Source organism: Streptomyces sp. NPDC048419, from assembly GCF_043200415.1.
Taxonomy (GTDB): domain Bacteria; phylum Actinomycetota; class Actinomycetes; order Streptomycetales; family Streptomycetaceae; genus Streptomyces.
The window spans coordinates 175,117-229,002 of sequence record NZ_JBICXT010000015.1; the positions used below are offsets into that span (position 1 = coordinate 175,117).

The following is a 53,886-nucleotide window of genomic DNA, read 5'->3' on the forward strand; positions in this document are numbered from 1 at the left end:
CGCCGCTTCGGCTACACGCGCGGCGAGATCACGGCCTACGAGGACGAGCACCTCTTGGACCCGGGTGAGGCGGCCCGCACCAGCAAGCTGCTCCAGCAGGAGATCGAGCGCCCACGCGTCGGCCCCATGCGCGACATCGTGGCGACGATCCAGCCCGAGCAGGACGAGATCGTCCGCAGCGGGCTGGGCGGCACGGTGTGCGTGCAGGGCGGCCCCGGCACCGGGAAGACGGCGGTCGGCCTGCACCGGGTCGCCTACCTCCTCTACGCCCACCGGGAGCGGCTCGCCCGCACCGGCACCCTGGTCATCGGCCCGAACCGCTCCTTCCTGCACTACATCGAGCAAGTGCTGCCCGCACTGGGCGAGTTGACCGTGCAGCAGGCCACCGTCGACGACCTGGTGGCGGGCACCGTCCAGGTGCGGGGCACGGACGACGCGCCCGCCGCGATCGTCAAGGGCGACGCGCGGATGGCGGAGGTGCTGCGCAGGGCCGTCCTCTCGCACGTCACCATGCCCACCGAGCCGGTCATGGTGGTGCGCGGCTCACGCCGCTGGCGCGTGCCCGCCTACGAACTGGAGGACATCGTCCGCGAGTTGCTCGACCGCGGCATCCGCTACGGCGCCGCCCGCGAGGCCCTTCCGCAGCGCATCGCGCACGCCGTGCTGGTGCAGATGGAGCGGTCGGGCGAGGCGCCCGACGACCGGGTGCAGGACGCGGTCGCCCGCAACGCCGCGGTGAAGGCGGCCGTCAAGCAGCTCTGGCCGCCGGTCGACCCGGCCAAGCTCGTACTGCGCCTGCTCGGGGACGCGGACTTCCTCGCCGCGCACGCGGACGGCGTGCTCACGGGGGACGAGCAGAAGACGATCCTGTGGGCGAAGCCGGCGCGGTCGGTGAAGACGGCCAGATTCTCGTCCGCGGACGCGGTGCTGATCGACGAGGCGACGGACCTGGTGCAGCGCACCCACTCCCTCGGCCATGTGGTGCTGGACGAGGCGCAGGACCTCTCGCCCATGCAGTACCGCGCGGTCGGCCGCCGCTGCACCACCGGCTCGGCGACCGTCCTGGGCGACCTGGCGCAGGGCACCACGCCCTGGGCGACGCGGAGTTGGGACGAGGCGCTGGCCCACCTCGGCAAGTCGGAGGGCGTGGTCGAGGAGCTGACGGCCGGCTTCCGCGTCCCGACGGACGTCATCGCCTACGCCTCCCGGCTGCTCCCGCACATCGCCCCCGGCCTGACCCCGGTCGCCTCGGTCCGGGAGAACCCGGGCTTCTTCGACCTCCGCGCGACCACCGGGACCGCCGAAGTGGTCACCGCCTGCGAGGAGTTGCTCCGCAACGAGGGCTCGACGGGCCTGATCGCGGCCGACGCCCGCGTGGCCTCCGTGGCCGAGGCGCTGACGGCGGCCGGCATCCCCTACCTGGCCCCGGGTGAGGAGACGACGGCCGAGACCCGTCTCACCCTGGTCCCGGCGTCGCTGGCCAAGGGCCTGGAGTACGACTACGTGGTCCTCGACGAACCGCAGGCCGTGGTCGACGGCGAGCCCGACGAACGCACGGGCCTGCGGCGCCTGTACGTGGCACTGACCCGGGCGGTGTCGGGGTTGATCGTGACGCATTCAGCACCGTTGCCTGCACAACTGGAGGACTGAGGCCGGTCGCGCAGTTCCCCGCGCCGCTGAAGGGGATCACTCACCGTGCGTCCAGCACGTGCCGCCACTCCAGCACGGCCTCTCGCGACACCGGCCCCTCCCAACCGTCCGGCCGCGCCGCCCCGCCGATGTGGAACGCCTCGACGCCCGCAGCCTTCAGCCGGGGCACGTGCTCCAGACGGAGGCCGCCGCCGACCATGATCTGCGGCTCGTAGCCCGGCTCCCCGCGCCGCGCCGCCTCGGCGAGCAGCACGGGGAGCCCGTCGTCCACGCCCGCGGCCGAACCGGCGGTGAGATACGCGTCCAGGCCCGGCAGCCCGTCGAGCTGCTTGCGCAGCGCGTCCCGGTCCGCGGCGCGGTCGATGGCCCGGTGGAAGGTCCACGGGCAGCCGTCCAGCTCTCCCACGAGGCGCTCCACGGTGGAGAGGTCGACGGCGCCGCCCGCGTCGAGGAATCCGAGCACGAACTCCTGGGCGCCGGCGGCCCGCATCCGCCCGGCGGTCTCCAGCAGCCGCTCGGCGTCCCCCACCGCGAACCCGTCCGCCAACCGCAGCATCACCCGCAGCGAGATGTCGACGGCGGCGCGGATCCGGGCGAAGGTCTCGACCGACGGGGTCAGCCCGTCGGCCGCCATGTCGGTGACCAGCTCGAGGCGGTCCGCGCCTCCGGCCTGGGCGGCGACCGCGTCCTCGACTCCGAGGGCGATCACCTCCAGGACTGCACGCTTGCTCATGGGGCCCCATTCGTCGACTCGGCGGGCGATACAGGTCTAGTCCAATTCACAGCCTAGCCCGTGCCCCCGCCGGTCCACGACGCCCCGGCGTCACCCGAAGATGTTCAGCTCCCCCGCCTCGACGCCCACCAGCTCGAAACCGGCCCCCTTCACCGGCCGCCCCGAGTACAGCCGCACGAGGTCGGCGGCGCGGCCGATGAAACGGGCCGGGGGCCGCGAGGCGGCCAGGTCCCCGAGGCGCTGCGGCTCGTCCACGTCGTCGAGGTCGGCGTGCAGCGGCAGATGCTCCTTCTCCCGCGTGATCCGCACGAGCAGGGTGAGCGCGTCCGGCAGCCCGGGGCCCTCGTACGCCCCCGGCTCCCCGAAGGTGTCGCGTACGTCACCGGCGTGCACCCACTCCCCCAGCGCGACCATGTCCAGCACACCGCCCGCCTTGGCGATCACCGGCCCGGCCTCGGTCATCCCGCGCTCCAGCTCGTCGACGACCTGAGCGTTCGTCCAGCCGGCGCGCTCGGCGATGTCGCGGTCGTTGCACTCGGGCGAGAACACCCCCTCCTCGTACCGGCTCTCCACCACCCGCATCAGCGCGGACGAACAGTGCGCGAGCACATCCCGCACCGACCACCCCGGACACGCGGCGGTCGGCAGCGCGAAGTCGTCGTCCGGCCGCGCCCGCAGCAGCGGCACCAGCGCGTCCCGCTCGGTGATCAGCAGCCGCCCGGGCAGTTCGGGGTCACGTACCTCGGCAGTAGTCATGACCTCCACGCTAGGGGCTCCGCCGGACGAGCGGCACAGGGCCGACGCGCACCGACCCGGCCGATCCCGCGCCGGGCCCCGCAGGGATCGGCGGGAGAATGGGCGCATGGCCGATCTCGAAGCCCTGCGTTTTCGCTGGACCCGTGCGCTGGAAGGAGCCCGTGCCGCCGGTGCCGGTCCCGATCCGGCTCCGTACGCCGACAATCTCCTGGCCCGCTGGCAGGAGCCGCAGCGGCACTACCACACGCTCACGCATCTGACGGCGGTGCTGGAACGCGTGGACGTACTGCAGGAGTACGCGGCCGACCCGGACGTCGTGCGCCTCGCGGCCTGGTTCCACGACGCGGTCTACCTGCCCGACCGCTCCGAGAACGAGGAGCGCTCCGCCCGTCTCGCCGAGCGCGCCCTGCCCGAGGCCGGGGTGCCGGAGCACAAGACCGCCGAAGTGGCCCGTCTGGTCCGTCTCACCGTCACCCACGACCCGTCCGAGGACGACCGGGACGGCCAGGTACTGTGCGACGCCGACCTCGCGATCCTCGCCGCGCCCCCGTCGGTGTACGCCGCCTACACGGCCGCCGTCCGCGAGGAGTACCACTTCGTGCCGAACGACGCCTTCCGGACCGGCCGCGCCGCGGTCCTGCGCCAACTCCTCGATCTTCCGCGGCTGTTCAGGACGCCCCACGGACAGGCCGAGTGGGAGGCGACGGCGCGCTACAACATCGGCGCGGAGCTGGAAATCCTGTCGCTTCCCGAGGACCCGGCGCCCTAGTCTGCGGCCTATGCGTGCATGGGGCGGGAACAGGTTGCAGGAGGCAGTAGAGGGCTGCGTCGCGGTGCTGCGGACCGCCGTGGACCGGGACTGGCGGGCGGTGCGGGCCGGCCGGCTGGAGTGGAACTGCCACGAGACGGCGTTCCACATCGCCGAGGACCTCATCGCCTACGCCGCCAACCTGGCCGGACGGGCCCAGGACGCCTACGTCCCCTTCGACATCACGCTCGACGAGGGCACCGACAACACGGGCCTGCTCCACGTGATCGAGACGACGGGCGCCCTGTTCGCCGCCACCATCCGCACGACGCCGCGCGAGGTCCGCGCCTTCCACCCGTACCCGTTCCGCAGCGCGAACCGCGAGGGCTTCGCCGCGATGGGCATCGCCGAGGTCCTCGCCCACACGCACGACATCGCCGAGGGCCTTGGCCTGACCTACGAACCACCCGCCGTCCTGCCCGAGTTCGTCCTCACCCACATCTTCCCGCACGTCCAGCCGGGCCCCGACCACTGGCGCACCTTCCTGTGGGCCACCGGCCGCGGCGACCTGCCCGGCCGCGCCCCGGTCACCGAGTGGCGCTGGCGCAACAACCTGGTCATCCCCGCCGGGCGCCTCACCCTCCAGGGCATCACGCCCGCGTCCGCGCGCGACCTCGTGATGGGCGGCGACGGCGGGTTCGACTGGATCGAGGGCGGCCCGTTCGACGGCACCCGGGAGGCCTCCGGCTTCATGCTGAAGGCGTACGAAGGGGGCCTGCACCAACCGGAGTTCGGCGTCTTCGCACTCGTTCGCCGCGAGGACGGCCGCGCGGTCGGCGGCATGGGCTTCCACGGCCACCCGGACGAGGAGGGCCGGACCGAGATCGGCTACGACCTCGCCGAGCCCGCCCGCGGCAACGGCTACGCGACCGAGGCCCTGCGCGCCCTGTCCGACTGGGCCTTCGCCCGCGACGACGTCCGCACCCTCTTCGCGACGATCGACCGCGCCAACCGCCCTTCCCAGGCGGTCGTCACCCGCGCGGGCTTCCGGCAGGTGAGCGAGGACGAGGAAGGGCTCGCCTACGAACTCCAACCCTAGGGCCGCCCCTTGGGCCGCCGCAGCCCCGCCCCGGTCAGCAACCGCACCACCTCGCGGCTGCTGACCTCCACCGCGCCGGCGCGCACCGCGTCCGCGTACCGGTGGGAGGGGATGTCGTAGTGGTCGCGCTCGAATGCCCGTCTGGGGACGCCCAGCTTCTCGGCGAAGACGTGCAGTTCGTCGTAGGAGAGATCGCTGACCAGGTGGGACCACATCCGGCCGTGGCCCGGCCAGGTGGGCGGGTCGATGTAGACCGTCACGAGGACGCCGCTTCGCCGGTGGCCCCTGCCAGCGAGCCCAGCGCCGCGACCTTCACGCCCGCCTTGTGGCAGACCCAGTGCGGATCGGGACCCAGCTCCGGTTCGACCTCCAAGGCGTGCGGGTCGGCCCCGCCGCAGGCCGGGCACAGCGGCCAGCGGCCGTACGCCTCCAGCAGGGCGTCCTGGACGTCCTGCGCGACGAGGCCCGCCACGTAGTCCGCGCCCTCCGGCCACTGCTCGACCCACCAGCGCCGCTGCGCGACGGACTCCTCGACCATCGACACCACGTCCGAGGCCGTGACGTCACCGGCGGCCAGATCGGCGAGGACGAGGGCGCGTGCGGCATGCAGCGTCTGTTCCAGGGGACTGATGGGGTGCATGTCCCCATTGTGCGCACTCTTGACCGCAGGACCGAGCCGAAAATATCTTTCATACGTGACCCAGAACGTGAAGGAAATTTTCGCATCCGAGGGAGCGGGCACGCCGGGCGCGGCGCGTCCCGCGCCTCCCGCACCGGCCGCGCTCGCCGCGAAGGTGCGCACCCTCGGGCCCTCCATGACCCGCTCCATGCAGCGGGTCGCCGAGGCCGTCGCCGGCGACCCGGCCGGCTGCGCGGCGCTCACGGTCACCGGCCTCGCCGAGCTCACCGGCACCAGCGAGGCGACGGTCGTGCGCACGGCCAGACTGCTCGGCTACCCCGGATACCGCGATCTGCGGCTCGCCCTCGCCGGGCTGGCCGCCCAGCAGCAGTCCGGGCGGGCGCCCGCCATCACCACCGACATAGCGGTCGACGACCCCATAGCCGACGTCGTGGCCAAACTCGCCTACGACGAGCAGCAGACCCTCGCGGACACGGCGGCCGGACTCGACACCGTGCAGCTCGCGGCCGCGGTGAGCGCGGCGGCAGCCGCGCGGCGGATCGACGTCTACGGCGTCGGGGCGTCCGGTCTCGTCGCCCAGGACCTGGTGCAGAAGCTGCTGCGGATCGGGCTGCTGGCCCACGCGCACAGCGACCCGCACCTCGCCGTGACCAACGCGGTGCAGCTGCGCGGCGGCGACGTCGCCATCGCGATCACGCACTCGGGGTCGACCGGGGACGTCATCGAGCCGCTGCGGGTCGCCTTCGAGCACGGCGCGACCACCGTCGCGATCACGGGGCGGCCGGACGGGGCGGTCACTCAGTACGCCGATCACGTGCTGACGACGTCCACCGCCCGTGAGAGCGAGTTGCGCCCAGCGGCGATGTCGTCCCGGACCAGCCAGCTCCTTGTCGTGGACTGCCTGTTCGTGGGAGTGGCGCAGCGGACGTACGACACGGCGGGGCCCGCGCTGGCCGCGTCCTACGAAGCACTGGCACATCGGCACAGGCGCTAGACCGTAGAACCGGAGGCTGTGGATCGTCTGCGGGCCGATGTGGCTGGTCGCGCCGACGCGGCGGCAGCCGCACATCCAAGCAAGCCCCGCGCCCCTCAAAGACCCTCACCGGACCGCACTTCGAAAGAGCCGCGCCCCTATGACCTCCACATCCAGCCCCCGTGAACTCCGAGCCGAGTTGGAAGCCCTGACCACCGAGGCGTTCCGGCCCGAACTCGCCGACATCGATCGGCTGCCCACCCTCGACATCGCCCGCCTCATGAACGGGGAGGACGCCACCGTGCCCACGGCGGTGGCGCGGCGGCTGCCCGAGATCGCCGCCGCCATCGACGCCGTCGCGGAGCGGATGGCGCGCGGGGGGCGGCTGGTCTACGCCGGGGCCGGCACCGCCGGGCGGCTCGGCGTGCTGGACGCCTCCGAGTGCCCGCCGACCTTCAACACCGACCCGGACCAGGTCGTGGGCCTGATCGCGGGCGGGCCCGAGGCGATGGTGACCTCCGTCGAGGGCGCCGAGGACTCCGCGCAGCTCGCCCGGGACGACCTCGACGCACTCGGTCTCCTGGCCGCCGACACCGTGGTCGGCGTCTCCGCCTCCGGCCGCACCCCGTACGCCATCGCCGCCGTCGAACACGCCCGCGCGCTGGGCGCGTTGACCATCGGGCTGTCCTGCAACGCCGGCAGTGCGCTCGCCGCCGCCGCCGAGCACGGTCTGGAGATCGTCGTCGGGCCCGAGCTGCTCACCGGCTCCACCCGCCTGAAGGCGGGCACGGCGCAGAAGCTCGTGCTCAACATGCTCTCGACGATCACGATGATCCGGCTGGGCAAGACGTACGGGAACCTGATGGTCGACGTACGCGCCTCGAACGAGAAGCTGCGCGCCCGCTCCCGCCGTATCGTCGCCCTCGCCACGGGGGCGACGGACGACGAGATCGAGCGGGCCCTCGCCGCCACCGACGGCGAGGTGAAGAACGCGATCCTGGCCCTCCTGGCCGACGTGGACGGCCCGACGGCGGCCCGCCTGCTGGCGGACTCCGACGGCCACCTGCGGGCGGCGCTGGCGGCGGCGTCCGGCTGAAGCGTACGGCTACGGCAGGCGCGCCCTCAGCACGGCAGCCGGCCCTGGCTGTTGGCCTTCCGGACACGCGCCCGCATCACCTCCTCCGGCGACGCCGTTTCGGCCGACTCCGGCGGGCAGTCCCACTCGCGCCCACCGGCGACGGGCCGCAGCTGCACCCGGCCGCCGACATGTCCCATCACCTCCCCGACCCGCCCGTCCCGTACGTCCACGGCATGCGCGCCGACCGGCGGCCGCTCGCCGCGCAGCACGGACGCCAGCCGCTCCGCGGTACGGGTGTTGCAGCGGCCCAGGTCCACGAGGGCGAACGGCTCGTCGCTCGCGCCGGTGACGGGGTCGACGGTGAGGGAGGGCAGGACGACGCCGACACCCACGAGGGCGGCTCGCAGGGTTTCGACGACTTCTTCGGTCGGTCGCACGGTGCTCGTACCTCCACACTGAGTTCACTGTTCGCCACCCAGCGTGTCCGTCACGGCTCTAGCCTGGCCATACGTGCCGTCCAACAACCATGTCTGTCGGACAGGGAGTTGCCCATGCCGGGACCGAAGGACCTCGACCCGTCGTCGTCACCACGAGCCCTGCTGGGCGCGGAGTTGCGCCACGCGCGGGAGAAGTCGGGGCTGAGCCAGGAGGAGCTCGGGGTACGGCTGTTCGTGAGCGGCTCGTTCGTGGGGCAGCTGGAGGCGGGCACGCGGCGGATGCAGCCGGAGTATGCGCGGCTGCTCGATGACGCGCTGAGCACGGAGGATTTCTTTCAGCGGAACTGTGGGGCGGCGGCGAAGTCCCGCTATCCGGAGCATTTCGCCGAGGCGGCGGAGGCGGAGGCCGCTGCCGCACAGGTTCGGGAGTACACGCCGCAGCTGATCCCGGGGTTGCTGCAGACACCTGCGTACGCACGTGCTGTATTCCGGGCCTATCAGCCAACGGCACCGGAGGAGGTGATCGAGGAGCTGGTGGCGGCACGGATGGGACGGGCCCGGCTCCTCGCTGATCCAACAGAGCCGTTGTTGTGGGCCGTGGTTGACGAAGCCGCTGTACGCCGGGTGACGGGTGGGCGGGCGGTGATGGCGGAGGCGCTGCGCCACATCGCGGGGCTGGTGCACCGAAGCCGGGTGATCGCCCAAGTGCTGGCGTTCGAGGCGGGAGCGCATCCGGGCATGGAGGGCGCCATCAAACTGATGGACTTCGAGGACGCACCGCCGTTGGTCTACTTCGAGGGACCCGGCATCGGACGCCTGGAGGACGATCCGGCCACCGTCCGCCGCCATCGGCTGACCTACGACCTCCTCACCGCCAGTGCGCTGTCTCCCGAGAACTCCCTGGCCTTGATTGAGGCCGTGGCGCAGGATTACGCCCATGAGGAGCATCCCTGAAGACACCTGGTACAGGTCCAGCTACAGCGGCGGCAGCGGCGGCAACTGCCTGGAAGTGAGCCACGGCCAACCCACCCTGGTGCCCGTACGGGACTCCAAGACCCCCCACGGCCCGAAACTGACCTTCCGCCCGGAGACCTGGACCGCGTTCGTCGAAGACCTCAAGCACCGCGCACACTGATACCCATGAACCACGCCCAGCTGACCGCCCTGGGCCGTGCCCTCCGTCTCCTCGGGGAGCACGGCGAATCCCTCACCGCCGACACGCCGGACGGCAAGCTGCACGAGGTCAAGGCGGACCTCCGCCGCGCACTGGAGCTGCTGGACGACAGCGTCACCGGCGCCGCGCCCGCGACCCGCTGCCCGGAGCATCCCAACGGGCCGGTGGACGAGAACGCGCACGACCTCTGCCTGCTCTGCGAGACCCGGCGAAGGGCGGCCCGCAGGGCCGAGTACAACGGCGGCCCCCTCCCCTCCAACCCGGGCCGGTCGGCGCCGTCGCGCTACGGCGTCAGCGCCGACCGTCCGCAGCCCCAGCAGCGCTGGCTGCCGGAGCTGTGGAACGGGCAGACGTGGCAGCTGTGCGGCACGCCGAGGCGGGACCGGCGCGAGGCGGAGCTGTACATCACCGCCCAGCGCCGCGGCCCGCGCCCGGCGATGGCGTACCGGCTGGTGCACGAGTTCACCGACTACGAGGTGCTGCGGGTGTGGGGCACACCGGTGAAAGTCGACATCGAGCCGCTGGGCAACCTGTAGCGCCGGTACGTCACTTCAGCAGCGGCAGTTCCGTGAACTCGTGGCCCTCCCACAGCCGCCGCGAGGTCTCCTCCGGGTACGGGACGACCTCCGGTGCCGCGTCGAGCACCTGGACCAGGCGCTTCCGGTCGTCGTAGGCGGGCCAGCCCGGGTCGCCCGTACGGGCGAACGCGCTCCACGAACTCCGGAAACGCGCCGAGAGTTCCCGCGCCTCCGCCGGAACCTCGCTCCCCGCGAACAGCAGCATCCCCAGGTCCGCCTCGAACGTGCCGAAGAGCAGCGGGATGTCGAGGCCGTGGCAGGCGCCGAGACCGCCCGGGGCCGGCCAGGTCAGCTCGTAGACGTGGGCGGGGCCGCCGCCCGCGAGCTGTGCCTCGGCCAGGCGCAGGGACGGGACGTTGAACAGCCAGTCGGTCTGCACCCGTTCGAACAGCTCGCCCGGCGTCGCCTCGGGGAAGGCGGCGCGGTACGCCCGCTCCCCGTCCGGCCCCGGCCCGAACGTCCGCAGCGCCCAGGAGGCCTGCTCCTCCCCGATGGTGCCCAGGAGGCCGCCGATGGCGAGGAACAGCCGGAACTCGTCCCGGTTGTGCCCGACGAGCAGGTCCACGTCCCGTCCCGCGCCCGCGGCCAGCGCCTGCCAGGGGGTGCACGGCAGCACCTCGCCGTCGACCACCGGCGAGAACGGCGTGGAGGTCGGGGCCACCCGGCCCCATCGGTCCCCGTACGACGTCATCCGGGCGCTCAACGCCTCGCTCGCCGCGGTCAGTCGGCGGGGATCGACGGTGGCCAGGTCGGCCGCCGTCGGGCGCAGTCCCGCCTCCTCGGCGATGGCGGAGGCGATGTCGCGGGCCAGCTCGTCGGAGAAGAAGGTGCCGGGCACGCTCTGCGCGACGGCCCGCCGGAAGAGCCCGCGTGCGGCGGGCATGGCCAGCAGCGAGGCCACCGACCCGGCACCGGCCGACTCGCCGAACACGGTGACCTGTCCGGGATCGCCGCCGAACGCCGTGATGTTGTCCCGCACCCATTCCAGCGCGGCCACCTGGTCGAGCAGACCGCGGTTGGCGGGCGCACCGTCGAGCAGTGCGAACCCCTCGATCCCGACGCGGTAGTTGAGCGACACGACGACCAGGTCGCCCTCACGCGCGATGCGTTGGGCGTCGTAACCGGGGCTGCCGGCATGGCCGATCTTGTACGCCCCGCCGTAGATCCACACCATCACCGGGCGGTGCGCGGCCGGATCCGCCTCCGGCGTCCAGACGTTCACGGTCAGCCAGTCGTCGCCGTCGAGCATATCCTGGACCGCCTTGCGGCCCTGGATGCCGGACTCCTGCGGGGGCGGGGGACCGAAGGCGTACGCCTCCCGGGTCCCCTCCCACGCCCGCACGGGCCGCGGTGCGGCGAACCGGGCCTCTGCGACGGGAGGTTGGGCGAACGGTATCCCGCGGAACACCGTCAGCCCGTCCTCGCGCCGCCCACGCACCGCACCGGCGGCGGTGCGCACGACTGTCGTCATCTTCGGCTCCTTGTCGCGTCGGTCTCCTGAGTCGACCTCCGCGACAAGAATGTCAGCCGTGACAAGACGGCCTGGTGTCAGGCGTCAGCTCAGCGACTTGAGCGCCGCCGCGTCGTAGGGCTTCAGCTCCGAGACGCGGCCGTCGAGGACCTTCGCCGCCCACTCGGGGTCCTGGAGCAGGGCGCGCCCGACGGCGACGAAGTCGTACTCCTCGCGCTCCAGCCGGTCCAGCAGGTCGTCGATGCCGCGGACCCCGGAGCCCTCACCGGCGAACGCCCGGATGAAGTCGCCGTCGAGACCGACCGAGCCGACCGTGATGGCGGGCTTGCCCGTCAGCTTCTTGGTCCAGCCGGCCAGGTTGAGGTCCGAGTCGTCGAACTCGGGCAGCCAGTAGCGGCGCGTGGAGGCGTGGAAGGCGTCGACGCCGGCGGCGGCGAGCGGCGCGAGGATGGCCTCCAGCTCCTCCGGGGTCTCGGCGAGCCGGGCGTCGTAGGCCTCCTGCTTCCACTGCGAGTAGCGGAAGAGGACCGGGAACTCGGGCGAGACAGCCTCCCGCACCGCCGCGACGATCTCCTCCGCGAACTTCGTACGGGCCACGCGGTCGCCGCCGTAGCCGTCCGTGCGGCGGTTGGTGCCCGCCCACAGGAACTGGTCGAGGAGGTAGCCGTGGGCGCCGTGCAGCTCCACGCCGTCGAAGCCGATGCGCTCGGCGGCGGCCGCCGCCTCGGCGAACGCGCCGATCACCGCGTCGAGGTCGGCCCGGTCCATCGCCTTGCCGGTGGCCTCGTCGGCGCCGATGCGCAGACCCGAGGGGCCGACGGCGGGCGCGTCCGCGAAGGGCGGCTGGCCCTGCTCGCGGACCATGCCGATGTGCCACAGCTGCGGGACGATCGTGCCGCCCGCCGCGTGCACCGCGTCGGCCACCTTGGCCCATCCCGCCAGCTGCTCCTCGCCGTGGAAGCGCGGGACGCGGTCGCTCTGCCCGGCCGAGTCGTGCCCGACGTAGGTGCCCTCGGTGACGATCAGGCCGACACCCGCGGCGGCACGGCGCGCGTAGTACGACAGCACGTCCTCGCCGGGGACGCCGCCCGGGGAGAACATGCGCGTCATCGGCGCCATCACGATGCGGTTCGGGACGGTCAGGCCGTTGATCGCGGTCGGCCGGGACAGTATCTGGGCCGCACGAGAGGCGTGGGACTCGGTGACGGTCACGTGGGGGCTCCTAGCGAGTGGATCTGTCGGTCAGCGGCTGCGCTGAACCAGCTGGTATGTGCATGCGCATTGTTGCACTGCCTTAAGCAACCGCCTATGCGCCACCGCACATTCCGCACCCCGCCACCTGCGGCTGTGACCCCGGACACAGCGAAGGGCGGCACCCCCTGTCGAAACAGGGGATACCGCCCTCGGCAGGTACCTCGATCAACCGGAACCGGTCGATCAGAAGTCCATGTCACCGCCCGGCATGCCGCCACCGGCGGGCGCGGCGGCCTTCTCCGGCTTGTCGGCGATGACGGCCTCGGTGGTCAGGAAGAGCGCGGCGATGGAGGCGGCGTTCTGCAGAGCAGAGCGGGTCACCTTCGCCGGGTCGATGATGCCTTCCTTGACCAGGTCGACGTACTCGCCGGTCGCGGCGTTCAGGCCGTGCCCCGGGGTCAGGTTGCGCACCTTCTCCACCACGACACCGCCCTCGAGGCCGGCGTTGACGGCGATCTGCTTCAGCGGGGCCTCGAGCGCGATGCGCACGGCGTTGGCGCCGGTCGCCTCGTCACCCTCGAGGTCCAGCTTCTCGAAGACGGTGGACGCCTGGATGAGCGCGACGCCACCACCGGCGACGATGCCCTCCTCGACGGCGGCCTTCGCGTTGCGGACGGCGTCCTCGATGCGGTGCTTGCGCTCCTTGAGCTCCACCTCGGTGGCGGCGCCGGCCTTGATGACCGCGACACCGCCGGCGAGCTTCGCCAGGCGCTCCTGCAGCTTCTCGCGGTCGTAGTCCGAGTCGCTGTTCTCGATCTCGGCGCGGATCTGGTTGACCCGGCCCTGCACCTGGTCCGTGGAACCGGCGCCGTCGACGATGGTGGTCTCGTCCTTGGTGATGACCACCTTGCGGGCGCGGCCCAGCAGGTCGAGGGAGGTGTTCTCGAGCTTGAGACCGACCTCCTCGGAGATGACCTCGCCGCCGGTGAGGATGGCGATGTCGTTCAGCATCGCCTTGCGGCGGTCACCGAAGCCCGGGGCCTTGACGGCGACGGACTTGAAGGTGCCGCGGATCTTGTTGACGACCAGGGTCGACAGGGCCTCGCCCTCGACGTCCTCGGCGATGATCAGCAGCGGCTTGCCCGACTGCATGACCTTCTCCAGGAGCGGGAGCAGGTCCTTGACGGAGCCGATCTTGGAGTTGGCGATGAGGATGTACGGGTCGTCGAGCGACGCCTCCATCCGCTCCATGTCGGTGGCGAAGTACGCCGAGATGTAGCCCTTGTCGAAGCGCATACCCTCGGTGAGCTCGAGCTCCAGACCGAAGGTCTGGGACTCCTCGACGGTGATGACGCCTTCCTTGCCGACCTTGTCCATGGCCTCGGCGATGAGCTCGCCGATCTGGGTGTCGGCGGCGGAGATGGAGGCCGTCGAAGCGATCTGCTCCTTGGTCTCCACGTCCTTGGCCTGCTCGAGCAGGGCACCGGAGACGGCCTCGACGGCCTTCTCGATACCGCGCTTGAGGGCCATCGGGTTGGCGCCGGCGGCTACGTTGCGCAGGCCCTCCTTGACCAGGGCCTGGGCGAGAACGGTCGCGGTGGTCGTACCGTCACCGGCGACGTCGTCCGTCTTCTTGGCGACTTCCTTGACCAGCTCGGCGCCGATCTTCTCGTACGGGTCCTCGAGCTCGATCTCCTTGGCGATGGAGACACCATCGTTGGTGATCGTGGGGGCGCCCCACTTCTTCTCGAGGACGACGTTGCGGCCCTTGGGGCCGAGCGTCACCTTGACGGCGTCCGCGAGCTGGTTCATGCCGCGCTCGAGGCCGCGCCGCGCCTCCTCGTCGAACGCGATGATCTTGGCCATGTGAAGTGGTCCCTCCAGGACTGGGGGTGATTCCTTCGGACCGCGCCCGCGCCCGCGACGGACGGCTCGCCGACCCGTGGGTTCCTTGCCCCACCCGGCCTGCGGGCCTCACCGACCCGGTCCTTCTTTGTCACTCTCACCTTCAGAGTGCTAACGCCAATGATTAGCACTCGACCCATGCGAGTGCAAGCGCCTCCCGGGGACTGGGCCGGCGTCCCAAGGGCCGGGCGGGGCTTCCGGGTGGGCGGACCGCGAGCCTCCGCCGGCCCGGGCCCGGGCATGCCGAAGGGTCCGCACCCAGGGCGCGGACCCTTCGATCAAGAAAAGAAGAACGTCGCTGCGATGTGACCCGGCGCGTGCTTCAGCTGGTCGCCAGTCGGACCATGTCCGCCTGCGGCCCCTTCTGGCCCTGCGAGATCTCGAAATCGACCCGCTGACCCTCTTCCAGGGTGCGGTAACCGTCCATCTGAATCGCGCTGTAGTGGACGAAAACATCCGCACCACCGTCGACCGCGATGAAGCCGTACCCCTTCTCCGCGTTGAACCACTTGACGGTGCCCTGAGCCATGCCTAACTCCCCTATTACTGGCCCTTGCACGGACCCGCACTTCGCGGATCCGGGTCAGACCTCACCCCCCACGGTTGGGGGCGTGCGCCGGAACGCGTCGACCGCGGCTGAATGTATCTGTCCAACTGCCGTCTGCAACAGGTCAATCGGACGAGAATTCCGGGCACGACCGGTCGGGAATTTACTGAGAATTCGCCAGAATTCAGGGCAAGTCGGGCCCCATAAAAGGAGCATAAGACGCAAAAAACCTACACACTTTGGCGACTTCTCGCTGCCCGAGAAGTCAGAAGCCATATGCATCCGGCATGCAGATCCGAGCCGGTTCCCCAACTGTACCGTGCTCAACCATGCAGAATTGCCCCCTCCGCTTCTCTCACGGAGGGGGCAATTCGATGAACTCTTCGTAACCGACCTTACCGACGGTAATAATCGGGGCGCGCGACCTGTTGGTCAGCCTCCGGCGACGGCCGGGATGATCGAGACGCCGGCGCCGTCCGGAGTGGCCGTCTCGAGGCCCTGCTCGAAACGCACGTCGTCGTCGTTCACATAGACATTGACGAAGCGGCGCAGCTTGCCCTGGTCGTCGAGCACACGGGCGGCAATACCCGTGTGGTTCTTCTCCAGATCGGCGATGACCTCGGCGAGAGTGCCGCCTTCGGCGGTCACCTCGGCCTGGCCGCCGGTGTAGGTGCGCAGGATGGTCGGGATACGAACGTTGACGCTCACGTGGAACCTCCGGTCAGGTGTGGCTTTCAAGGGGCGCGGGGCTGCGTTGGATGTGCGGCTACCGCCGCGTGGGCGCGACCAGCCCCCACCGGCCCGCAGACGAGGGACGAGCCGCTTTACGCGAGCCCGGCCTCACGGAACGACTCGAGGCTCGGACGAATGGTCGCGGTCAGCCCCGTACCGGCCACCGCATCCAGCGTCTTCAGCCCGTCCCCGGTGTTGAGAACGACCGTGGTCAGCGCCGGATCCAGCGCCCCGCTCTCGATCAGCTTCTTCGTCACGCCGACGGTCACGCCCCCGGCGGTCTCCGCGAAGATCCCCTCGGTCCGGGCGAGCAGCCGAATCGCGTCGACGACCTGCTCGTCGTTCACGTCCTCCACCGCGCCACCGGTACGCCGCGCGATGTCGAGCACGTACGGACCGTCGGCGGGGTTGCCGATCGCCAGCGACTTGGCGATGGTGTTCGGCTTCTGCGGGCGGACCACGTCGTGCCCCGCCTTGTACGCCGTCGAGACCGGCGAGCAGCCCTCGGCCTGGGCGCCGAAGATCTTGTACGGCTTGTCCTCGACGAGCCCGAGCTTGATCAGCTCCTGCAGACCCTTGTCGATCTTCGTGAGCTGCGAGCCGGAGGCGATCGGGATCACCAGCTGGTCCGGCAGCCGCCAGCCGAGCTGCTCGCAGATCTCGTACGCCAGGGTCTTGGAGCCCTCGGCGTAGTACGGCCGCAGGTTGACGTTGACGAAGCCCCAGCCCTCGCCGACCGGGTCGCCGATCAGCTCGGAGCAGAAGCGGTTCACGTCGTCGTAGTTGCCCTCGATGCCGACGAGCTCGCCGCCGTAGACCGCGGCCATGACGACCTTGCCCTGCTCCAAGTCGTGCGGGATGAAGACGCAGGAGCGGAATCCGGCGCGGGCCGCCGCGGCGCCCACGGCGCCGGCCAGGTTGCCGGTGGAGGAGCAGGACAGGGTGGTGAAGCCGAAGACGCGCGCCGCCTCCAGGGCCTGCGCGACGACGCGGTCCTTGAAGGAGTGCGTCGGGTTGCCTGAGTCGTCCTTGACGTACAGGCCGCCGGTCACGCCCAGCTCGCGGGCGAGGTTGTCGGCCTTGACGAGCTTGGTCCAGCCGGGGTTGATGTTCGGCTTGTCCGCCACGTCCGCCGGGACGGGCAGCAGGGGCGCGTAGCGCCAGATGTTCGCGGGGCCCGCCTCGATGCGCTTGCGGAGCTCCTCGGCGTCGTAGGCCGAGAAGTCGTACGCGATCTCTAGCGGGCCGAAACACTCCTCGCACGCGAAGACCGGTCCGAGGGGCACCCGGTGCCCGCACTCGCGGCAGCTGAGGGCAGCGGCGGGGCCGAGGTCGACGGTCTTGGGGTCGGTGGTGCTTGCAGCAGTCTGCGCAGCCATGGAGGCGAGGCCCTTTCTCCTCATCTTCCTCACGACGCATCTCGCCGTGAGACGGATTTGGCACCTTCCCTAGCCGGGGAGCCTCGCGGAACGATCAGCACTGATCTACGAGTACCGGCTGGAGGGTTGCCGGGGCTTCAACGGGCCGTTTCCCTCTGCCCCTCTGGATGAGCGGTATGCGGTTGTGAACGGCGGTGACCCCGGACATGCGATGGTCATCGGCGTTGTTCAAGACTGTAACCGACGGCCAGGACAGTTGAGAGAGCCGTCCGCAACGCGAGACAACAGTGAGGAGCCGCCGACCGTGCTGGAAGAAGTCGAGCGCTGGCTGCGCACCCGCTCCTGGTCCGTGGCCGACCGCCCGCTCCACGCGATACTGGCCGCCAAGCAGCGCACGGGCCGGTCGGTCTCGGTCGTCCTGCCCGCGCTCAACGAGGAGGAGACGGTCGGCGACATCGTCGCGCTCATCCGTCTCGACCTCATGCGGCAGGTCCCGCTGGTCGACGAGATCGTCGTCGTCGACTCGGGGTCCACCGACCGCACCTCCGAGGTGGCCGCGGCGGCCGGCGCGCGGGTGGTGCACCGGGACGAGATCCTGCCGCGCATCCCGGCCGTACCCGGCAAGGGCGAGGTCCTGTGGCGCTCCCTGCTCGTCACGGCGGGGGACATCGTCTGCTTCGTCGACGCGGACCTGAAGGAGTTCTCCTCCGACTTCGTCTCCGGGATCGTGGGCCCGCTGCTCACCGACCCGGAGGTCGATCTGGTCAAGGGCATGTACGACCGCCCGCTCGCCGGGGCGACGGGCCAGGGCGGCCGGGTCACCGAGCTGATGGCGCGCCCGCTGCTGAACATGCACTGGCCGCAGCTGGCGGGCTTCGTGCAGCCGCTCGGCGGCGAGTACGCGGCCCGCCGCAGCCTGCTGGAGCAGCTGCCCTTCCCGGTCGGCTACGGCGTGGAGCTGGGCATTCTGGTCGACGCCCTGCACCTGGTGGGCCTCGACGCGCTCGCCCAGGTCGACGTCGGGGTGCGCAAGCACCGGCACCAGGACGGGCAGGCACTGGGCCGGATGGCCGCCGCGATCTACCGCACGGCGCAGCTGAGGCTGGCCCGCGGGCATCTGGTGCGGCCGTCGCTGACCCAGTTCGAGCGCGGCGAGGACGGCTTCGAGCCACGGACCTACTCCGTCGACACCGAGGAACGCCCGCCGATGGTGGAGATCGCCGAGTACGCCGAGCGCCGGGTCGCCTGACGCAGCCGGTCACGCGCCGTATACGGTCCACCCACGAGGGGCAAGCAAACGTTTGAGCGTTTACGGGCCTGGCTAGGTTGAGGCTTATGGCTTCCACGCACGGCGCTGCTCATCAGGTGCTGGTCGCGTCCAACCGCGGACCGGTCTCGTACGAGGTTCAGGACGACGGCTCGCTGTCCGCGAAGCGGGGCGGCGGCGGGCTGGTCTCCGGCCTGTCGGCGATCGGTCCCGACGTGGACGCGCTCTGGGTGTGCTCCGCACTGTCCGACGGCGACCGGGAGGCGGTACGGCGCGGGGTCGGCGAGGACGGCGTACGGATGCTGGACATCCCGGCCGGCGTCCACGCGGACGCCTACAACGGCATCGCGAACTCGGTGCTCTGGTTCGTCCACCACCTGCTGTACCAGACCCCGCTGGAGCCGGTCTTCGACGCGGAGTTCCGGCGGCAGTGGGCGTCGTACGAGATCTACAACCGGGCCTTCGCCGAGGCGCTCGCCGAGGAGGCCGCCGAGGGCGCGGCCGTGCTGGTGCAGGACTACCACCTGTGCCTGGTGCCGGGGATGCTGCGAGAGCTGCGCCCGGACCTCAGGATCGGGCACTTCTCGCACACGCCGTGGGCACCGGCGGAGTACTTCCGGCTGCTGCCGGACGACATCGCCGGGCAGGTGCTGCGCGGCATGCTGGGCGCCGACCGCCTCGGCTTCCTCACCCGGCGCTGGGCGGAGGCGTTCACCGCCTGCTGCACGGAGCTGGTGGGCGGACTCGAGGGCACCGAGGTCGGCGTGCACGGGCTCGGCGCGGACGCGGACTTCCTGCGCAAGCGCGCGCACGAGGCCGACGTGGCCGAGCGGATGACCGCGCTGCGGGCAGAGATCGGGGAGGGCCGCAGGACGGTCGTGCGGGTCGACCGCACCGAGCTGTCGAAGAACATCGTGCGCGGGCTGCTGGCGTACCGTCACCTGCTCGACGCCCGCCCCGAGTGGCGCGAGCGGGTCGTGCACGTGGCGTTCGCGTACCCCTCGCGGCAGGACCTCGCCGTGTACCGGGACTACACGGCCGAGGTGGAGCGGGTGGCCGAGGAGATCAACTCCCGGTACGGAACGCCCGGTTGGACCCCTGTCGTGCTGCACGTCAAGGACGACTTCGCGCGCTCGCTGGCCGCCTACCGGCTGGCCGACGTCGCCCTCGTCAACCCGATCCGGGACGGCATGAACCTCGTCGCGAAGGAGATGCCGGTGGTCTCCGACGAGGGCTGCGCGCTGGTTCTCTCGCGGGAGGCGGGCGCCCACGCCGAGCTGGGCGAGGACGCGATCACCGTGAACCCGTACGACGTGGTGGAGACGGCGGACGCGCTGCACGAGGCGCTGACCATGCCCGCCGCGGAGCGGGCCGAGCGGACGAAGCGGCTGGCGGCAGCGGCGACCGCGCTGCCGCCCGCGCAGTGGTTCCTGGACCAGCTGAACGCGCTGACGGGTCAGGCGAGTTGAGCCGCGAGCCCGCGTAGCAGCCCTACGACTCCTGCCGGGCCGTCCACCACGATGTCCGCGCGCTCCCGCAGCTCGGTGACCTCGTCGCTGCCGCTGCACACCAGCAGGCCCGGGACGCCGTCGGCGCGGAGCCGGTCGACGGCCGAGAAGGCGGGCAGGTCGCCGAGGTCGTCGCCGGCGTAGAGGACCGCCGAGGCGCCGGTCTCGCGGACGTACTCCAGCAGGGCCACGCCCTTGTCCATGCCCGGCGGGCGCAGCTCCAGGACCAGGCGGCCGGGCTCGACGATCAGGCCGTGGCGCGTGGCGAGGTCGGTGAGGGGTGCGCGCAGCGCCTCGAAGGCGGCCTGCGGGTCGGCGGATCGGCGGGTGTGGACCGCGAGGGCGCGGCCCTTCTCCTCGATCCAGGTGCCCTGCCACGCGCCCTCGCGGTCCAGGACCCCGGGCAGTTCGGCCCGGAGGGCGGCGACGCCGGGGTGCGGTGCCGGGGCGCTGACCTCGCCGCTGACGGCGTCCCAGCGCTCGGCGCCGTAGTGGCCCAGGACGATCAGGTGCTCCAGGCCGGGGACGCCCGCGAAGCCGCCGTGCCGGACGGCGACGCCGGCCGGGCGGCCGGTGACGACCGCCACGGAGGCGACCTTCGGGGCGAGGGCGGCCAGTGCCGGCACCGCCTCCGGGTGCGCGCGAGCCTGTTCGGGGTCCGCCACGATCGGGGCGAGGGTGCCGTCGAAGTCGAGTCCGACCACCGTCTTGCCGGGACCGGCGAGGATCGCTGCGAGTCCGTCGCGGCCCGCCCTGGTGGCGGGCGTCGGCAGGGGGTCCATGGAGTGCGTCGAGTCCGTATCCGTATGGGTGCCCATACGGCGACCTTAGCCGGGGGTGTCCCCCTCAGCGTTCCGCCCGTCTTTGTTCCCTCACCCGCCGCAGCCTGTTCACCGTCACCGGATCGTGGGCGAGTGCCCTCCTGTCGTCCAGGAGGGCGTTCAGCAGCTGGTAGTAGCGGACAGGGGCCAGGCCCAGCTCCTCGCGGATGGCCCGCTCCTTCGCGCCCGGCCCCGGGAAGCCTCTGCGCTCCAGGGCGAGGACGGCCCGTTCGCGGTCGTCCAGCTGCTCCTCATCCATGCCCTGCACCGTAGCCCCCGGCACTGACAGCGCCTACTGCGCGCTCTCCGCCATGGAGGCCGTCGACTGCAGCTGGGTGAGGGTGGCCTCGGGGCTGCCGCCCGGGGCGACCGCCTTGCCTATGTTCTTCTTCACGGCCGCGGCGACCTGCGCCCAGGAGGTGTTGCCGACCGGGTACAGCTCGGACAGCGGAAGCTGGTCGAGGAACGGCTTGAGGTCGGCGTCCTGCTTGTCCGAGCTCATCACCTCGGAGGCGGAGGTGGTGACCGGCAGCAGGTCGTACTCGCGGGAGAAGGCGAGCACGTTCTTGGTGCTGTAGACGAAGTCGAGGAAGTCGCCGACCTGCCGGGCGTGGCCGTTCTTCTTGAAGGCCATCATCGTCCGCGACACCCATCGCGTTCTTGCTCTCGCCGTCGCTGCCGGGCATCGGCACCATGCCGAACTTCACGCCCTTCTTCGCGGCGATCTTCATCAGCGAGGGGTGGCCGTCGAGCATGCCGACGTCGCCTTCGGCGAAGGCCGCGAAGGCGGCGGCGCGGTTGAGCCTGCCCGGCGCGACGGGTCCGGTCAGGCCCTTGTCGACCAGGTCGTTCTTGAGCCAGTCGAAGGTGTCGACGTTCTGCGTGGAGTCGAGGCCGTAGGTGCCGACGTCGTCGGTGTAGCCACCGCCGCCGCTCAGCAGCCACTGCATCGTCTCGGCCTGCGCCTCCTCGGGGCCGAGCGGCAGCGCGTACGGGTACTTCACGCCCTGCGCCTTGAGCGCCCTGGCGTCGGAGGCGAGCTCCTTCCAGGTCTTGGGCGGGGTGAGGCCGGCGCGCTTGAAGAGGGTCTTGTTGTAGAAGAGCAGCCGGGTGGAGGCCGCGAACGGCATCCCGTACTGCACGCCCTTGACCTGGCCCGCGGTGGCGAGCTGGGAGGCGAGGTCGGCCTGCGCGGTGATGGAGAGCAGGTCGTCGGCCGTGTAGAGCAGGTCCTTGTCGGCGTAGTCGGCGTACGCGCCGATCTGCGCCATGTCGGGCTCCTTGCCTGCGTCGACCAGCTCCTTGACCTTGCGGTCGACGTCGTTCCAGGAGTAGACGCTGACCTCGACCTTCACGTCGGGGTGCTTGCTCTCGTACTCCTTGACAAGGTTGTCCCAGTACTTCTGGGAGCTGTTGGCCGCGGAGTCGCCGTAGTCCGCGGCGACCAGTCTGAGGGTGACGTCCCCCGACCCGCCGGTGAGGCCGCAGCCGCCGAGGACCGCCGTCATGCCCAGAGCGGACACCGCCGCGATCGTTCCTGTCCTACGCCGCTGCACTGCTTGTGACCCCAACCCTGCTGTGTCGCTGTTCAATATATGGACACGACAGGTCTACACCACGTGAGTGGACTAGACCTCTTGCGGGTCCTGGGGCCACACTGTCCCCCGTGAGACATGTCATCGCCCTCGACGTGGGCGGCACCGGGATGAAGGCCGCACTGGTGGCGGCCGACGGCCAGCTGCTGCACCAGGCCCGCCGGGCGACCGGGCGCGAGCGCGGACCGGACGCGGTCGTCGAGGGCATCCTCGACTTCGCCGCCGAGCTCAGCGCGTACGGCGCCGGCCGCTTCGGCGAGCCCGCGGCCGCGGCCGGCGTCGCCGTCCCCGGCATCGTCGACGCCGACCGGGGCATCGCCTCCTACTCGGCCAACCTCGGCTGGCGCGACGTCCCCCTGCGCGACCGGCTGTCCGCACGTCTCGGTGTCCCGGTCGCGCTCGGCCACGACGTGCGCACCGGCGGCCTCGCTGAGGGCCGCATCGGGGCGGGCAAGGGCGCCGACCGCTTCCTGTTCATCCCCCTGGGCACCGGCATCGCGGGTGCCATCGGGATCGCGGGCCGGGTGGAGGCGGGCGCGCACGGCTTCGCCGGCGAGATCGGCCACATCGTCGTACGGCCGGGGGGCAGCCCCTGTCCGTGCGGGCAGACCGGCTGCCTGGAGCGGTACGCCTCCGCGGCGGCCGTCAGCGAGGCCTGGGCGACGGCCTGCGGCGACCCCGAAGCGGACGCCGCGGACTGCGCGAAGGCCGTCGCGTCCGGTGACCCGAACGCCGTCCGGGTCTGGCAGGACGCGGTCGACGCCCTGGCCGACGGCCTGGTCACCGCCCTCACCCTGCTGGACCCGCGCACCCTCATCATCGGTGGCGGCCTCGCGGAGGCGGGGGAAACCTTGTTCACGCCCCTGCGGGACGCCGTCCGGCAGCGGGTCACCTTCCAAAAACTGCCGTCGATCGTCCCCGCGGCGCTGGGGGACACGGCGGGCTGCCTGGGCGCCGGACTACTGGCCTGGGATCTCCTCGCAACTACTGACGGCACGGAGGTAACGACCTGATGGCAACCCCCCCAGGGGCGCGGGGAACTGCGCGACCAGCCACGACGCACCCGCAGGTGATCATCGGCGCGAACCTCGTACTGCCCACGGGCACCGTCTCCGACAGCCGCCTGACCATCGACGGCACCCACATCACCGCACAGGAAACCCCCGGCGCAAACGTCGTGGACGCTCGCGGCCACTGGATCGTCCCGGGCTTCGTCGACATCCACAACCACGGAGGCGGCGGAGCCGCCTTCTCCGGACCGGCGGACGACGTACTGAGGGCCGTCCACGCGCACCGCGCCCACGGCACCACCACCCTCGTCGCCTCGACCGTCACCGACGACATGGACTTCCTGGTCAAGCAGGCCGGTCTGCTGTCGGAGCTGGCCGAGCAGGGGGAGATCGCCGGGATCCACTTCGAGGGCCCGTTCATCTCGCCGTGCCGCAAGGGCGCGCACTCCGAGGCGCTGCTGCGCGACCCGGACCCGGCGGAGGTGCGCAAGCTGATCGACGCGGCGCGCGGCAGGGCCAGGATGGTCACGCTCGCCACCGAACTGCCGGGCGGCATCGACTCGGTACGGCTGCTGGCCGAGCACGGCGTGATCGCGGCGGTCGGGCACACCGACGCGACGTACGAGCAGACGGTGGAGGCGATCGAGGCCGGTGCCACGGTCGCGACGCACCTGTTCAACGCGATGCCGCAGATCGGCCACCGGGCGCCCGGCCCGATCACGGCCCTGCTGGAGGACGAGCGCGTCACGGTCGAGCTGATCAACGACGGCACACATCTGCACCCCGCCTCCCTCCAGCTGGCGTTCCATCACGCGGGCGCGCAGCGCGTGGCGTTCATCACCGACGCGATGGACGCGGCCGGTGTGGGCGACGGGCGCTATCTGCTCGGCCCGCTGGAGGTCGAGGTCAGCGACGGTGTGGCCCGGCTGGTGGAGGGCGGCTCGATCGCGGGCTCGACGCTCACCATGGACCGGGCGTTCAAGCGGGCGGTGACCGTGGACCGGCTGCCGGTGCAGGACGTGGTCGCGGCGATCTCGGCCAACCCGGCGAAGCTGCTCGGCATGTACGACACCGTCGGCTCGCTGGAGCCCGGAAAGGACGCCGACCTGGTGGTCCTCGACGAGCACTTCGACCTCAAGGGCGTGATGCGCCGGGGTGAATGGGTGGTCGATCCCCAACTGGGGTGATGTGTCCCGCTGTTGAGGGCGGCGGTTGTCCTGGGAGACTGGGACGGCCGCCGTCCGTTTGGCATGATCACCCTTCCGGACGGACAGATCCATCTTCGGGGGGAGGTCGGCACGGGTGATCCTCACGGTCACGTTGAACACCGCTCTCGACATCACGTACCGCGTGCCGGCGCTCAAGCCGCACGCCAGCCACCGGGTCACCGAGGTGATCGAACGGCCCGGCGGCAAGGGCCTGAACGTGGCGCGGGTGCTCGCGGCGCTCGGCCACGAGGTGACGGTCACGGGCTTCACGGGCGGCGCGACGGGCCGCACGGTCCAGGACGGCCTGGCCGCCGTCCCCGGCCTGGTGGACGCGCTCGTCCCGGTCGGGGGCCCGACCCGGCGCACGATCGCGCTGGTGGACGACCGCACCGGCGACACCACGCAACTCAACGAGCCCGGCCCGACCATCACGCCCGCCGAGTGGGCCGCCTTCCAGGATGCCTACGAGGGCCTGCTGGCGACGGCGACCGCGGTGGCACTGTGCGGCAGCCTGCCGCCGGGGGTGCCGGTGGGGGCGTACGCGGCCCTGGTGCGGGCCGCCAAGGCGGCCGCCGTCCCCGTGCTCCTGGACACCAGCGGCGAGCCGCTGCGCCGCGGGGTCGCCGCCCGTCCGGACATCGTGAAGCCGAACGCCGACGAACTGGCCGAACTCACCGGCTCCCACGAGCCCTTGCGCGCCACCCAGGACGCCCGCCGCCGGGGCGCCCGCGCGGTGGTCGCGTCCCTGGGCACGCAAGGCCTGCTGGCGGTGACCCCCGAGGGCCGCTGGCGCGCCACTCCGCCCACCCGCCTCCACGGCAACCCCACCGGAGCCGGCGACTCCGCGGTGGCCGGCCTCCTGTCGGGCCTGGTGGAACAACTCCCTTGGCCGGACCGCCTGTCCCGCGCGGCTGCGCTGTCCGCGGCGACCGTGGCGGCACGGACGGCCGGGGAGTTCGATCCCGCAGCCTACGAGGAGCTACTGCCTCGGATCGACACTCGGGTGGTCATGAGTGCGTCGGCATGACGTTCGCCCGACGTGTTTGGCCGAGAAACTCCCTTCCTTCCCATGTCAGCCGGATGATCAGATGGTCACTCATTCGCTACTCGACCAATAGCGAACGTAAAGATGTAGGGGAACCTCATATGACCATGCTCAAGAAGAGTCTGACGACGGTGGCCGTGGCCGGCGCATTGCTGGGCGGCGTCTTTGCCACACCGGCTGCGGCGGCTGCTCCCAAAACCTGCCCGCATGGGAAGGTCTGCGGATGGTCGGGAACAAACAGGACTGGAACTAGGACTGTGCTGTCTGAAACACCCGGATGCGACATCTTCACCGGTGCCCGGTCCGTCTCGAACCAGACTTCTTATCGCATAGAGTTCTGGCACATCACCCCCGGCACCGGCTGCGGCGTCGGCACCAAGCTGGTCACTCTGAAGCCGGGCACCTACTCGGACAACACCCATGGCACCGTTACGGGGATTGCAGTCTACGGGGGTTAGTGCCGTCCAGCCTGAACCTCACCATGACGGTCCGCCGGTCCGCCGGCGGGCCGTTGCGCTGTTCGCTTTTCTCCGCCGTAATCAGCTCACCCACAGTTGATCGAGGAGAGCGTTGCACTGGTTCCCCTCACCGCAGGAGAGCTCCAGCACATTGGTGCCCTTGGTCAGCGTCACGGGTGCCCAGGTGGACTGCCAGCCCTTCTCCCAGTCACCCTCGGCGGAGTGCGTGAAGTTCTTCATGCCCAGGGGCTGGGTGTTGGGCTTGCTGTTGACAGTAAGCGTCGCGTTGGCGTCCACCCCGGGGATGGCGTAACGCACGTACAGACGGTACGAGCCTGCCTTTGGGATGCCGTTGACGGTCCAGGTGGCCGAGGCGCCGACCGCGTTGAACCCGGTCACGTACACCCCGCCGTCCGCCTTGGCGCCCTTGACGTCCGACGCGGTCGTGGTGCCGCCGTCCAATCGCAGGGCCTTCGCGTCGATCTTCGGCAGATCCGCGACCGGGGCGCTGCTCGCCGACGAGCTCGGCTGCGAGCTCTGCTGCGACGACGGTGAGCTCGAGTTGTCGCCGCCCGCCTTGTCCTTCTGGGAGTCGCCGCCCATCATCGCCACGCCGATGCCGATCACGACCGCGGCGACCACCGCGATCGCGCCGATCAGCAGGCCCTTGGTGTTGGGGCCGCCGCTCCGGCCGCCGCCGGTGTAAGAGGGCTGCACCGGCGCCGTGGGGGCGCCGCCGCCCGGCAGGGTCTCCGGCGCGGCATAGTGGGCGTTCGGCGAGCCGTAGGCGGGCGGCTGCTGCGGGATCTGCCCGTAGGCGGCCGTCTGCTGCGCCGGCTGGCCGTACTGCCGCTGGCCGACCGCGCGCACCCGGTTGACGGAGTTCGGGTAGCCGTAGCCACCGGAGGGCGGCTGGGCTCCGTTGGCCTGCCCGTCGGCGTAGAGGTAGCCGAACGGGTCGTCGTCCTCGGGCGTACTGGCGCCGTTGTTGCCGGACGTCATCCCTTGGTACTCCTCAGCAGGTGCGGGTCGGGTGCGATTGATGCGGTCAGAATGGCGAGCCTACCCGCTCCCGGTGACCCAAACGGGTGACTCGGATCGCATCAACTCACTGACCTGGTGATCAACCCGCGCGTCTGTGCTGTTTGGGACGAGATCGTTTCTCTACGTACATCCGCTCGTCGGCAGACTTCAACACTTCGTCCGCAGTCATTCCACAGTGGGCCCATCCGATGCCGAAACTGGCACCCACGCGCATGGCCCGGCCGTCGACCCGAATCGGCTGGATGATCTCGTTGCGCAGCCGGACCGCCAGGTCCTGCGCGTCGGCCCGCCCGAGCCCGTCGGCCAGCACCACGAACTCGTCACCGCCGAGCCGCGCCACCGTGTCGCCGTCACGCACACCGCGCGACAGCCGACGGGCGACCTCGATGAGCACCGAGTCACCCGCGTTGTGCCCGAACCGGTCGTTGATCGACTTGAAGCCGTCGAGGTCGCAGAAGAGGACCGCGAGCCCCTTGCTGCCGTCGTCGTGGTCGTTCGCCGGCGCGGCGGTGTGCACATGGTGGTCGAAGCCGTCGAACACCTCGACGCCACCGCCCGGCCGGAAGTCGAAGCCGTGGCCGTTCGCGTCGAAGGCCGGGTGGCCGTAGGCCGCGTCCAGGGACTCCAGCGCGCCGGGGTGCGTGGGGCGATGACACAGGCGCGAGGACAGCCGCGAACGCAGTTCGGCGGAGTTCGGCAGGCCCGTGAGCGAGTCGTGCGAGGCGCGGTGGGCGAGCTGGAGCTCGCGGCGCTTGCGCTCCTCGATCTCCTCGACGTGCGTGAGGAGAAAGCGGGGGCCGTCCGCGGCGTCCGCGACGACGCTGTTGCGCAGCGACACCCAGACGTAGGTGCCGTCGCGGCGCCCGAGCCTGAGCTCCGCCCTGCCCCCCTCGGCGGAGGTCCGCAGCAGCGTGCCGATGTCCTCGGGGTGCACCAGGTCGGAGAAGGAGTAGCGGCGCATCGCGGAGGCGGGGCGGCCGAGCAGCCGGCACAGCGCGTCGTTGGTGCGCAGGATCCGGCCGTGCTGGTCGCCGCCCATCTCGGCGATGGCCATGCCGGAGGGGGCGTACTCGAACGCCTGCCGGAAGCTTTCCTCGCTGGCGCGCAGCGCCTGCTGCTCACGTTCGAGCCGGACGAGTGCGCGCTGCATGTTGGCCCGCAGGCGCGCGTTGCTGATCGCGATGGCCGCCTGGAACGCGTACATCTGGAGCGCTTCCCGGCCCCACGCGCCCGGCCTGCGGCCGTTGCGCGGACGGTCCACGGACAGGACGCCGATCAGCTCGCCGCAGGAGGCGCCCGGACCGCCGGGCGTGTACATGGGGGCGAACAGCCGGTCGGAGGGGTGCCACTCGTCCTCGAAGCGGGGCGCGGGCCCGTCGGTGTACCACTGCGGGACGTCGTCGTCGTCGAGGACCCAGCCCTCGGTGTGCGGTATGAAGACCAGGTCGCCCCAGTGCTCGCCCATGCCCAGCCGGCGCTCCCAGGACTCGCGGGAGCCGACACGACCGGTGATGAGCGCCTCCGCCGCCGCGTTGCCCGCGAAGGCGGCGACCACGAGGTCGCTGTCGGGGCGGACGAGGTTGACGCAAGCCAGCTCGTAGCCGAGGCCTTTGACCACGCCTTCCGCGACCGTCTGCAGTGTGTCCGCCAGGCTGCGGGCCGTGTTCATGTCAGCCATGACCTGGTGCAGTTGCCGCAGGGTCGCAAGACGGACGTAGGGCTCCGACTCGGTCTCCATGCTCGCCCTCCCCCCGAGACCTCGCAGTGAATCAAGGGTTCTCATCGGCGTATCGTTCCTGGCAGCTTCCCAGCCACTGAATCACAGCGCGCTGCCCACTCGGTACACAGGGTCAACAATTAGTGGCCCTTGTGACTCAAGTCACAGCCAAAGATGAACAATTGAGTGGTGTTTCTGCGGTTTCCCTGTGCGTTTACCGAACGCAAACTTTGTGACTATGTGGGGATGACGCACAAGAGTACGCGCGCCGTCACAACTCCTTCGCGGACTCGGCCGATGGACCTAGGTCCGTTCTCGGACCGGGGCCCGATGCGGCCCGCGCAGAGCGGAGATTAGCGTTTTCGGCGTGCTGAACACTCCCCTTGCCGCATTCCCGATCACTGCTCAGTCCGCCTCCGGGCATGCTGAGGGGGTGAGCAACGACGACTTCCGCGCGGCGATGTCCCGGCTGGCCGCGGGCGTGGTCCTGGTGACCGCACAGGAGCCGCCGCTGGACCCCGACGACCCGTCGGCGCCGGGCGGCGAGGACGTCGGCATGACGGCGACGGCCTTCATGTCGGTCTCCCTGGACCCACCCCTGGTGATGGTCAGCCTGCGCACGGGCGCCCGCATGGACGACCTGCTCGACGAACAGCCCCTGTGGGGGGTCTCGGTGCTCTCCGAGAGCCAGCGCCACATCGCCGGCCGCTTCGCCATGAAGGGCCGCATCAGCGACCGCCTGCTCTTCGAGGACATCCCCTACGCCCGCGGCGAGGCGACCGGCGCTCCCCTGGTGCGCGGCGCCCTGGCCACCCTGGAGTGCCGCACCGAGCAGCGGGTGGTGGCCGGCGACCACACCCTGGTGATCGGCCGGGTGCTGACGGCATCGGTGCCGAGCGCGGACGGCGGACCGCTGGCCTACTTCCGCGGCCGCTACCGGCAGTTGGGCTGACCGGCGACCCCGCCCGACCTGCAAACTCCGTGGCACGCGCGCGTGGAGGCCGCCTAGGGTGCGCGCATGACCACCATCGGGCCCCGCCTCGAAGAGATCACGCCCCGCAATCTCGAAGCCGCGCTCGGCATCCGCCTCCGTCCCGACCAGGAACACGCGGTCGAGCCGGTGGCGCACTCGCTCGCGGAGGCGTACGTGCGTCCCGCAGGTGTCGCCTGGCCCCGCCTGATCGTCGACGGCGACCGCCCGGTCGGCTTCCTGATGGCATTCCTCGACATCGACTGGCACGGCGACGGCACCGTCCACCGCTCCGGTCTGTGGCGGCTCAACATCGCCGCCGGTGAACAGGGCCGCGGCTACGGCCGGTTCGCCGTCGAGTCCGTCGCAGCCGAGATCCGCCGACGCGGCGGGAAGCAGTGCCACGTCACCTGGCACCCCGGTCCGGACGGCCCCGAGGGCTTCTACCTGGGACTGGGCTTCCGGGTCACCGGGGAACAGAGCGGAGGCCAGACGGTGGGCGTCCTGGAGCTGGATCGCTGAAGCCCGGCTAGACGAGCTCCACGTCCAGCGCGGCGACCCGCTCCGGGTCCGTCACGATCTCGATCACGGCGATCCGGTCCCGTACGAAGGTGAAGGCGAGGGTCCGGTCGAGCCGGTCCTCCAGGAAGATCGCGAGGCCGGTGGCGCCGCCCACCAGCGCGGGACGCGCCACGTACGCGTAGTGCGCGAAGCTCGCCGCGCCCTTGGCCACGCCCTGCGCACCCGAGGTGAGGCCGACGTCGGTGCGCGCGACGACGTCCGGGTCGAGCAGTTCGACCAGCGCCTCGAAGTCGCCCTCCCGCGCCGCCGCCAGGAACGCGTTCACGACCTCCCGCTGCCGCACCAGGTCCCGGTCGGGCACGTCCGCGCCCTGCACCCGGCGCCGCGCCCGGCTGGCCAGCTGCCGCGCCGCCACCGGGCTGCGCCCCACGATGTCCCCGACCTCCTCGTAGGGCACCGCGAACAGGTCGTGCAGGACGAACGCCAGCCGCTCGGCGGGGGACAGCGTCTCCAGCACGACGAGCAGCGCGACGCCCACGGAGTCCGCGAGCAGCGCGTCCTGCTCGGGTCCTGCGACGGAGGCGTCCGCCACGCGCGCGGTGGTCTCCAGCGGCTCCTCCGCGCGGGACTTGCGGGAGCGCAGCATGTCCAGGCAGACCCGGCCGACCGCCGTCGTCAGCCAGCCCCCGAGGTTCTCGACCTGCCGGGTGTCGGAACGGCTCAGCCGGAACCAGGCCTCCTGAACCGCGTCGTCGGCCTCCGCGCCCGACCCGAGCATGCGGTACGCGACGGCGCGCAGATGACTTCGGTGGGATTCGAATCGCCGGGCGAGGAATTCGTTCTCCGCCGTATTACGCGCGCCGTCCCCGCCGGGAATTCCGCCCTCGTTCATCGCCACAGCTCCTCGCCCGCCGCTTCCCCTGCCGATGACTTGACGAACGGGACGACGCGGATGTGACAAAGGACGTACTACGACCGCGAAAAACGTTCTACGAATCCGCGGCGGACGGCTGTTCCCGCCCGCGTGGCCGGTCGCTCAGTGCCAGTCCCGGCCGGACCGCCCCCGCTTCGTGTCGGAACGCTGCTTCTTCTGCCGCAGTCGCCGCTCGTTGATCCCGCGCGGGATCCGGGTCGCCCGGCGCGGCTTGGGCGGCGGTGCCGTGGCCTCGGCGAGCAGCGCCGCGAGACGGACCGCGGCGGTCTCGCGATTGCGCCACTGCGAACGGTGCTCGGAGGCGCGGACGGAGACGACGCCGTCGACGAGCCGGCCGGACAGCCGCTCCAGCGCCCGCCGCTTCCACGTCTCGGGAAGCGCCTCCGTGCTCGCCAGGTCGAAGCGCAGCTCCACCTGCGAGTCACTGGTGTTGACGTGCTGACCGCCGGGCCCCGACGACCGCGAGAAACGCCACATGAGCTCGGCCTCGGGGAGCGAGACGGAGCCGCGGATGACATAGGGACCGGACATGCCCCCATCGTCTCGCGCCTGACCCGCACACGTCACGCGATTATCGTTCACCGCAAGTTCGGTAAAGAAAGTAAAGAGACCCGGAACCTTCCGTACCCCTGCTGGCGTTCATACAGGTAGCTGTAGCTTCGTGCCGTACTGCCCGTACGGCACGCACTGCCGTACACACACGAGGGAAAGGACTCCCAACCATGGCTGTAAGCCTGTCCAAGGGTGGCAACGTCTCGCTCACCAAGGAGGCTCCGGGCCTGACCGCCGTCACCGTGGGGCTCGGCTGGGACGTCCGCACCACCACCGGCACGGACTTCGACCTCGACGCCTCGGCCATCGCGGTCAACACGCAGGGCAAGGTCTACTCGGACGGCCACTTCGTGTTCTTCAACAACAAGCAGACCCCGGACAGCACCATCGTCCACACCGGCGACAACCGCACCGGCGAGGGCGAGGGCGACGACGAGGCGATCAACGTCAACCTGGCCGGCCTCCCGGCCGACATCGACAAGATCGTCTTCCCGGTCTCGATCTACGACGCGGAGAACCGCTCGCAGAACTTCGGCCAGGTCCGCAACGCGTACATCCGCATCGTCAACCAGGCCGGCGGCGCCGAGATCGCGCGCTACGACCTCTCCGAGGACGCGGCGACGGAGACGGCCATGGTCTTCGGCGAGCTGTACCGCAACGGCGCGGAGTGGAAGTTCCGCGCGGTAGGCCAGGGCTACGCCTCGGGCCTGGTGGGCATCGCCCAGGACTTCGGCGTCAGCGTCTGACGGACGCAGTACTGAGCGGAGCCCCCGGCCGTGCGGCCGGGGGCTCCGGCTTTTCAGCCTTTGAGGTGCGGCACGAAGTCCGCCCAGGCGGCGGGGGCGAAGGCGAGGCGGGGGCCGGGGGTGTTCTTGGAGTCGCGGACGTGGACGGTTCGGGGTGCGATGGCTATTTCGACGCAGGAGTTGCCATCGTTGCCGCTGCTGTAGCTGCTCTTGAACCACGCCAGGTCGGGGACGTCCCCGGCAGCGGACTTGCGGATCATGTTTCTCCCAGCAGTTGCTCGACGAAGGCCAACGACTCCCCCGGCGAGAGAGCCTGCGCCCGGATGGTGCCATATCGCAGTTCAAGGATGCGTAGCTGCTTCGGATCCGATGTCGGGCGGCCGTTGAACGCGCCGTTGGAGCGTCCTACGGCTGTACCGTCCGGGAACTTCAGTACCTCAATGCTTCCGTCCAAGCCGGAATGGACCTTGCAGTTCAACGGCATCACCTGAAGCACGACGTTGTGCAGCTGCCCCACCTCCAGGAGATGTTCGAGCTGCCCTCGCCACACCATTGTGCCTCCGAGGGGACGGCGCACAGCAGCCTCTTCCAGCACGAAATGGATGGAAGGGGCCGGGTCGCGTTCGAAGACAGACCGCCGAGCGAGACGAGCAGTAACCATGCGTTCCACGTCGTCCGGCGAGTACGGCGGCTGGGCCGCGGAGATCACGGCTCTGGCATGATCCGGCGTCTGCAACAAGCCGTTGATGCTGCTGCACTCGTAGACACCGATCTCGACCGCCTGCGCCTCCAACTTGGCCAACTCCCGAACCCTCTTGGGATACCGGACCTTCCTCACGTCCTCCTTCATGGCCGCGATGAGCCCGCCCGCGCCCAGCACCTCGTCCGCCCTGTCCAGATACTCGAGCCGGGGGATCCGCTTTCCGCCCTCGACCTTGTAGACAAGGTCCTCGCCGTACCCGACGGCCTCCCCGAACTCGGTGGCCCGCATCCCCACCGCCTCGCGCCGCAGCTTCAGCTGGCGTCCGACCGTCGCGATCACCGCCACGCCCCACTCGTCGTCCGGGTCGACCTCCCAACCCGGCTCGACAGCCTCGCCGTCCACGCTCATCCCGCACCCCTCCGCCGTACGTCCGTACCCGCGACGCCCCTACCCGTACGGCCGTTGCCGACGGCCCGGACAGCAGCGGACAAGCTCCGGACAATCACCGTACGTACCGGAGTCGTCACTGTTCACACTAGGCAGGCGCCGCCACGCTGAGTGATGTGAATCAAGAAACCGCCGTCATCCGGAACTTCACGGTCCAGCTCTCCCCCACACCACGCGGAGCCCGCCTGGCACGACTACTGGCGACGGAACAACTGCGCGCCTGGGGGCTGCCGTTGGACCCGGCGGAGCACATCGTGGCGGAGCTGGCGGCGAACGCGGCGACGCACGGCCGCGTACCGGGACGCGACTTCCGCCTCACGCTCTACGTCGTCGCCGGCACCCTCCGCATCGAGGTCACGGACACCCGGGGTGACCGTCTGCCCCAACCCCAACTCCCGGCGTCCGACACCGAGTCGGGCCGCGGCCTCGTACTCGTGGATGCCCTCGCGGACAAATGGGGCGTGGCGCCGGGCCTGCCCCCACGCAAAACGGTATGGGCGGAAGTAGCCCTCTCACCGGGCCTCAGAAACCCGAGCTCCGGTGCCACGGACGGCCTGGTCCCTGGCTGGAGCGCGAGGTGACACCCACCGCCGTACGCCCTCACCACAGACCTTCCACGTGAACCCCTCTGCCGCCCGGATGCCCTCCTGGCCCACCGCCTCGCGACCCAGCGACCGCCCCCACCTCCGTTTCGCAACCCGGCCCCACCGCCTCCGACAGCCCGCCACCCCCTCCGCAACTGCGATGGCTGCGACCGCGACTTCCGCGCACCCACACCCGGCAGCCATTGCGGCGGCTGCCGACCCGATCTTCCGGAGGGCCGCCTGGCATGAACGTCGCCTTACCGGTACCGGATCATGCGGGGCTTCGTTCAGGCCTTGGAGGACTCCCTCCCCGGCAAGTTCGAAATCACCAAGGAAGGTCTCGTCCATGCCCTCCTGTCGCCTAACGGCCCCCAGGAACTCAGCAGAGCACGCCTCCGGAAGCGCCTTGAGAAGGTGATGCAGGGGGGTGCCCCTATGGTCCCCGGTACGCCACCCGCAAGGACTTCGTCCACGGCGAGGACGTCACCATCGCCGACTGGACCATCTCCACGGCCGACCTGCCGCGCTATCCGGAGTGAATGAGCTCGGGGGCGTCGGCCCGGCGTATACGGTCCCGCCATGTTCCTCGAACGGCTCGCGCCGGCAGACGGCGCCCTCCCCGGTGAACTGCTCACCGAGCTGACCGCCCTCTACGCCTCCAACCGCGAGTTCCACGCCCTGAGCGGGGACTTCCCCGACCCGGACGACATCCGGCCCGAGCAGGTCGCGACCGCGCTGGCCGACGAGTTCGTGAATCCGGACGTCGAGGTGCTGCTCGCCCGCAGCGAAGGGCTGCTGGTCGGGATCGCCGTCACCCTCGCCCACCACCCCGACCCGTCCGACCCGGACCCGTGGATCGGCCTGTTGATGGTGGACGCGAGCCTGCACGGCCAGGGCCACGGCCGCCGCCTCGCCTCGCTGGTCGAGGACCGCTCCCGCGCGGCGGGCCGCGACGCCGTCCGCCTCGCCGTACTCGACAACAACCCCAAGGCCCTCGCCTTCTGGACGGCCCTCGGCTACCAGCCGATCGCCCGCCGCACGGACCTCCGACTGGGCCGCCCCTGCACGGTGCTGCGCAAGGAACTGCGCATCCCGGCCGGGTAGCCGGCGACCGTGCTGGTGTAGACGGTCTTGCCGTTCTCGTAGTCGGTGCTGGACTTCGGCAGGCCCAGGGCTGTGCCAGTGTCAACAGGGTCCGGTCCCGTACAACTCCCCGACCTACGACGGCTCGACGGTCACCGGCATCGGCCGCGACAAGGCCGACCAGATCTGGTACCGGGCGCTGACGACGTGCTTCACCTCGCCAGGGGCGGTACGGCCGGGCCGTCCGTCATGGCGGCCCCCCCACGGACGGTCCGGCTTCCCCTCCCCGTACAGCCAGGTCTTCCAGATCGGGCCGAAGTCCTTGTCCGGTGCCGTCTTCTCGACGTACGCCGTGAACTCGGCGGTGTCGGCGTTGCCGTGGCGGTGGGCGGCGGCCCAGCCCTGGATGATGTCGTAGAAGGTGTCGTCGCCGACCGTCTGCCGGATCTTGTGCAGGACCATCGCGCCGCGGGCGTAGACCGGGTCGTCGGAGATGTGGCCGGCGCCGCTCGGTTTCCCGGGCGGGAAGGCCCACAGGTCCGGGTAGTCGTGCTCGCCGTGGGCGTACAGCGCGTCGAAGGTCTCCTGCGCGCTGTGGCCGCCGTGGTCCTCGTCCCACAGCCACTCCGCGTAGGTCGCGAAGCCCTCGTTGAGCCACATGTCCCGCCAGGTCTTCGGCGTCACGGAGTCGCCGTACCACTGGTGGGCGAGCTCGTGGACCAAGGTCCCGGTGTCCGGGGCGCCGGGGAAGACGGGCCGGGTCTGGGTCTCCAGGGCGTACTCGGCATCCTGCGGGCGGTCGACGATCGCCCCGGTGGAGGAGAAGGGGTACGGCCCGAAGTTGTGCTCCTCCCACTCCATGATCTCGGGGATCTTCGCGAGCACCTTCCGGCTCGCCTTCACCTGGGTCGGGTCCACGGCGACGTAGGCCGGCAGCTTGTCCTTGCCGACGGTGTACCGGCTGATGTCGTAGTGGCCCACGGCGACCGTGGCGACGTAGCTCGCCATCGGCCCGGCGGTGTGCCATCTGAAGGTGGTACCGCCCTTGCCACCCGTCTCGCCGGTCAACTCCCCGTTGGACACGGCCTGGAGGCCCTTCGGCACGGTGACCGCGATGTCGTACGTCGCCTTGTCGGAGGGGTGGTGGTTGCCGGGGAACCAGGTCATGGAGCCGACCGGCTCACCGAGCGCGAGCGCGCCGTCGGCCGTGCGCATCCAGCCCTCGTGGGAGCCGTCGGCGTCGGTGAGGGTCTGCGGGGTGCCGGAGTAGCGCACGGTGACACGGAAGGTCTGGTGGTCGGCGAGGTCGTCGTGCGGGCGGACGGTGAGCTCCTGCCCGGCGCGGTTCCAGCGGGCGGGCCGGCCCTCCACGCTGACGTCGTCGACGTGCAGCCCCTTGAGGTCCAGGTCGAAGGCGGTGAGATCCTTCGTGGCGCGGGCGGTGATCGTCGCGGTGCCGGTGAGGCGGTGGCCGCCGGCGGGGTCGTAGGCGAGTCTCAGGTCGTAGTGGCCGACGTCGTACCCGCCGTTGCCGGCCCTCGGGAAGTACGGGTCGTGCACGCCGGAGCCGCCCGGGGTGCCGTGCACACCGCCGTCGCACGCGGTGAGGGCGAGAGCGAGCAGGACGGCCGGGACAACCGGTACGGATCGGGGCACGGCTGCGATCCTAGGACGGCCCACACGCCCGCCTCGACCGCGCGGGGCCGGCACGACAGCGTCTCGACCGCTCCAGCCCGCATGACACCATCTCGTACGTGCTCGACATCGGCTACGCCCTCTCCAACCGCTTCCCGGACCCCCCACAGACGGACTACCGCCGCGCGGACGTCCACGCCCTGCGGCACGACCTGTTCTGCGGCGACGTGTATCTCGCCGACGCCAAGGCGGACCGGGAACTGTCCACAGCCTGGGGATGGGTGCCGGTGCTCGACTTCGCGTGGGCGCTGTGCGACATCGTGGAGCGGCTCGACCGGGACCCGGCGGGGTCGCGCGCCGCACGTCCCCAGCACGCGGAGCTCGACTTCACCGAGTCGACCGACCGGATGCTCTTCGAGCGGCGCTTCGGGTGGGTGGACGTGGAGGCCGACTGGATGCCGGGCGAGGAGCCCCCGCTGACCTTCTCCCATGCCGAACTCCGGCGCGAGGCACGGGACTTCCTGCACGACCTGATCGCCGACCTGGTGGACATGCACGAGGACCTGGGCGAGAACCCGGCGATCTGGACGCTGCAGGCCCGCTTCCCGCGGGTTCGGTGACGCTCAGAGGAGCCGACCGGGTCCGTCGGTGAACCTCCTCAGCCCTCCACCCGGATCCCCATCTCCCCCGCCAGCACCAACGCCAGATCCATCAGCTGGGCCGGACTGATCACCGCCCCCGCCAGCCGGTCCACGCCCCGCGCGATCCCCAGCTCCACGACACCCCGCAGGTCCACGTCCTTGAGCACCGCCGCGGTGAGGTCGGCCTCCTTCAGGACGCAGTCCACGAACTCCACGCGCTCCAGCGTGGCACCGCCGAAGTCGGGCTCGACCAGGACGCAGTTGTCGAAGACGACGTCCTTCAGCCGGGCCGTGCGCAGGTTCAGATAGTCGATCTTGCCGCCGCGGACGACGACGCGCTCCAGGACGGCGCCGTGCAGCTGCACACCGCCGAGCCGGGCGTCGGTCAGCTCGACGTCGCGCAGGGTGGCCTCGGCGAGATCCGTGCCGACGCCTCTCAGCCCCGTCAGGGCCGAGTCGAGGATGCGGGCCTTCCGCAGCCGCGTCTCGTCCAGCGCGCACCCCGTCAGCGCGCAGTCCATGAAACGGGCGCCCCCGCCGTCCTGCCCGGCGAGGTCCGCCTCGCGGAACTCCAGCCCGTCGTAGTCCCCGTCGGGTTCCAGCTCCGCGCCCCCGAACGGCTCCAGCGGAGGCAGCCGCACCTCCGGCCGCCGCGCCCCCTTCACCGCCGGCCCGCGGGCGCCTCCCCCGCCACTCGCCGCACCCGGACCACCCGCCGCTCTCCTCGCCATGACCTCATCCTGCACCCCGCCACTGACAACCTCGCTGACCAGGAAGAACGCGGCCGTTGTCACATTCCGGGTGCCGAGAACCGTCGTATCCACGAAAGGCGACCGCACAAGGCGCCCCACACAAGGTCCGACATCCGAGGGAGACCCCCACCCATGCACCGCATCACCGTCATCGGCGGCGGTTTCGCCGGACTGACCGCGGCCGTCACCGCTGCCGAGGCGGGCGCCAAAGTGACCGTGTACGAGGCTCATCACACGCTCGGCGGGCGAGCCCGCACGGCCGAGGGCCCGTACCGGACCAACGACGGACCGCACGCCCTCTACAGCGGCGGCCCGCACTGGTCCTGGCTCAGACAGCGCGGCCTGCTGGGCACGCTCGCCCCGATCCCGCCTCTGGAGGCGGCCCGGCTGCGGCTGCGCCACCACGGCGTGCTGCGCCGCACCCCGCCCTTCGCGATGCTCAAACTGCTGCGCCACGGTCTCCAGCAGGCGCCCACCGACGCCGACTTCATGAGCTGGGCCACCCGGATCGCGGGCGAGGAGGGCGCCCGTGCCGCCGCCCACTACTCCGCCGTCGCCCTCTTCCACCACGACCCGGGCGCCCTGTCCGCCGCCTTCGTGCAGGAGCGGCTGCGCCGGGCCACCAAGCTGCCGCCCGAGGCGCACTACCCGCGCGGCGGCTGGGCGAGCGTCATCGACCGGATGGCCGCGCGGGCCTGGAATCTCGGCGTGCGGATGGAGACCCTGTCACGCGTCGACACCCTGCCGGCCGATGTCCCGGTGATTGTCGCCACCTCTCTCGACGCGGCCCGGCGGCTGCTCGGCGACGACTCCCTGACCTGGACCGGCGGCCGTACGGCACTGATCGACCTCGCCGTGCGGACCCGGCGCGGAGACGCCTTCGCCGTGTCCGACCTCGACGCCCCGGGCTGGCTGGAGCGCTTCACCGCGCAGGACCGTTCCCTCGCACCGGCCGGCGAGCAGCTGATCCAGGGGCAGATCCCCATCGCCCCGCACGAGTCGAAGGCCGACGGCGTCGCCCGCGCCGAGGTGCTCCTCGACCTCGCCTTCGAGGGCTGGCGCCGGCGCGTCACCTGGCGGCGCGAGTCCGTCGCGAACGGCCGCACCGGCGCCGTCGACCTGCCCGGCACCAGCTGGCGCGACCGGCCCGCCATCGACCGCGGCGACGGCGTCTACCTCGCCGGCGACCAGGTCGCGGCCCCGGGCGTCCTGTCGGAGGTCTCCTTCAACAGCGCCCTCACCGCGGTCTCCCTGGCCCTCGGCCGGCACTCCCTTGACCTCAAGCAAGCTTGAGGTTGAAGAGTGGGACTCTCACGAACAGTTGGGGGATTCACCATGCACGCCATCCGTCTGCACGCCTTCGGTCCGGCCGGGAACCTGCGCCACGAGGAGGTCGCCGACCCCGTGCCCGGCCCCGGCCAGATCCGTGTCGCCGTCGAGGCGGCAGGGGTGCACCTGCTCGACACCGCCCTGCGCGAGGGCCTGCGGGGACCGCTGCCCGAGCCGCCCCGGCTGCCCACGATCCCGGGCCGCGAGGTCGCCGGCGTGGTCGAGTCGCTCGGCGAGGGCGTCGCCGCGCTGTGGCTCGGCAAGCGCGTCGTGGCCCATCTCGGGTTCGCGCCCGGGGGCTACGCCGAGCTGGCCGTCGTCGACGTCGACCGGGCGCACGAGATACCCGCCAACCTGGACGCCGCCCAGGCGGTCGCCATGATCGGCACGGGCCGTACGGCCATGGGGATCGTGCAGTTCGCCGAGCTGGGCCCGGACTCCGTGGTCGTGATCCCGGCGGCCGCGGGCGGCCTCGGCACGCTGCTCGTGCAGTACGCGAAGAACGCCGGCGCGGTGGTCGTCGGCCTCGCGGGCGGCCCCGAGAAGGTCGCGCGCGCGCAGGCGAACGGCGCCGACCTCGCCGCCGACTACACCGACCCCGCCTGGCCCGACAAGGTCCGCGCCCACCTGGGCGGCCGGCCCGCCACGGTGGTCTTCGACGGCGTCGGCGGCGAGGTCGCCCGCCACGCCACCGGCCTCCTCGGCCCCGGCGGCAGACACCTCGTCTTCGGCTGGTCCTCCGAGGGCATCCGCGACGGCGAGCCCCACCTCGTCGACGGCGTCTCCGAACAGGTCCTCGGCCCCGTGATGATGCGCAAGGCCGGCGGCCCCGACCCCCTGCAGACCCTGGAGCTGCGCGCTCTGGCCGAGGCCGCCGCGGGGCGCCTCCGCCCCGCCGTGCAGCGCTTCCCGCTCTCCGACGCGGCGGCCGCACACAGGGCCCTCGAAACGCGCGCAACGACAGGAAAGGTGGTACTGGAGCCATGACCAGGCACGAAGCCTCCGAGGATGCGATACGTACTGATCCATGGTCTTCTGACCAGATGAGTGTCACCCGGACAGGTGAAGCTCCCGCGGACGCCGACCCCCGCCGCTGGTGGGGTCTGGTGATCATCGCGCTCGCACAGCTGATGGTCGTGCTCGACGCGACGATCGTGAACATCGCCCTCCCCTCCGCCCAACGCGACCTCGGCATGTCCGACGGCAACCGGCAGTGGGTCATCACCGCGTACACGCTGGCCTTCGGCGGACTGCTCCTGCTCGGCGGGCGCATCGCCGACCTGGTGGGCCGCAAACGGACGTTCATCGTCGGCCTGATCGGCTTCGCCGCCGCCTCCGCACTCGGCGGCGCCGCCACCTCCTCGGGCATGCTCTTCGGCGCCCGCGCCCTCCAGGGCGCCTTCGCCGCCGTACTCGCCCCCTCCGCACTGTCCCTGCTGACGACGACCTTCACCGACCCCAAGGAACGCGGCAAGGCGTTCGGCATCTACGGCGCCCTGGCCGGCAGCGGCTCCGCCATCGGCTTCATCGTGGGCGGTCTGCTGACGGAGTATCTGAACTGGCGCTGGTGCCTCTACGTCAACATCCCCATCGCGATCGTCGCCGTCTTCGGCGCCTTCGCCCTGCTCCACGACCGCCCCGGCCGCACGGGCGCCCGCCTCGACGTCCCCGGCGCGCTGCTGGGCTGCGGCGGACTGGTCGCGATCGTCTACGGCTTCAGCGAGGCCCAGTCGCGTGGCTGGACGGACGGGCTCGTGCTCGGGCTGTTCGCGGCAGGCGTCGTACTCCTCGCCACCTTCGTGTGGTGGCAGACCCGGGCGCCCATGCCCCTGCTCCCGCTCCACATCGTCAAGGACCGCAACCGCGCCGGCTGCTTCCTGACCATGGGGCTCGCCACCATCGGCATGTTCGGCCTGTTCCTGTTCATGACCTACTACCTGCAGGTCGTCCTCGACTACTCGCCGGTGAAGACGGGCCTGGCCTTCCTGCCGCTGACCGTCGCCATCATCATCGGCTCCACCCAGATCTCCGCCCGGCTGCTGAACCACGCGCCGCCGCGGACGCTGATGGTCCCGGGCATGATCCTCGCGGCGGGCGGCATGGCCCTCTTCACGCGGATGACGGTCCACTCGTCGTACACCACCGAGATCCTGCCCGCGCTGCTCCTGATGGGCCTGGGCATGGGCCTGACCTTCATGCCGGTCTTCGCCACCGCCACCGCGGGCGTCGCCCCGCAGGACTCCGGCGTGACCTCGGCGACCGTCAACACCGCCCAGCAGGTGGGCGGTTCGATCGGTACGGCGCTGCTGAACACGATCGCCACCAGCAGCAGCGCGGCCTACATCACCGCCCACCTCCACAACCCGGCGCAGAAGGCGCTGATCCTCAAGGAGGGCGTCGTCCACGGCTACACGATCGCCATCTGGTGGGCCGTCGGCATCATGCTCCTGGCCGGCCTGGTGGCGGGCCTGATGGTGACGGCGAAGGCCCCCAAACACGGCGCCCGCGCACAGGACCCGGTACCGGAGCCGGTGCTCTAGGGGGTGTCTGACACCCCGCACGCCCCAGGGAGGGACCCACCGCAGCGTGGACCCCTCCCCTTCGGCGCATGGCCTCAGTGCCGCCCCGCCACCCGGTCCGCGAACCGCGCCAGCCTCGACGACTCGGCGCCGTGCGTGCGCCGTTCGCGCTGGTCCGCCGCCCGGTAGGTGGCGTACATGCCCTGCACGCCGAGCCAGCGCAGCGGCTCCGGCTCCCACTTGCGCACCTTGTGCCCGACCCACGGCAGCGCGGTCAGCTCGGTGCGCCCGCCCTGCCCCGAGTCGAGCTGCACCAGGTCCGTGAGCGTGCGCGCCGCGAGATTCGTCGTGGCCACGCCCGAGCCGACATAGCCGCCGGCCCAGCCGAGCCCGGTCGTCCGGTCCAGCGTCACCGTCGCGCACCAGTCCCGGGGCACCCCGAGCACACCCGACCAGGCGTGCGCGATCCGCACACCGGCGAGGGAGGGGAAGAAGCGCACCAGGATCTCCCGCAGCGCCTCGATCGTCGCCTCCTGCGTGCGCCCGTCGTTGTCGGTCCGCGACCCGAAGCGGTACGGCGCCCCGCGCCCGCCGAGCGCGATCCGCCCGTCGGCGGTGCGCTGCGCGTACATGTACGTGTGCGCCATGTCGCCCAGCGTCTCGCGTCCCTCCCAGCCGACCGACTCCCACTGCTCGTCGGTGAGCGGCTCGGTCGCGATCATCGAGGAGTTCATCGGCAGCCAGGTGCGCCGAAGCCCCTTGAGACCGGCGGTGAACCCCTCCGTGCAGCGCAGCACATAGGGCGCCCGCACCGTCCCGTAGGGCGTCACCGCGTGCTTCGGGCGGATCTCCGTCACCGGCGTCGACTCGTGGATCGTCACCCCGAGGGCCTCGACGGCGGCCGCCAGCCCCTTCACCAGCTTCGCCGGGTGCAGCCGCGCCCCGTGCGGGGTCCAGCTCGCGCCGACCGCGTCCGCGACCCGGATCCGCTCGGCCGCCTCCCCGGCGCCGTAGAGCTCACGGTCCTTCTCGCCGTACGACAGCTCGTGCGCGTGGAAGGTCTTCAGCCGCGCCAACTGGGCCGGTGTGGTGGCGACTTCGAGCACCCCGCCCTTGTGGACGTCCGCCTCGACGCCCTCCTCGGCGGCGACCCGGACGACCTCGTCGACGGTGTCGTTCATCGCCTTCTGCAGCCGTACGGCGGCCTCGTGGCCGTGCAGCCTCGCGTACCGGTCGCGTCCCGCGATCCCGTTGTACAGCCAGCCGCCGTTGCGCCCCGAGGCGCCGTATCCGCAGAACTTCTGCTCAAGGACGGTGACCCGGAGGAAGGGGGCGGCCTTCTTCAGGTAGTACGCCGTCCACAGACCCGTGTACCCGCCGCCCACGATGACGACGTCCGCGGCGGCGTCACCGGCGAGCGGCTCCCGCACCGCCGGGAGCCCGTCGTCCGCGTACCAGAAGGAGATCCCGCCGTTCACCACACTCTTCGCCGAGCTGCTCATGGCCGGAAAGCTAACCCCTCGGAGCAGCCCATGTCTCCTTCGGATTCCATGCTTCTCCACGCCCTCTGACCAGCGGATAGCAGGCGAGCCCGATCAGCACGGAGAGGAAGTGCCCGAAGTCGGTGAAAGTGGGCGTCGCGGCGAGCGGCTCCCCGTACACGACCAGCACGATCGCGAGATACAGATACCGCCAGGGCGCCGCGATCCGGTACGTCAGCACCGCCACCACCCCCGCGAGCGCGTAACTCACCCCGATGTCCAGGGTGTTGACCGCCGAGTAGGGCGCCATCCCGTCCCGCACGGCCTTCAGCAGCGCGCCCTCGCTGATCAGCGTGGCCAGCACATGCGCGGCCACGCACACCATCAGCCAGCGCAGCGTCCCCAGCCAGCGCTCGGCCTGCGCGTGGAAGACGGTGTAGAGGACGGCGTACGGCACCCAGTCACCCCCGTCGATCCACATCGCGCTCTGCACCAGCACCCGCGTGGGATCGTTCGACAGCTCATGGATGTTGGTGGACCGCTGCCGCAGGAAGTCCTGCTCGAACTCCGGCGACATGTGGTGCAGCGCGACCGTGGTGACGAACAGGATGGCCAGCCAGATGTACGTGCCGGGGGCGCTGCGGACGTACGCCCACGCCTTCTCTCCGAGCCCCCGGTCAATTCGCATGAGGCGATTCACCCACGTCAGTATCGTCGCCCGTGTGATCGACATCCCGAGCGAGCTGGCGGCCGCACAGGAGAGGTACAACGGCGAGGCGGGGCGGGCCTTCGTCGCCGGCCTGCCGGACCTCGCGGCGCAGTTCCTCCAGCGGTGGGAACTGCGGCTGGACGGCCGCCCCATGCACGGCATGACCGCCCTCGTCCTGCCGGTGCTCCGCGCCGACGCCACCCCGGCCGTGCTGAAGCTTCAGCTGCTGGACGAGGAGAGCGAGGGCGAGCCCGTCGCCCTGCGCCTGTGGGACGGCGCCGGCGCGGTCCGTCTGCTCGACCACGACAGGGCGACCCACGCCATGCTCCTGGAACGACTCGACCACACCCGCATGCTCTCGCAGCTCCCCGGCACCCGCGAGGCCGTCCTGGTCATCGCCCACCTGCTCGCCCGGCTGACCGCCACCCCGGCCCCGCGGGGCATGCGCCGCCTCGGCGACATCGCGCGGGCCATGCTGGAGCGAACCCCCCGGGCCCTGGAACGCATCCCCGACACCGAGGCCCGCCGCCTGGTCGCGGACTGCGCGGCGGCCGTACGTGAGGTCGTCGACGAGCCCGGCGACCGTCTCCTGCACTGGGACCTGCACGACGAGAACGTCCTCGCCTCGGACCGCGCCCCCTGGCTCGCCATCGACCCCAAACCCCTGGCAGGCGACCCGGGCTTCGAACTGTGGCCGGCGATCGACAACCGCTTCGAGGCCGACGAGATCCGCTGGCGCTTCGACGCCATGACGGACGTCCTCGGCCTGGACCGCGCCCGCGCGCGTGCCTGGACCCTGGGCCGCCTCCTGGAGAACACCCTCTGGGACGTCGAGGACGGCCGCCCGGTCGAGCCCCGCCGGCTGGAGATCGCCCGGCGCCTGCGCGAGGCCGCCAGCTAGCCTCGACGGCATGATCCGCACCGCGGCCCCCGCCGACATTCCCGTCATCCACGCCCTGATCCGCGAACTGGCCGAGTACGAGAAGCTCCCGCACGAGGCGAAGGCCACCGAGGCCCAGCTCCACGAGGCCCTCTTCGGCGAACACCCCGCCGCCTTCGCCCACATCGCGGCCGACGACACCACCGGCGAGGCGGTCGGCTTCGCGCTGTGGTTCCTGAACTTCTCCACCTGGCGCGGCGTCCACGGCATCTACCTCGAGGATCTCTACGTCCGCCCCACCGCGCGCGGCGCCGGCCACGGCAAGGCCCTGCTCACCGAACTGGCCCGCCTCTGCGTCACCCGCGGCTACGAGCGCCTCGAATGGTCCGTCCTGGACTGGAACGCCCCGAGCATCGCCTTCTACGAGTCCCTCGGCGCGCGCCCGCAGGACGGGTGGACGGTGTACCGCCTGACGGACGAACCGCTCGAGGCGCTTGGCCAAGACGTGCGAAAGCCCAGGCAGGATCGCTCCTGACCTGGGCATTTTGCACCCCCTTGCGGGGGAGCCGGGGAGGGTCGTGCGGAGAAGCAGATGAGGCGAACGCTCAGAGGGCCTTGCTGTTGCAGCCCATGTCGGAACCGAGGTGGTGGTCCTGCGCACCCGGGTTGCCCTCACCGTTGAGCGCGTTGCCCAGCACACCGTTCAGGGCGCCCACGCTGCCGAGAACGTCGACGTTCATGTCGTGCGAGCGGCACTCGATGCCCTGCGAGACGTCGAAGCCGCCGTCGTGCGCCCCCGCCTCACCGTGTGCGAAGGCGGGACCGGCACTGAAGGAACCGAGGCTGCCGAGGACGGCGGCCCCCACAAGAGCCACCTTCTGAAGCTTGCGCATTTCTTCTCCATTGAAATCGAGCGGAAGTGATCTGCAGCAGATCGGGTTGGGACGGTGGACAACTACGGACGGGCCGTCAGCCGAGTCGCGGCAGACCCAACTGCCCGACCGGAGGCGCCGCGACCTGTCCGAGTCCGAGCCCCGGCACCTGCGGCGCGCTGGCCGGCGAGATCAGCGGGTTGATGAGCGGGTTCACCTCGGGGTTCACCTGCGGGTTCACCTGGGGCGCGACGTGCGGCGCCGGCTCGGGGTTGAAGACCTGCGGCATCTCGACCTGCGGAGCGACCTTCGGCACGACCTGCGGCGAGGTCTGCGGGGCGACCTGCGGCACGACCTGCGGCACCTGCTGCTGGGGAGCGGCCTGCTGCGGGGCGGCCTGCTGCGGAGCGCTGTACGACGGCTGCCCGGCCTGCGCGGCACCGCCCGACGAGGCGAAGGCGGAGGCCTGACCCATCTGCGACGGAGCCGGAGGAGCCTGCATCGCAGCCGGCTGCGCGTACTGCGGACCGGCCTGCGCACTGCCGGCGGCGGTGGTCGCGGCCGCGGCCTGAGGGGCGCTCTGCTGGGGAGCCGGGTAGTACTGGGGGGCCGGGGGCGCGTAGTACTGAGGAGGCGGCGCCTGGTACTGGGGCGCCGGAGGCGCGTAGTACTGGGGAGCGGGCGCCGGCGCGGCCTGGGGTGCCGGATAGTACGGAGCCGGCGCAGGGGCGGAACCGGGGTAGTACCCGCCCATAGTGTCGGCCTGGCTGACGCCGGCGCCGATGGCGGACAGACCGCCGGCCGCCGCTACGACGAGTGCGGCCTTGTGAAGCTTTCGCATGGAACCCTCGGCCCTTCAATACCAGTGCAGGGAAATCCGTTGTATTAAGTGCAGTCGCGCCGGAGCCGACAGCGGATCCCGATGTCCCTCTCCGGTAGACGCCCAACTGCCCTCTCCCCGCTGGCAACGACCTTTCCGCCGACCCGGTCACGGGGTCGAAAACCCCGTCACCCATTTGGCATTGATCGGATTACCGGACCGATATTCCAGCCTCCTCGGCAAATGGGTGACCACTCCCCGACTCCCGTGACGGGGGCGGAAGTTATGTCGTTGCCACAGGGCCAGAGCAATGGTCCATCCAGCAGTTCCGCACGTTCCATGCACGTCAATGAAGGGCCGAGGGTTCCATGCGCAAGTTCCAGCACGTCGCGCTCGTCGCAGCAGCCGCCGGGGGCCTGTCCGCCATCGGCGTCGTCCCCAGCTTCGCCGACGCCCCCGCCGGGTACACCGCCCCACCGCCCGCCCCCCAGCAGGGCAGTGAGGCCGCGTCGTGGACCAGTTCGCAGGCCACCGCGCACACCACCGGTTCGCCCGCGCCGCAGCGCCAGGCCGCCCCGACGGGTGGTGCCGACGTCAGCCCGCAGCTCAACCCGCAGGTGAACCCGAAGCTCAGCCCCCAGCTCACCCCGCAGCCGGCGGCCCCGGGGCAGTCCGCCCCGGTGGAGCAGAACAACCTCTTCCGCCCGTACCAGGAGTGCAGCCCGCAGAACCTGCTCAACGCGAACCTCCCCGTCGCGCTGCTCGCCGCCGCCGAGACCAAGGGCGTCAACTGCGGCCAGGGCAACAGCCAGGCGAACGCCCTCGCCAAGGCCCACTAGAGCGCCGTACTCCCCGCGGGGCTTCTACGACAAGAACACAAAACACGGCGCGTCGCTGCCCGATTTGCCCATATTTCGCATTAATCTCCGTGACTGTACGAAGTCGATCTACCACAGATCGCACTCACTTCACTCCACCGGAGATGACATGCACAAGCTTCGCAAGGCTGCCGTCCTGGTCGCCGCCATCAGCACCGTCGGGCTCGTCGGTGCCGGCACCGCCCAGGCAGGAGAGGGAGGCCACGGCGGCCAGGGCGGCGACCAGCGCACCAGCGTCCTGCAGAGCTCCAACTGCAAGTCGCACGACCTGAACCTGGACGTCCTCGGCCAGGTCGGCCTGCTCAACGGCCTGCTGGGCAACGCGCTCAACGGCGAGGGCAACCCGGGCGCGCAGGACACGCACATCGGCTCGAGCATGGGCTGCAACAACAGCGCCTTCTAATTCACGCGGGCGGCCGCAGGCGGCCGTGAGCGGGAATCAGGTCCCGGCACCGAGGGCAACTCGGAGCCGGGACCCCTTATTTGTGCGCCGGTCATTCATCGCCATCGACCAAGGCGGTGAGGCTTCCCCGGAATTCGGCGCGCCGCACGGTTTTGCATGGATATTTCGTATTAGCCTCCGTAACTGCACGAAGTCGATCTGTCACAGATCGCATCCACTTCACTCCACCGGAGATGACATGCACAAGCTTCGCAAGGCTGCCGTCCTGGTCGCTGCCATCAGCAGCGTCGGGTTCATGGGTGCCGGCGCCGCCCACGCCGATCAGGGCGGCTGGGGTTCGGGCGAAGACGGGCACCGTGGCACTTCCAGCTTCAGCGTCCTGCAGAGCACCACCTGCCGGTCGCACGACGCCAACGTCGACGTCCTCGGCCAGGTCGGCATTCTCAACGGCCTGGGCGGCAACCTGCTCAACGGCGAGGGCAACGCTGGAGCGCAGCAGACCTCGCTGGGCTCGAGCATGGGCTGCAACAACAGCGTCGGCAAGTAAGGTCGAAACCCTTCCTCGGTGCCCCGGCCGTTCGGCCGGGGCACCGAGGTTTTGGTGTCACCGGAACACCGAAATGCCGGATCGGGAACCGTCCCCGATCCGGCATTCTCGATGGTGCGTCAGGACCCGATGATGCGTCAGAATCCGACGGCGCGTCAGAACTCGATGTGCGGACGCTGGATGTGCGGGCGGTCGACGTGGGGGCGCTTGAAACCCTTGGGCAGGAGCTCGGTGTTGGAGCAGTCCACCACTGGGCCGACCTCCGTGGTCCCCGTGCTCATCGCCTCGTCGTCGGGCAGCACCAGCCGCGGCCGGGCCGCGGTAGAGCACTTCTGGTCCTGCTTGACGATGAACGTGCCGTTCTTGTTCTTGTGGACGACCTCGCTCTTGTGCACGCAGGTCGTCTCCCCCTCGGCGGTGGTCTTGCAGTCGCCGGGCGACTGGGCGGCGTGCGCCTGCGCGCCGCCGACGTAGATCACGGCGAGGCTCCCCAGGAGCCCCGAGACGGTTGCGACGGTCCTTCGACTGAGCATGCTGTGTTCCTTTGCAATTGCCGCAGCCCGGCCGCGCACCCCGAGGGGTTTTCGCGCGTCCGGGCTGCCGGTGCTGTGTGAGGGTGTGCGGCGCTGCCTTACTGGCCGCCGTACGGGGCCGCGTAGCCGTAGCCGGCCTGCGGAGCCGCCTGCGGAGCCTGGGGAGCCGCCTGCGGGACGGCCTGCGGAGCCGCCTGCGGAGCGGCCTGGGGGGCGGCCTGCGGAGCGGCGAAGTAGCCCATCTGCGGCGCGTAGTTGAAACCGTTCATCGGCGCGAAGTACGGAGCCGCCTGCGGAGCGGCCTGCGGACCGTACGGGGCAGCGCTGGTGGCCACGGCGTTGGCCTGCGAGGAGGCCACCGCGGTGACCCCACCGAAGCCGTCGGCGAAGCTGGCGCCGGCGCCGAGAGCGGACAGCCCCGCGACCGCTGCGACTACGACCGCGGCCCGCTGAAACTTGCGCATAGTGAGACCCTTCCCTGACTGGGCGTGAAGCCCTGGTTTGACTACTTAATGTGAGCATATACAGACGAAACGTAGTCATTTGGGATCTTCGGGGCCTTCTATGTGCCGTGTCGGTTTATGGCGATAAACATTTTTTCCATTCATCACCATTAAGAACGGCCGGTCCGGGTCACCCCGAATACCGGCCGTCCGTCACACGAAAAGGGGTCAGCCCAGCAGGCCACCGGGCAATTCGAAACCGTCGTCACTCTTGTCGTCCTTGACGGGCGCCGGAGCGCCGTCGGGAGTACAGGTCACCTCGGGACCGATGCGCGTGGCCCCGTTGTTCACCAGGGGGATGACCGGCAGCTGCATGGGCTGGATCGGCTCGCACGTCGTCGATTTGGGGATGGCGAAGCGCTCGCCCTCGGCCATCTGACCGGTGATCTTCTGCACGCAGGTGACGTTGCCCTGGAGGTCGAGGGTGCAGGTGCCCGGACCCGCGGCGGCATGCGCCTGGGTGACGCCGAGACCGGTCACAGCGAGGCCGCAGATGAGCCCCGAGACGGCCGCGATCTTCTTCCTACTGAACATGTGATCCGTTTCCTTTGTGAGGGACGCCCGTTCGGGGCCGATTCGCTTGAGAAGTGAAGGGCTGACCTGGGGTTGAGCGGCCTCGCACTCCGGGCCGCCACACACGGACGGGCCCCTTCGGGGGGTGACCCCGAGGGGCCCGCGGAAAGCGTCGCGCAGGACTTGGCGGCAGCCGTCAGCCGGTGAAGGCGTTGTTGAACTGGCCGCACGTGGTGTCGAAGGTCTCCGACAGACCCAGCACGCTGACCGGAAGGTCGCCCTCGGCCGCCGTCTGCGGGCTGCACTCCTGGTACGGGCGGTAGTGCTCGGTCGGCTTCGGCGCATCGTCGTAGCCGTAGCCGTGGGCGGAGGCGGTACCGGCGCCGGCACCGATGGCGGACAGACCCCCGGCCGCCACTGCCGCTGCGATCATGGCCTTCTGAAGCTTGCGCATGGAACCCTCGGTCCTTGATTGCCTGTAAGTCGAGGCTGATTGCCTACTGTGACTGGACGAACACTATCAGTTACAAATGGGTATTCCCGCACTGCCGAAAAGCCCGTGTCCGTACGAAGGGCCCGGGGATATGCGCCTTGATTAGCGCTACCTGATGCCCGGCAGACCGATTGGCTCACAACCGCCGATCACTCAATCCACTCAAAAGTGGGAACACATCATGTTCCGGGCATCTACTTTCGCGGTCGCGGCATTCCCTTGATCGGGTCCGCCCCATTCGGGCTCCAACTGCGAACGGAGACGCCCGTGCGAATGACCGACATCCAGCGTTGCGAGGTCCGGCCCGGACGGCTTGTCGAGTGGGCGCTCAGTCCGGAGACGGTCGCGGCTGCGGCGGACCTTCCGGCCGACCCCCGGCCGCCGGCGTACGTCCAGGAAGGACACATCAGGACCGCACGGTCCGTGCGGGAGGACGGCCTGTTCGTGCCGACCTGGCTCGGCACCGCCTTCGACATCCCGGGCACGGTCGACCTCGACGCGCTCGAGGCGGCGCTGCGCGGCTGGACGCTGCGGCACGAGACGCTGCGCAGCGGCTTCCGCTGGGAGGGCGACGAGATGCACCGCTTCACCCTCGAGCCCGAGGCCGTCTCGCTGCACCGCGAGGAGGTCGGCGACTTCCCGGACGCGGACCGGCTCGTCCAGCACCTCCAGGACCGTTTCGACGACGGCGCCAACGCCCTGAGCTGGCCCAACTTCCTCTACGCGGCGGTCATCAGGGACGACTGCACCAGCGTGTACATTGGCTTCGACCACAGCAATGTCGACGCGTACTCCATCCAGCGCATCCCCGCCGAGATCCACGAGCTCTACGCGGCCGCCCTGGAGGGCCGCCCCGTCGAGGGGGCGGCGCCGGTCGGCAGCTACGTCGACTTCTGCGAGATCGAGCGCGCGGACGCGGACCGCATGGACGGCACGCACGCGATCGTCAGCCGCTGGCGGGAGTTCATCCAGCGGTGCGACGGGAAACTGCCCAACTTCCCCGTGGATCTGGGACTTGAGCCCGGCGGCACGCTGCCCACGCAGAAGCTCATGCGGGAGATGCTCGTCGACGCGGACGCCGCCGCCGCGTTCGAGGCGTACTGCCGGCCCTTCGGCGGCAGCCTTGTCGGCATCCTCGCCGCCACGAGCCTCATCGTCCACGAGATCGGCGGTCAGCCCGTCTACCGCGCCGTCGTGCCGTTCCACACGCGGGTGAAGTCCAAGTGGAGCAACTCCGTGGGCTGGTACGTCGGCGGAGCGCCCATCGAGGTCGCCGTGGACGAGGCACCCAACTTCCTCACCGCGCTCAAGGCGGTGCGCACCCAGCTGCAGGGCAACCGGTCGCTGGCGCGCATGCCCCTGGCCCGGGTGCTGCGCCTGCTCGGCGCGGACTTCCGGCCGACCTCGCCCGACCTGTACTCGATCGTCTCGTTCGTCGACGCGCGGGGCATCCCCGGGTCGGAGCGCTGGGACGAGCTGGCGGCCTACGGGCTCGTCAGGGTGTCGTACGGCGACCAGGTGTGCGTCTGGCTGAACCGGCTGCACGAGGGCCTGTGGTTCACCTGCCGCTACCCCGACACCGACGCCGCGTACAAGAACATGCGGCTGTACGTCGAGCGGCTGCGGGACGTCATCGTCACCGTGGCCCGCGAGCAGCGGGCCGGCGAGCTCGCGCCGCAGGATCTCGCGGGATGACCGCGACGCACAGCAGGCTCGCTCCCGTGAGGGGGCGAGCCTGCCGTCGGCCGAGCCCCCTGTCGGATTCGAACCGACGACCTTCGCTTTACAAGAGCGGCGCTCTGACCAGCTGAGCTAAGGAGGCCTGCACGTCTGCTTCGCGTACGTGCCCGTGCAGTGTACCCAGGTCCCACAGGCCCCCTGTCGAAAATTTCCGCGAAGTTCACCGCCCCTCAGGTACTGACAGATCAGGCGAACGCCAGGTACCGTCCTGAGCCAGTTCACTCTCGTGGACTACACCACCACCTTCCTACAACGGATCGTCCGGCACGTTCCTGCCGGTAGAAGGGGGCCCTTCACCATGGCCACTGTTTCGTTCGACAAGGCGACCCGGATCTACCCGGGCACCGAGAAGCCCGCCGTCGACGGTCTGGAGATCGAAGTCGGGGACGGCGAATTCCTCGTCCTCGTCGGTCCGTCCGGCTGCGGCAAGTCCACCTCGCTCCGGATGCTCGCGGGGCTCGAGGACGTCAACGCCGGCGCCATCCGCATCGGTGAGCGCGACGTGACCCACCTGCCGCCGAAGGACCGGGACATCGCCATGGTGTTCCAGAACTACGCGCTGTACCCGCACATGACCGTCGCCGACAACATGGGCTTCGCGCTCAAGATCGCCGGCGTCAACAAGGCGGACATCCGCAAGAAGGTCGAAGAGGCCGCGAAGATCCTCGACCTGAGCGAGTACCTGGACCGCAAGCCGAAGGCGCTCTCCGGCGGTCAGCGTCAGCGCGTCGCCATGGGCCGCGCCATCGTGCGTGAGCCGCAGGTCTTCCTCATGGACGAGCCGCTGTCCAACCTGGACGCCAAGCTCCGCGTCTCCACCCGTACGCAGATCGCGTCGCTCCAGCGCCGTCTCGGCATCACCACCGTCTACGTCACCCACGACCAGGTCGAGGCCATGACGATGGGCGACCGCGTGGCCGTGCTCAAGGACGGGCTGCTCCAGCAGGTCGACTCGCCGCGCAACATGTACGACCGCCCCGCCAACCTCTTCGTCGCCGGCTTCATCGGCTCCCCCGCCATGAACCTGGTCGAGGTGCCGATCACCGACGGCGGTGTGAAGTTCGGCAACAGCGTCGTCCCGGTCAACCGTGACGCCCTGAAGGCCGCCGCCGACAAGGGCGACCGCACGGTCACCGTCGGCGTCCGCCCCGAGCACTTCGACATCGTCGAGGAGAACGGCGCCGCCGCGTCCTCCCTGACGAAGGACACCGAGGACGCCCCGGCCGGTCTCGCGGTCTCCGTCAACGTCGTCGAGGAGCTCGGCGCCGACGGATACGTGTACGGCGCCGCCCAGGTCGATGGCGAGAGCAAGGACCTCGTCGTCCGCGTC

General features: G+C 70.8%; 59 protein-coding genes, 1 tRNA gene, 1 pseudogene and 1 riboswitch (2 of these 62 cut by a window edge). Of the genes and pseudogenes, 30 read left to right on the plus strand and 31 right to left on the minus strand.

All coding sequences use genetic code 11. The features are described from left to right. Positions 1-1,650, plus strand: the 3' portion of a protein-coding gene (locus ACGFYN_RS28900) for a HelD family protein (RefSeq protein ID WP_393868816.1). The gene continues 405 nt to the left of window position 1, outside the view; 1,650 of the gene's 2,055 nt are visible here — the last part of the coding sequence; its start codon lies beyond the left edge, outside the window; its stop codon occupies positions 1,648-1,650. A 40-nt stretch (positions 1,651-1,690) separates the two neighbouring features. Here ACGFYN_RS28900 and ACGFYN_RS28905 read toward each other — a convergent pair whose 3' ends face one another. Together ACGFYN_RS28905 and ACGFYN_RS28910 are read right to left on the minus strand one after the other, a co-directional pair. After that, entirely contained in the window at positions 1,691-2,383 is a 693-nt protein-coding gene (locus tag ACGFYN_RS28905; protein WP_393868817.1) for a copper homeostasis protein CutC, read from the minus strand. Between the two features lie 90 nt (positions 2,384-2,473). After that, positions 2,474-3,139 carry a maleylpyruvate isomerase family mycothiol-dependent enzyme gene (locus tag ACGFYN_RS28910; RefSeq protein WP_393868818.1) on the minus strand — a complete coding sequence of 222 codons (666 nt, stop codon included), beginning with the start codon at positions 3,137-3,139 and terminating at the stop codon, positions 2,474-2,476. A 106-nt stretch (positions 3,140-3,245) separates the two neighbouring features. On the opposite strand from ACGFYN_RS28910, the gene ACGFYN_RS28915 reads away from it, so the two are divergent. Further along, a complete protein-coding gene (locus ACGFYN_RS28915; protein ID WP_393868819.1) occupies positions 3,246-3,908 on the plus strand; it encodes a hypothetical protein in 663 nt (220 codons plus the stop codon). A gap of 10 nt (positions 3,909-3,918) precedes the next feature. Next, on the plus strand, positions 3,919-4,986 hold the full coding sequence (locus ACGFYN_RS28920) for a GNAT family N-acetyltransferase (RefSeq protein WP_393868820.1): 1,068 nt from the start codon (positions 3,919-3,921) through the stop codon (positions 4,984-4,986). Here ACGFYN_RS28920 and ACGFYN_RS28925 read toward each other — a convergent pair. Continuing rightward, positions 4,983-5,246 (minus strand): DUF4031 domain-containing protein, encoded by a 264-nt coding sequence (locus tag ACGFYN_RS28925; RefSeq protein ID WP_393868821.1) that lies wholly within the window; start codon positions 5,244-5,246, stop codon positions 4,983-4,985. The genes ACGFYN_RS28920 and ACGFYN_RS28925 overlap by 4 nt on opposite strands. After that, on the minus strand, positions 5,243-5,626 hold the full coding sequence (locus tag ACGFYN_RS28930; RefSeq protein ID WP_393868822.1) for a hypothetical protein: 384 nt from the start codon (positions 5,624-5,626) through the stop codon (positions 5,243-5,245). The genes ACGFYN_RS28925 and ACGFYN_RS28930 overlap by 4 nt, the downstream gene beginning before the upstream one ends. Before the next feature lie 55 nt (positions 5,627-5,681). Between ACGFYN_RS28930 and ACGFYN_RS28935 the strand changes: the two genes are divergently transcribed. Further along, positions 5,682-6,620 carry a MurR/RpiR family transcriptional regulator gene (locus ACGFYN_RS28935; protein ID WP_393868823.1) on the plus strand — a complete coding sequence of 313 codons (939 nt, stop codon included), beginning with the start codon at positions 5,682-5,684 and terminating at the stop codon, positions 6,618-6,620. Positions 6,621-6,759: 139 nt separating this feature from the next. Further along, on the plus strand, positions 6,760-7,695 hold the full coding sequence (gene murQ / locus ACGFYN_RS28940; RefSeq protein WP_393868824.1) for an N-acetylmuramic acid 6-phosphate etherase: 936 nt from the start codon (positions 6,760-6,762) through the stop codon (positions 7,693-7,695). Positions 7,696-7,721: 26 nt separating this feature from the next. Here murQ and ACGFYN_RS28945 read toward each other — a convergent pair whose 3' ends face one another. Next, positions 7,722-8,114, minus strand: a complete 393-nt coding sequence (locus tag ACGFYN_RS28945) for a hypothetical protein (RefSeq protein ID WP_393868825.1) — start codon at positions 8,112-8,114, stop codon at positions 7,722-7,724. Between the two features lie 114 nt (positions 8,115-8,228). On the opposite strand from ACGFYN_RS28945, the gene ACGFYN_RS28950 reads away from it, so the two are divergent. Genes ACGFYN_RS28950 through ACGFYN_RS28960 form a run of 3 tightly spaced genes read left to right on the plus strand, consistent with a single transcriptional unit; the run spans position 8,229 to position 9,824 of the window. Beyond that, positions 8,229-9,068 carry a helix-turn-helix domain-containing protein gene (locus tag ACGFYN_RS28950; protein WP_393868826.1) on the plus strand — a complete coding sequence of 280 codons (840 nt, stop codon included), beginning with the start codon at positions 8,229-8,231 and terminating at the stop codon, positions 9,066-9,068. After that, positions 9,052-9,249: a DUF397 domain-containing protein gene (locus tag ACGFYN_RS28955; RefSeq protein ID WP_393868827.1), complete on the plus strand. Its 198-nt coding sequence runs from the start codon at positions 9,052-9,054 to the stop codon at positions 9,247-9,249. Before ACGFYN_RS28950 ends, ACGFYN_RS28955 begins: the two co-directional genes overlap by 17 nt. Positions 9,250-9,254: 5 nt before the next feature. After that, positions 9,255-9,824 (plus strand): hypothetical protein, encoded by a 570-nt coding sequence (locus ACGFYN_RS28960; RefSeq protein WP_393868828.1) that lies wholly within the window; start codon positions 9,255-9,257, stop codon positions 9,822-9,824. A 10-nt stretch (positions 9,825-9,834) separates the two neighbouring features. On the opposite strand, the gene ACGFYN_RS28965 is transcribed toward ACGFYN_RS28960, so the two are convergent. The 6 genes from ACGFYN_RS28965 to thrC form a co-directional block, all read right to left on the minus strand. Further along, a complete protein-coding gene (locus ACGFYN_RS28965) occupies positions 9,835-11,337 on the minus strand; it encodes a carboxylesterase/lipase family protein (protein WP_393868829.1) in 1,503 nt (500 codons plus the stop codon). Positions 11,338-11,421: 84 nt separating this feature from the next. After that, positions 11,422-12,549, minus strand: coding sequence for an NADH:flavin oxidoreductase (locus ACGFYN_RS28970; protein WP_393868830.1), 1,128 nt, complete (start codon positions 12,547-12,549; stop codon positions 11,422-11,424). A gap of 225 nt (positions 12,550-12,774) precedes the next feature. Continuing rightward, positions 12,775-14,397, minus strand: a complete 1,623-nt coding sequence (gene groL, locus ACGFYN_RS28975) for a chaperonin GroEL (RefSeq protein ID WP_393868831.1) — start codon at positions 14,395-14,397, stop codon at positions 12,775-12,777. Between the two features lie 361 nt (positions 14,398-14,758). Beyond that, a complete protein-coding gene (locus ACGFYN_RS28980) occupies positions 14,759-14,965 on the minus strand; it encodes a cold-shock protein (RefSeq protein ID WP_019057200.1) in 207 nt (68 codons plus the stop codon). 450 nt (positions 14,966-15,415) lie between these two features. Continuing rightward, positions 15,416-15,691, minus strand: a complete 276-nt coding sequence (locus tag ACGFYN_RS28985; protein ID WP_189186171.1) for a MoaD/ThiS family protein — start codon at positions 15,689-15,691, stop codon at positions 15,416-15,418. Between the two features lie 116 nt (positions 15,692-15,807). Further along, positions 15,808-17,094, minus strand: a complete 1,287-nt coding sequence (thrC, locus tag ACGFYN_RS28990; protein WP_393868832.1) for a threonine synthase — start codon at positions 17,092-17,094, stop codon at positions 15,808-15,810. A 17-nt stretch (positions 17,095-17,111) separates the two neighbouring features. Further along, positions 17,112-17,268, minus strand: a riboswitch (SAM riboswitch). A gap of 130 nt (positions 17,269-17,398) precedes the next feature. On the opposite strand from thrC, the gene ACGFYN_RS28995 reads away from it, so the two are divergent. Both ACGFYN_RS28995 and ACGFYN_RS29000 read left to right on the plus strand, forming a co-directional pair. Next, positions 17,399-18,343, plus strand: coding sequence for a glucosyl-3-phosphoglycerate synthase (locus tag ACGFYN_RS28995; protein ID WP_393868833.1), 945 nt, complete (start codon positions 17,399-17,401; stop codon positions 18,341-18,343). An 86-nt stretch (positions 18,344-18,429) separates the two neighbouring features. Beyond that, positions 18,430-19,830, plus strand: coding sequence for a trehalose-6-phosphate synthase (locus tag ACGFYN_RS29000; RefSeq protein ID WP_393868834.1), 1,401 nt, complete (start codon positions 18,430-18,432; stop codon positions 19,828-19,830). Here ACGFYN_RS29000 and otsB read toward each other — a convergent pair. From otsB to ACGFYN_RS29015, 3 genes and pseudogenes are all read right to left on the minus strand, one after another. Continuing rightward, positions 19,818-20,687, minus strand: coding sequence for a trehalose-phosphatase (otsB, locus tag ACGFYN_RS29005; protein WP_393868835.1), 870 nt, complete (start codon positions 20,685-20,687; stop codon positions 19,818-19,820). The genes ACGFYN_RS29000 and otsB overlap by 13 nt on opposite strands. A gap of 28 nt (positions 20,688-20,715) precedes the next feature. Next, a complete protein-coding gene (locus ACGFYN_RS29010) occupies positions 20,716-20,949 on the minus strand; it encodes a DUF3263 domain-containing protein (RefSeq protein WP_393868836.1) in 234 nt (77 codons plus the stop codon). 33 nt (positions 20,950-20,982) lie between these two features. Next, positions 20,983-22,198, minus strand: a pseudogene (locus ACGFYN_RS29015) (ABC transporter substrate-binding protein). 158 nt (positions 22,199-22,356) lie between these two features. Here ACGFYN_RS29015 and ACGFYN_RS29020 point away from each other — a divergent pair. From ACGFYN_RS29020 to ACGFYN_RS29035, 4 genes are all read left to right on the plus strand, one after another. Continuing rightward, positions 22,357-23,298 carry an ROK family protein gene (locus tag ACGFYN_RS29020; protein ID WP_393868837.1) on the plus strand — a complete coding sequence of 314 codons (942 nt, stop codon included), beginning with the start codon at positions 22,357-22,359 and terminating at the stop codon, positions 23,296-23,298. Beyond that, a complete protein-coding gene (nagA, locus tag ACGFYN_RS29025) occupies positions 23,298-24,482 on the plus strand; it encodes an N-acetylglucosamine-6-phosphate deacetylase (protein WP_393868838.1) in 1,185 nt (394 codons plus the stop codon). Before ACGFYN_RS29020 ends, nagA begins: the two co-directional genes overlap by 1 nt. 115 nt (positions 24,483-24,597) lie before the next feature. After that, complete coding sequence (locus tag ACGFYN_RS29030) at positions 24,598-25,530, plus strand: 1-phosphofructokinase family hexose kinase (RefSeq protein WP_393868839.1); 933 nt, start codon at positions 24,598-24,600, stop codon at positions 25,528-25,530. Between the two features lie 119 nt (positions 25,531-25,649). Beyond that, positions 25,650-26,006, plus strand: coding sequence for a peptidase inhibitor family I36 protein (locus ACGFYN_RS29035; RefSeq protein ID WP_393868840.1), 357 nt, complete (start codon positions 25,650-25,652; stop codon positions 26,004-26,006). Positions 26,007-26,087: 81 nt separating this feature from the next. Here the strand turns inward: ACGFYN_RS29035 and ACGFYN_RS29040 are convergent, their stop codons facing one another. Beyond that, positions 26,088-27,008: a carbohydrate-binding protein gene (locus ACGFYN_RS29040; RefSeq protein WP_393868841.1), complete on the minus strand. Its 921-nt coding sequence runs from the start codon at positions 27,006-27,008 to the stop codon at positions 26,088-26,090. A 121-nt stretch (positions 27,009-27,129) separates the two neighbouring features. Further along, a complete protein-coding gene (cdgB, locus tag ACGFYN_RS29045) occupies positions 27,130-28,788 on the minus strand; it encodes a diguanylate cyclase CdgB (RefSeq protein WP_393868842.1) in 1,659 nt (552 codons plus the stop codon). Positions 28,789-29,134: 346 nt separating this feature from the next. On the opposite strand from cdgB, the gene ACGFYN_RS29050 reads away from it, so the two are divergent. Both ACGFYN_RS29050 and ACGFYN_RS29055 read left to right on the plus strand, forming a co-directional pair. After that, the gene (locus ACGFYN_RS29050; protein ID WP_393868843.1) at positions 29,135-29,719 is read left to right on the plus strand and encodes a flavin reductase family protein; all 585 of its coding nucleotides are present in this window, start codon (positions 29,135-29,137) and stop codon (positions 29,717-29,719) included. A 66-nt stretch (positions 29,720-29,785) separates the two neighbouring features. Beyond that, positions 29,786-30,259, plus strand: coding sequence for a GNAT family N-acetyltransferase (locus ACGFYN_RS29055; protein WP_393868844.1), 474 nt, complete (start codon positions 29,786-29,788; stop codon positions 30,257-30,259). Positions 30,260-30,266: 7 nt separating this feature from the next. Here ACGFYN_RS29055 and ACGFYN_RS29060 read toward each other — a convergent pair whose 3' ends face one another. Both ACGFYN_RS29060 and arfB read right to left on the minus strand, forming a co-directional pair. Then, positions 30,267-31,151: a sigma-70 family RNA polymerase sigma factor gene (locus ACGFYN_RS29060; protein ID WP_393868845.1), complete on the minus strand. Its 885-nt coding sequence runs from the start codon at positions 31,149-31,151 to the stop codon at positions 30,267-30,269. A 144-nt stretch (positions 31,152-31,295) separates the two neighbouring features. Then, positions 31,296-31,724 carry an alternative ribosome rescue aminoacyl-tRNA hydrolase ArfB gene (gene arfB / locus ACGFYN_RS29065; protein ID WP_393868846.1) on the minus strand — a complete coding sequence of 143 codons (429 nt, stop codon included), beginning with the start codon at positions 31,722-31,724 and terminating at the stop codon, positions 31,296-31,298. Positions 31,725-31,915: 191 nt separating this feature from the next. Between arfB and ACGFYN_RS29070 the strand changes: the two genes are divergently transcribed. Beyond that, the gene (locus tag ACGFYN_RS29070; RefSeq protein WP_393868847.1) at positions 31,916-32,491 is read left to right on the plus strand and encodes a TerD family protein; all 576 of its coding nucleotides are present in this window, start codon (positions 31,916-31,918) and stop codon (positions 32,489-32,491) included. Between the two features lie 53 nt (positions 32,492-32,544). Here the strand turns inward: ACGFYN_RS29070 and ACGFYN_RS29075 are convergent, their stop codons facing one another. Together ACGFYN_RS29075 and ACGFYN_RS29080 are read right to left on the minus strand one after the other, a co-directional pair. Next, the gene (locus ACGFYN_RS29075; protein ID WP_393868848.1) at positions 32,545-32,751 is read right to left on the minus strand and encodes a DUF397 domain-containing protein; all 207 of its coding nucleotides are present in this window, start codon (positions 32,749-32,751) and stop codon (positions 32,545-32,547) included. Beyond that, complete coding sequence (locus ACGFYN_RS29080) at positions 32,748-33,602, minus strand: helix-turn-helix domain-containing protein (protein ID WP_393868849.1); 855 nt, start codon at positions 33,600-33,602, stop codon at positions 32,748-32,750. Before ACGFYN_RS29080 ends, ACGFYN_RS29075 begins: the two co-directional genes overlap by 4 nt. Before the next feature lie 155 nt (positions 33,603-33,757). Here ACGFYN_RS29080 and ACGFYN_RS29085 point away from each other — a divergent pair, with 155 nt between their 5' ends. Next, positions 33,758-34,222 carry an ATP-binding protein gene (locus tag ACGFYN_RS29085; RefSeq protein WP_393868850.1) on the plus strand — a complete coding sequence of 155 codons (465 nt, stop codon included), beginning with the start codon at positions 33,758-33,760 and terminating at the stop codon, positions 34,220-34,222. Positions 34,223-34,804: 582 nt separating this feature from the next. Then, positions 34,805-35,329: a GNAT family N-acetyltransferase gene (locus ACGFYN_RS29090; protein WP_393868851.1), complete on the plus strand. Its 525-nt coding sequence runs from the start codon at positions 34,805-34,807 to the stop codon at positions 35,327-35,329. Between the two features lie 114 nt (positions 35,330-35,443). On the opposite strand, the gene ACGFYN_RS29095 is transcribed toward ACGFYN_RS29090, so the two are convergent. Further along, complete coding sequence (locus tag ACGFYN_RS29095) at positions 35,444-36,964, minus strand: M1 family metallopeptidase (RefSeq protein ID WP_393868852.1); 1,521 nt, start codon at positions 36,962-36,964, stop codon at positions 35,444-35,446. Positions 36,965-37,062: 98 nt separating this feature from the next. Here ACGFYN_RS29095 and ACGFYN_RS29100 point away from each other — a divergent pair, with 98 nt between their 5' ends. Next, on the plus strand, positions 37,063-37,563 hold the full coding sequence (locus ACGFYN_RS29100) for a hypothetical protein (protein WP_393868853.1): 501 nt from the start codon (positions 37,063-37,065) through the stop codon (positions 37,561-37,563). Positions 37,564-37,601: 38 nt separating this feature from the next. Here the strand turns inward: ACGFYN_RS29100 and ACGFYN_RS29105 are convergent, their stop codons facing one another. Next, on the minus strand, positions 37,602-38,315 hold the full coding sequence (locus ACGFYN_RS29105) for a pentapeptide repeat-containing protein (protein ID WP_393868854.1): 714 nt from the start codon (positions 38,313-38,315) through the stop codon (positions 37,602-37,604). Positions 38,316-38,468: 153 nt separating this feature from the next. On the opposite strand from ACGFYN_RS29105, the gene ACGFYN_RS29110 reads away from it, so the two are divergent. The 3 genes from ACGFYN_RS29110 to ACGFYN_RS29120 are packed head-to-tail and all read left to right on the plus strand — an operon-like array spanning position 38,469 to position 42,205. After that, complete coding sequence (locus tag ACGFYN_RS29110) at positions 38,469-39,629, plus strand: NAD(P)-binding protein (protein ID WP_393868855.1); 1,161 nt, start codon at positions 38,469-38,471, stop codon at positions 39,627-39,629. 42 nt (positions 39,630-39,671) lie between these two features. Next, positions 39,672-40,652, plus strand: coding sequence for a zinc-binding dehydrogenase (locus ACGFYN_RS29115; protein WP_393868856.1), 981 nt, complete (start codon positions 39,672-39,674; stop codon positions 40,650-40,652). 56 nt (positions 40,653-40,708) lie between these two features. Then, the gene (locus ACGFYN_RS29120) at positions 40,709-42,205 is read left to right on the plus strand and encodes an MFS transporter (RefSeq protein WP_393868857.1); all 1,497 of its coding nucleotides are present in this window, start codon (positions 40,709-40,711) and stop codon (positions 42,203-42,205) included. 74 nt (positions 42,206-42,279) lie between these two features. Here the strand turns inward: ACGFYN_RS29120 and ACGFYN_RS29125 are convergent, their stop codons facing one another. Continuing rightward, entirely contained in the window at positions 42,280-43,686 is a 1,407-nt protein-coding gene (locus ACGFYN_RS29125) for an NAD(P)/FAD-dependent oxidoreductase (protein WP_393868858.1), read from the minus strand. 10 nt (positions 43,687-43,696) lie between these two features. After that, entirely contained in the window at positions 43,697-44,353 is a 657-nt protein-coding gene (locus ACGFYN_RS29130; RefSeq protein ID WP_393868859.1) for a rhomboid-like protein, read from the minus strand. On the opposite strand from ACGFYN_RS29130, the gene ACGFYN_RS29135 reads away from it, so the two are divergent. After that, entirely contained in the window at positions 44,352-45,275 is a 924-nt protein-coding gene (locus tag ACGFYN_RS29135) for an aminoglycoside phosphotransferase family protein (protein ID WP_393868860.1), read from the plus strand. The two genes, ACGFYN_RS29130 and ACGFYN_RS29135, sit on opposite strands and share 2 nt — an antisense overlap. Positions 45,276-45,285: 10 nt before the next feature. Further along, positions 45,286-45,789: a GNAT family N-acetyltransferase gene (locus tag ACGFYN_RS29140; RefSeq protein WP_393868861.1), complete on the plus strand. Its 504-nt coding sequence runs from the start codon at positions 45,286-45,288 to the stop codon at positions 45,787-45,789. Positions 45,790-45,859: 70 nt separating this feature from the next. Here the strand turns inward: ACGFYN_RS29140 and ACGFYN_RS29145 are convergent, their stop codons facing one another. Both ACGFYN_RS29145 and ACGFYN_RS29150 read right to left on the minus strand, forming a co-directional pair. After that, on the minus strand, positions 45,860-46,147 hold the full coding sequence (locus ACGFYN_RS29145; protein ID WP_393868862.1) for a hypothetical protein: 288 nt from the start codon (positions 46,145-46,147) through the stop codon (positions 45,860-45,862). 76 nt (positions 46,148-46,223) lie between these two features. After that, entirely contained in the window at positions 46,224-46,967 is a 744-nt protein-coding gene (locus ACGFYN_RS29150; protein ID WP_393868863.1) for a hypothetical protein, read from the minus strand. A gap of 347 nt (positions 46,968-47,314) precedes the next feature. On the opposite strand from ACGFYN_RS29150, the gene ACGFYN_RS29155 reads away from it, so the two are divergent. The 3 genes from ACGFYN_RS29155 (at position 47,315) to ACGFYN_RS29165 (ending at position 48,774) form a co-directional block, all read left to right on the plus strand. Next, positions 47,315-47,785: a hypothetical protein gene (locus ACGFYN_RS29155; protein ID WP_393868864.1), complete on the plus strand. Its 471-nt coding sequence runs from the start codon at positions 47,315-47,317 to the stop codon at positions 47,783-47,785. A 148-nt stretch (positions 47,786-47,933) separates the two neighbouring features. Next, complete coding sequence (locus ACGFYN_RS29160; RefSeq protein ID WP_393868865.1) at positions 47,934-48,227, plus strand: hypothetical protein; 294 nt, start codon at positions 47,934-47,936, stop codon at positions 48,225-48,227. 238 nt (positions 48,228-48,465) lie between these two features. After that, positions 48,466-48,774, plus strand: a complete 309-nt coding sequence (locus tag ACGFYN_RS29165; RefSeq protein WP_393868866.1) for a hypothetical protein — start codon at positions 48,466-48,468, stop codon at positions 48,772-48,774. Positions 48,775-48,929: 155 nt separating this feature from the next. On the opposite strand, the gene ACGFYN_RS29170 is transcribed toward ACGFYN_RS29165, so the two are convergent. The 4 genes from ACGFYN_RS29170 to ACGFYN_RS29185 form a co-directional block, all read right to left on the minus strand. Further along, on the minus strand, positions 48,930-49,307 hold the full coding sequence (locus tag ACGFYN_RS29170; protein WP_393868867.1) for a hypothetical protein: 378 nt from the start codon (positions 49,305-49,307) through the stop codon (positions 48,930-48,932). 98 nt (positions 49,308-49,405) lie between these two features. After that, entirely contained in the window at positions 49,406-49,771 is a 366-nt protein-coding gene (locus ACGFYN_RS29175) for a hypothetical protein (RefSeq protein WP_393868868.1), read from the minus strand. 207 nt (positions 49,772-49,978) lie between these two features. Continuing rightward, the gene (locus ACGFYN_RS29180) at positions 49,979-50,344 is read right to left on the minus strand and encodes a hypothetical protein (protein WP_393868869.1); all 366 of its coding nucleotides are present in this window, start codon (positions 50,342-50,344) and stop codon (positions 49,979-49,981) included. A gap of 175 nt (positions 50,345-50,519) precedes the next feature. Further along, a complete protein-coding gene (locus ACGFYN_RS29185; protein WP_393868870.1) occupies positions 50,520-50,777 on the minus strand; it encodes a hypothetical protein in 258 nt (85 codons plus the stop codon). Positions 50,778-51,083: 306 nt separating this feature from the next. Here ACGFYN_RS29185 and ACGFYN_RS29190 point away from each other — a divergent pair, with 306 nt between their 5' ends. Beyond that, positions 51,084-52,511 (plus strand): condensation domain-containing protein, encoded by a 1,428-nt coding sequence (locus ACGFYN_RS29190; protein WP_393868871.1) that lies wholly within the window; start codon positions 51,084-51,086, stop codon positions 52,509-52,511. Positions 52,512-52,564: 53 nt separating this feature from the next. Here the strand turns inward: ACGFYN_RS29190 and ACGFYN_RS29195 are convergent. Further along, positions 52,565-52,638: transfer RNA gene (locus tag ACGFYN_RS29195), tRNA-Thr, on the minus strand. A 216-nt stretch (positions 52,639-52,854) separates the two neighbouring features. Between ACGFYN_RS29195 and ACGFYN_RS29200 the strand changes: the two genes are divergently transcribed. After that, positions 52,855-53,886, plus strand: partial view of an ABC transporter ATP-binding protein gene (locus ACGFYN_RS29200; protein WP_393868872.1) — the 5' portion only. Its footprint extends 105 nt past the window's final position; the window shows 1,032 of its 1,137 coding nt (coding positions 1-1,032); the start codon lies at positions 52,855-52,857; its stop codon lies off the right edge, out of view.

Bases quoted from the DNA above. Each gene is read 5' to 3' on its own strand.
- ACGFYN_RS28905 (WP_393868817.1), bottom strand. From the start codon at position 2,383: ATGAGCAAGCGTGCAGTCCTGGAGGTGATCGCCCTCGGAGTCGAGGAC.
- ACGFYN_RS28910 (WP_393868818.1), bottom strand. From the start codon at position 3,139: ATGACTACTGCCGAGGTACGTGACCCCGAACTGCCCGGGCGGCTGCTG.
- ACGFYN_RS28915 (WP_393868819.1), top strand. From the start codon at position 3,246: ATGGCCGATCTCGAAGCCCTGCGTTTTCGCTGGACCCGTGCGCTGGAA.
- ACGFYN_RS28920 (WP_393868820.1), top strand. From the start codon at position 3,919: ATGCGTGCATGGGGCGGGAACAGGTTGCAGGAGGCAGTAGAGGGCTGC.
- ACGFYN_RS28930 (WP_393868822.1), bottom strand. From the start codon at position 5,626: ATGCACCCCATCAGTCCCCTGGAACAGACGCTGCATGCCGCACGCGCC.
- murQ (WP_393868824.1), top strand. From the start codon at position 6,760: ATGACCTCCACATCCAGCCCCCGTGAACTCCGAGCCGAGTTGGAAGCC.
- ACGFYN_RS28950 (WP_393868826.1), top strand. From the start codon at position 8,229: ATGCCGGGACCGAAGGACCTCGACCCGTCGTCGTCACCACGAGCCCTG.
- ACGFYN_RS28955 (WP_393868827.1), top strand. From the start codon at position 9,052: ATGAGGAGCATCCCTGAAGACACCTGGTACAGGTCCAGCTACAGCGGC.
- ACGFYN_RS28960 (WP_393868828.1), top strand. From the start codon at position 9,255: ATGAACCACGCCCAGCTGACCGCCCTGGGCCGTGCCCTCCGTCTCCTC.
- ACGFYN_RS28965 (WP_393868829.1), bottom strand. From the start codon at position 11,337: ATGACGACAGTCGTGCGCACCGCCGCCGGTGCGGTGCGTGGGCGGCGC.
- groL (WP_393868831.1), bottom strand. From the start codon at position 14,397: ATGGCCAAGATCATCGCGTTCGACGAGGAGGCGCGGCGCGGCCTCGAG.
- ACGFYN_RS28980 (WP_019057200.1), bottom strand. From the start codon at position 14,965: ATGGCTCAGGGCACCGTCAAGTGGTTCAACGCGGAGAAGGGGTACGGC.
- thrC (WP_393868832.1), bottom strand. From the start codon at position 17,094: ATGGCTGCGCAGACTGCTGCAAGCACCACCGACCCCAAGACCGTCGAC.
- ACGFYN_RS29000 (WP_393868834.1), top strand. From the start codon at position 18,430: ATGGCTTCCACGCACGGCGCTGCTCATCAGGTGCTGGTCGCGTCCAAC.
- otsB (WP_393868835.1), bottom strand. From the start codon at position 20,687: ATGGGCACCCATACGGATACGGACTCGACGCACTCCATGGACCCCCTG.
- ACGFYN_RS29010 (WP_393868836.1), bottom strand. From the start codon at position 20,949: ATGGATGAGGAGCAGCTGGACGACCGCGAACGGGCCGTCCTCGCCCTG.
- nagA (WP_393868838.1), top strand. From the start codon at position 23,298: ATGGCAACCCCCCCAGGGGCGCGGGGAACTGCGCGACCAGCCACGACG.
- ACGFYN_RS29035 (WP_393868840.1), top strand. From the start codon at position 25,650: ATGACCATGCTCAAGAAGAGTCTGACGACGGTGGCCGTGGCCGGCGCA.
- ACGFYN_RS29040 (WP_393868841.1), bottom strand. From the start codon at position 27,008: ATGACGTCCGGCAACAACGGCGCCAGTACGCCCGAGGACGACGACCCG.
- cdgB (WP_393868842.1), bottom strand. From the start codon at position 28,788: ATGGAGACCGAGTCGGAGCCCTACGTCCGTCTTGCGACCCTGCGGCAA.
- ACGFYN_RS29055 (WP_393868844.1), top strand. From the start codon at position 29,786: ATGACCACCATCGGGCCCCGCCTCGAAGAGATCACGCCCCGCAATCTC.
- ACGFYN_RS29060 (WP_393868845.1), bottom strand. From the start codon at position 31,151: ATGAACGAGGGCGGAATTCCCGGCGGGGACGGCGCGCGTAATACGGCG.
- arfB (WP_393868846.1), bottom strand. From the start codon at position 31,724: ATGTCCGGTCCCTATGTCATCCGCGGCTCCGTCTCGCTCCCCGAGGCC.
- ACGFYN_RS29070 (WP_393868847.1), top strand. From the start codon at position 31,916: ATGGCTGTAAGCCTGTCCAAGGGTGGCAACGTCTCGCTCACCAAGGAG.
- ACGFYN_RS29075 (WP_393868848.1), bottom strand. From the start codon at position 32,751: ATGATCCGCAAGTCCGCTGCCGGGGACGTCCCCGACCTGGCGTGGTTC.
- ACGFYN_RS29080 (WP_393868849.1), bottom strand. From the start codon at position 33,602: ATGAGCGTGGACGGCGAGGCTGTCGAGCCGGGTTGGGAGGTCGACCCG.
- ACGFYN_RS29090 (WP_393868851.1), top strand. From the start codon at position 34,805: ATGTTCCTCGAACGGCTCGCGCCGGCAGACGGCGCCCTCCCCGGTGAA.
- ACGFYN_RS29105 (WP_393868854.1), bottom strand. From the start codon at position 38,315: ATGGCGAGGAGAGCGGCGGGTGGTCCGGGTGCGGCGAGTGGCGGGGGA.
- ACGFYN_RS29110 (WP_393868855.1), top strand. From the start codon at position 38,469: ATGCACCGCATCACCGTCATCGGCGGCGGTTTCGCCGGACTGACCGCG.
- ACGFYN_RS29115 (WP_393868856.1), top strand. From the start codon at position 39,672: ATGCACGCCATCCGTCTGCACGCCTTCGGTCCGGCCGGGAACCTGCGC.
- ACGFYN_RS29120 (WP_393868857.1), top strand. From the start codon at position 40,709: ATGAGTGTCACCCGGACAGGTGAAGCTCCCGCGGACGCCGACCCCCGC.
- ACGFYN_RS29125 (WP_393868858.1), bottom strand. From the start codon at position 43,686: ATGAGCAGCTCGGCGAAGAGTGTGGTGAACGGCGGGATCTCCTTCTGG.
- ACGFYN_RS29135 (WP_393868860.1), top strand. From the start codon at position 44,352: ATGAGGCGATTCACCCACGTCAGTATCGTCGCCCGTGTGATCGACATC.
- ACGFYN_RS29130 (WP_393868859.1), bottom strand. From the start codon at position 44,353: ATGCGAATTGACCGGGGGCTCGGAGAGAAGGCGTGGGCGTACGTCCGC.
- ACGFYN_RS29140 (WP_393868861.1), top strand. From the start codon at position 45,286: ATGATCCGCACCGCGGCCCCCGCCGACATTCCCGTCATCCACGCCCTG.
- ACGFYN_RS29145 (WP_393868862.1), bottom strand. From the start codon at position 46,147: ATGCGCAAGCTTCAGAAGGTGGCTCTTGTGGGGGCCGCCGTCCTCGGC.
- ACGFYN_RS29150 (WP_393868863.1), bottom strand. From the start codon at position 46,967: ATGCGAAAGCTTCACAAGGCCGCACTCGTCGTAGCGGCGGCCGGCGGT.
- ACGFYN_RS29155 (WP_393868864.1), top strand. From the start codon at position 47,315: ATGCGCAAGTTCCAGCACGTCGCGCTCGTCGCAGCAGCCGCCGGGGGC.
- ACGFYN_RS29160 (WP_393868865.1), top strand. From the start codon at position 47,934: ATGCACAAGCTTCGCAAGGCTGCCGTCCTGGTCGCCGCCATCAGCACC.
- ACGFYN_RS29165 (WP_393868866.1), top strand. From the start codon at position 48,466: ATGCACAAGCTTCGCAAGGCTGCCGTCCTGGTCGCTGCCATCAGCAGC.
- ACGFYN_RS29170 (WP_393868867.1), bottom strand. From the start codon at position 49,307: ATGCTCAGTCGAAGGACCGTCGCAACCGTCTCGGGGCTCCTGGGGAGC.
- ACGFYN_RS29175 (WP_393868868.1), bottom strand. From the start codon at position 49,771: ATGCGCAAGTTTCAGCGGGCCGCGGTCGTAGTCGCAGCGGTCGCGGGG.
- ACGFYN_RS29180 (WP_393868869.1), bottom strand. From the start codon at position 50,344: ATGTTCAGTAGGAAGAAGATCGCGGCCGTCTCGGGGCTCATCTGCGGC.
- ACGFYN_RS29185 (WP_393868870.1), bottom strand. From the start codon at position 50,777: ATGCGCAAGCTTCAGAAGGCCATGATCGCAGCGGCAGTGGCGGCCGGG.